This window comes from Microbulbifer agarilyticus S89, from assembly GCF_000220505.1.
Taxonomy (GTDB): domain Bacteria; phylum Pseudomonadota; class Gammaproteobacteria; order Pseudomonadales; family Cellvibrionaceae; genus Microbulbifer; species Microbulbifer agarilyticus_B.
Window position 1 is genome coordinate 56656 of record NZ_AFPJ01000034.1, and the last position, 57671, is coordinate 114326.

The 57671-nt window shown below is 57.3% G+C and carries 49 protein-coding genes (2 of these 49 only partly in view); 39 read left to right on the forward strand and 10 right to left on the reverse strand.

Annotated features, from left to right (window positions below; all coding sequences use genetic code 11):
- The 15 genes from AS89_RS0110370 to mutT form a co-directional block, all read left to right on the forward strand.
- Window positions 1-227 carry the end of a UDP-N-acetylmuramoyl-L-alanyl-D-glutamate--2,6-diaminopimelate ligase gene (locus AS89_RS0110370; protein ID WP_010132534.1) on the forward strand. The gene continues 1309 nt to the left of window position 1, outside the view, so the window shows 227 of its 1536 coding nt (coding positions 1310-1536); its start codon lies beyond the left edge, outside the window; its stop codon occupies window positions 225-227.
- Window positions 224-1594, forward strand: a complete 1371-nt coding sequence (locus AS89_RS0110375) for a UDP-N-acetylmuramoyl-tripeptide--D-alanyl-D-alanine ligase (protein WP_010132535.1) — start codon at window positions 224-226, stop codon at window positions 1592-1594. Before AS89_RS0110370 ends, AS89_RS0110375 begins: the two co-directional genes overlap by 4 nt.
- A 12-nt stretch (window positions 1595-1606) precedes the next feature.
- Window positions 1607-2692, forward strand: a complete 1086-nt coding sequence (mraY, locus tag AS89_RS0110380) for a phospho-N-acetylmuramoyl-pentapeptide-transferase (protein ID WP_010132536.1) — start codon at window positions 1607-1609, stop codon at window positions 2690-2692.
- A 46-nt stretch (window positions 2693-2738) separates the two neighbouring features.
- The gene (gene murD / locus AS89_RS0110385) at window positions 2739-4139 is read left to right on the forward strand and encodes a UDP-N-acetylmuramoyl-L-alanine--D-glutamate ligase (RefSeq protein ID WP_010132537.1); all 1401 of its coding nucleotides are present in this window, start codon (window positions 2739-2741) and stop codon (window positions 4137-4139) included.
- The gene (gene ftsW, locus AS89_RS17320; protein ID WP_010132538.1) at window positions 4136-5362 is read left to right on the forward strand and encodes a putative lipid II flippase FtsW; all 1227 of its coding nucleotides are present in this window, start codon (window positions 4136-4138) and stop codon (window positions 5360-5362) included. Before murD ends, ftsW begins: the two co-directional genes overlap by 4 nt.
- The gene (murG, locus tag AS89_RS0110395; protein WP_010132539.1) at window positions 5362-6459 is read left to right on the forward strand and encodes an undecaprenyldiphospho-muramoylpentapeptide beta-N-acetylglucosaminyltransferase; all 1098 of its coding nucleotides are present in this window, start codon (window positions 5362-5364) and stop codon (window positions 6457-6459) included. Before ftsW ends, murG begins: the two co-directional genes overlap by 1 nt.
- 43 nt (window positions 6460-6502) lie before the next feature.
- Entirely contained in the window at window positions 6503-7945 is a 1443-nt protein-coding gene (murC, locus tag AS89_RS0110400) for a UDP-N-acetylmuramate--L-alanine ligase (protein WP_010132540.1), read from the forward strand.
- A 60-nt stretch (window positions 7946-8005) separates the two neighbouring features.
- The gene (locus AS89_RS0110405) at window positions 8006-8845 is read left to right on the forward strand and encodes a cell division protein FtsQ/DivIB (RefSeq protein WP_010132541.1); all 840 of its coding nucleotides are present in this window, start codon (window positions 8006-8008) and stop codon (window positions 8843-8845) included.
- A 91-nt stretch (window positions 8846-8936) separates the two neighbouring features.
- On the forward strand, window positions 8937-10172 hold the full coding sequence (ftsA, locus tag AS89_RS0110410; RefSeq protein WP_010132542.1) for a cell division protein FtsA: 1236 nt from the start codon (window positions 8937-8939) through the stop codon (window positions 10170-10172).
- Between the two features lie 63 nt (window positions 10173-10235).
- Window positions 10236-11441, forward strand: coding sequence for a cell division protein FtsZ (ftsZ, locus tag AS89_RS0110415; RefSeq protein ID WP_010132543.1), 1206 nt, complete (start codon window positions 10236-10238; stop codon window positions 11439-11441).
- 482 nt (window positions 11442-11923) lie between these two features.
- A complete protein-coding gene (lpxC, locus tag AS89_RS0110420) occupies window positions 11924-12838 on the forward strand; it encodes a UDP-3-O-acyl-N-acetylglucosamine deacetylase (RefSeq protein ID WP_010132544.1) in 915 nt (304 codons plus the stop codon).
- A 275-nt stretch (window positions 12839-13113) separates the two neighbouring features.
- Window positions 13114-14052, forward strand: coding sequence for a M23 family metallopeptidase (locus AS89_RS0110425; protein WP_010132545.1), 939 nt, complete (start codon window positions 13114-13116; stop codon window positions 14050-14052).
- A 186-nt stretch (window positions 14053-14238) separates the two neighbouring features.
- Window positions 14239-16995 (forward strand): preprotein translocase subunit SecA, encoded by a 2757-nt coding sequence (secA, locus tag AS89_RS0110430; RefSeq protein WP_010132546.1) that lies wholly within the window; start codon window positions 14239-14241, stop codon window positions 16993-16995.
- Between the two features lie 120 nt (window positions 16996-17115).
- Complete coding sequence (gene argJ / locus AS89_RS0110435) at window positions 17116-18315, forward strand: bifunctional glutamate N-acetyltransferase/amino-acid acetyltransferase ArgJ (RefSeq protein ID WP_010132547.1); 1200 nt, start codon at window positions 17116-17118, stop codon at window positions 18313-18315.
- Window positions 18315-18737 carry an 8-oxo-dGTP diphosphatase MutT gene (mutT, locus tag AS89_RS0110440; RefSeq protein WP_010132549.1) on the forward strand — a complete coding sequence of 141 codons (423 nt, stop codon included), beginning with the start codon at window positions 18315-18317 and terminating at the stop codon, window positions 18735-18737. The genes argJ and mutT overlap by 1 nt, the downstream gene beginning before the upstream one ends.
- Window positions 18738-18976: 239 nt before the next feature.
- Here mutT and nagX read toward each other — a convergent pair whose 3' ends face one another.
- From nagX to AS89_RS0110460, 4 genes are all read right to left on the reverse strand, one after another.
- Window positions 18977-20074: a transmembrane glucosamine N-acetyltransferase NagX gene (nagX, locus tag AS89_RS0110445; protein WP_010132550.1), complete on the reverse strand. Its 1098-nt coding sequence runs from the start codon at window positions 20072-20074 to the stop codon at window positions 18977-18979.
- A gap of 278 nt (window positions 20075-20352) precedes the next feature.
- Window positions 20353-23490, reverse strand: coding sequence for a chitinase C-terminal domain-containing protein (locus AS89_RS0110450; protein WP_010132551.1), 3138 nt, complete (start codon window positions 23488-23490; stop codon window positions 20353-20355).
- Window positions 23491-23790: 300 nt separating this feature from the next.
- Window positions 23791-24249 (reverse strand): hypothetical protein, encoded by a 459-nt coding sequence (locus AS89_RS0110455; RefSeq protein ID WP_010132552.1) that lies wholly within the window; start codon window positions 24247-24249, stop codon window positions 23791-23793.
- Between the two features lie 191 nt (window positions 24250-24440).
- The gene (locus AS89_RS0110460; protein WP_010132553.1) at window positions 24441-25583 is read right to left on the reverse strand and encodes an acyl-CoA desaturase; all 1143 of its coding nucleotides are present in this window, start codon (window positions 25581-25583) and stop codon (window positions 24441-24443) included.
- Between the two features lie 668 nt (window positions 25584-26251).
- Between AS89_RS0110460 and AS89_RS17325 the strand changes: the two genes are divergently transcribed.
- Both AS89_RS17325 and AS89_RS17330 read left to right on the forward strand, forming a co-directional pair.
- On the forward strand, window positions 26252-28255 hold the full coding sequence (locus AS89_RS17325) for a hybrid sensor histidine kinase/response regulator (protein ID WP_100169339.1): 2004 nt from the start codon (window positions 26252-26254) through the stop codon (window positions 28253-28255).
- A gap of 121 nt (window positions 28256-28376) precedes the next feature.
- Complete coding sequence (locus AS89_RS17330) at window positions 28377-31823, forward strand: EAL domain-containing protein (RefSeq protein ID WP_010132555.1); 3447 nt, start codon at window positions 28377-28379, stop codon at window positions 31821-31823.
- A gap of 139 nt (window positions 31824-31962) precedes the next feature.
- On the opposite strand, the gene AS89_RS0110475 is transcribed toward AS89_RS17330, so the two are convergent.
- Entirely contained in the window at window positions 31963-32769 is an 807-nt protein-coding gene (locus AS89_RS0110475; protein WP_010132557.1) for an inositol monophosphatase family protein, read from the reverse strand.
- A gap of 218 nt (window positions 32770-32987) precedes the next feature.
- Between AS89_RS0110475 and trmJ the strand changes: the two genes are divergently transcribed.
- The 21 genes from trmJ (at window position 32988) to AS89_RS0110580 (ending at window position 52422) form a co-directional block, all read left to right on the forward strand.
- On the forward strand, window positions 32988-33767 hold the full coding sequence (gene trmJ, locus AS89_RS0110480) for a tRNA (cytosine(32)/uridine(32)-2'-O)-methyltransferase TrmJ (protein ID WP_010132558.1): 780 nt from the start codon (window positions 32988-32990) through the stop codon (window positions 33765-33767).
- A gap of 209 nt (window positions 33768-33976) precedes the next feature.
- Window positions 33977-34471 carry a Fe-S cluster assembly transcriptional regulator IscR gene (gene iscR, locus AS89_RS17335; RefSeq protein ID WP_010132559.1) on the forward strand — a complete coding sequence of 165 codons (495 nt, stop codon included), beginning with the start codon at window positions 33977-33979 and terminating at the stop codon, window positions 34469-34471.
- Between the two features lie 116 nt (window positions 34472-34587).
- On the forward strand, window positions 34588-35802 hold the full coding sequence (locus AS89_RS0110490) for an IscS subfamily cysteine desulfurase (RefSeq protein WP_010132560.1): 1215 nt from the start codon (window positions 34588-34590) through the stop codon (window positions 35800-35802).
- A gap of 42 nt (window positions 35803-35844) precedes the next feature.
- Window positions 35845-36249, forward strand: coding sequence for a Fe-S cluster assembly scaffold IscU (gene iscU, locus AS89_RS0110495; protein ID WP_010132561.1), 405 nt, complete (start codon window positions 35845-35847; stop codon window positions 36247-36249).
- Window positions 36250-36306: 57 nt separating this feature from the next.
- Window positions 36307-36630 (forward strand): iron-sulfur cluster assembly protein IscA, encoded by a 324-nt coding sequence (gene iscA / locus AS89_RS0110500; RefSeq protein WP_010132562.1) that lies wholly within the window; start codon window positions 36307-36309, stop codon window positions 36628-36630.
- A gap of 113 nt (window positions 36631-36743) precedes the next feature.
- Window positions 36744-37262 (forward strand): Fe-S protein assembly co-chaperone HscB, encoded by a 519-nt coding sequence (gene hscB / locus AS89_RS0110505; protein WP_010132563.1) that lies wholly within the window; start codon window positions 36744-36746, stop codon window positions 37260-37262.
- Between the two features lie 9 nt (window positions 37263-37271).
- Entirely contained in the window at window positions 37272-39152 is a 1881-nt protein-coding gene (gene hscA / locus AS89_RS0110510) for a Fe-S protein assembly chaperone HscA (RefSeq protein ID WP_010132564.1), read from the forward strand.
- 50 nt (window positions 39153-39202) lie between these two features.
- A complete protein-coding gene (gene fdx / locus AS89_RS0110515) occupies window positions 39203-39541 on the forward strand; it encodes an ISC system 2Fe-2S type ferredoxin (protein WP_010132565.1) in 339 nt (112 codons plus the stop codon).
- Between the two features lie 21 nt (window positions 39542-39562).
- The gene (iscX, locus tag AS89_RS0110520; protein ID WP_010132566.1) at window positions 39563-39757 is read left to right on the forward strand and encodes a Fe-S cluster assembly protein IscX; all 195 of its coding nucleotides are present in this window, start codon (window positions 39563-39565) and stop codon (window positions 39755-39757) included.
- A gap of 178 nt (window positions 39758-39935) precedes the next feature.
- Entirely contained in the window at window positions 39936-40361 is a 426-nt protein-coding gene (ndk, locus tag AS89_RS0110525; RefSeq protein ID WP_010132567.1) for a nucleoside-diphosphate kinase, read from the forward strand.
- Window positions 40362-40469: 108 nt separating this feature from the next.
- Window positions 40470-41615 (forward strand): 23S rRNA (adenine(2503)-C(2))-methyltransferase RlmN, encoded by a 1146-nt coding sequence (gene rlmN, locus AS89_RS0110530; RefSeq protein ID WP_029249940.1) that lies wholly within the window; start codon window positions 40470-40472, stop codon window positions 41613-41615.
- 81 nt (window positions 41616-41696) lie between these two features.
- Window positions 41697-42482, forward strand: coding sequence for a type IV pilus biogenesis/stability protein PilW (gene pilW, locus AS89_RS0110535; RefSeq protein ID WP_010132569.1), 786 nt, complete (start codon window positions 41697-41699; stop codon window positions 42480-42482).
- Window positions 42472-43515 (forward strand): RodZ domain-containing protein, encoded by a 1044-nt coding sequence (locus tag AS89_RS0110540; protein ID WP_010132570.1) that lies wholly within the window; start codon window positions 42472-42474, stop codon window positions 43513-43515. Before pilW ends, AS89_RS0110540 begins: the two co-directional genes overlap by 11 nt.
- A gap of 121 nt (window positions 43516-43636) precedes the next feature.
- Window positions 43637-44758 carry a flavodoxin-dependent (E)-4-hydroxy-3-methylbut-2-enyl-diphosphate synthase gene (gene ispG, locus AS89_RS0110545; protein WP_010132572.1) on the forward strand — a complete coding sequence of 374 codons (1122 nt, stop codon included), beginning with the start codon at window positions 43637-43639 and terminating at the stop codon, window positions 44756-44758.
- Between the two features lie 55 nt (window positions 44759-44813).
- Window positions 44814-46076 carry a histidine--tRNA ligase gene (gene hisS, locus AS89_RS0110550; RefSeq protein ID WP_010132573.1) on the forward strand — a complete coding sequence of 421 codons (1263 nt, stop codon included), beginning with the start codon at window positions 44814-44816 and terminating at the stop codon, window positions 46074-46076.
- An 80-nt stretch (window positions 46077-46156) separates the two neighbouring features.
- The gene (locus tag AS89_RS0110555) at window positions 46157-46906 is read left to right on the forward strand and encodes a YfgM family protein (protein ID WP_010132574.1); all 750 of its coding nucleotides are present in this window, start codon (window positions 46157-46159) and stop codon (window positions 46904-46906) included.
- On the forward strand, window positions 46903-48087 hold the full coding sequence (gene bamB, locus AS89_RS0110560) for an outer membrane protein assembly factor BamB (RefSeq protein WP_010132575.1): 1185 nt from the start codon (window positions 46903-46905) through the stop codon (window positions 48085-48087). Before AS89_RS0110555 ends, bamB begins: the two co-directional genes overlap by 4 nt.
- Window positions 48088-48236: 149 nt before the next feature.
- Window positions 48237-49634 carry a ribosome biogenesis GTPase Der gene (gene der, locus AS89_RS0110565; protein ID WP_010132576.1) on the forward strand — a complete coding sequence of 466 codons (1398 nt, stop codon included), beginning with the start codon at window positions 48237-48239 and terminating at the stop codon, window positions 49632-49634.
- A 72-nt stretch (window positions 49635-49706) separates the two neighbouring features.
- On the forward strand, window positions 49707-51164 hold the full coding sequence (locus AS89_RS0110570) for an NAD-dependent succinate-semialdehyde dehydrogenase (RefSeq protein WP_010132577.1): 1458 nt from the start codon (window positions 49707-49709) through the stop codon (window positions 51162-51164).
- Entirely contained in the window at window positions 51161-51913 is a 753-nt protein-coding gene (tsaA, locus tag AS89_RS0110575) for a tRNA (N6-threonylcarbamoyladenosine(37)-N6)-methyltransferase TrmO (protein ID WP_010132578.1), read from the forward strand. Before AS89_RS0110570 ends, tsaA begins: the two co-directional genes overlap by 4 nt.
- Window positions 51910-52422, forward strand: coding sequence for a protein disulfide oxidoreductase (locus AS89_RS0110580; RefSeq protein ID WP_010132580.1), 513 nt, complete (start codon window positions 51910-51912; stop codon window positions 52420-52422). The genes tsaA and AS89_RS0110580 overlap by 4 nt, the downstream gene beginning before the upstream one ends.
- Before the next feature lie 23 nt (window positions 52423-52445).
- Here AS89_RS0110580 and yacG read toward each other — a convergent pair whose 3' ends face one another.
- Genes yacG through pilB form a run of 5 tightly spaced genes read right to left on the reverse strand, consistent with a single transcriptional unit; the run spans window position 52446 to window position 57161 of the window.
- On the reverse strand, window positions 52446-52667 hold the full coding sequence (yacG, locus tag AS89_RS0110585; RefSeq protein ID WP_010132581.1) for a DNA gyrase inhibitor YacG: 222 nt from the start codon (window positions 52665-52667) through the stop codon (window positions 52446-52448).
- Window positions 52668-52676: 9 nt separating this feature from the next.
- Window positions 52677-53291: a dephospho-CoA kinase gene (coaE, locus tag AS89_RS18865; protein WP_010132582.1), complete on the reverse strand. Its 615-nt coding sequence runs from the start codon at window positions 53289-53291 to the stop codon at window positions 52677-52679.
- Between the two features lie 3 nt (window positions 53292-53294).
- Entirely contained in the window at window positions 53295-54179 is an 885-nt protein-coding gene (locus AS89_RS18870; RefSeq protein ID WP_010132584.1) for a prepilin peptidase, read from the reverse strand.
- A 14-nt stretch (window positions 54180-54193) separates the two neighbouring features.
- A complete protein-coding gene (locus AS89_RS0110600; protein ID WP_010132585.1) occupies window positions 54194-55411 on the reverse strand; it encodes a type II secretion system F family protein in 1218 nt (405 codons plus the stop codon).
- Between the two features lie 37 nt (window positions 55412-55448).
- Window positions 55449-57161 carry a type IV-A pilus assembly ATPase PilB gene (gene pilB, locus AS89_RS0110605; RefSeq protein ID WP_010132586.1) on the reverse strand — a complete coding sequence of 571 codons (1713 nt, stop codon included), beginning with the start codon at window positions 57159-57161 and terminating at the stop codon, window positions 55449-55451.
- A 425-nt stretch (window positions 57162-57586) separates the two neighbouring features.
- Between pilB and AS89_RS18970 the strand changes: the two genes are divergently transcribed.
- On the forward strand, window positions 57587-57671 hold the 5' portion of the coding sequence (locus AS89_RS18970) for a pilin (protein ID WP_010132587.1). 353 nt of this gene lie beyond the right edge of the window; 85 of the gene's 438 nt are visible here — the first part of the coding sequence; the start codon lies at window positions 57587-57589; the stop codon falls past the right edge of the window.

Consider the following 57671-nt stretch of genomic DNA (forward strand, 5'->3'; position numbering starts at 1 on the left):
TGCAGGGCGTGGACGGTCAAAAATGTGTCGTGAAAGCAGACCGCGCTGAAGCGATTGCTTTCGCGGTCGCGAATGCGGGCTCTGGCGATACCGTGTTGATTGCAGGGAAAGGTCACGAAGACTACCAGTTGGTCGGTGAGCAAAAATTGCATTTCTGTGACCGGGAACAGGCGGCTAACGCACTGCTCGCCAGAGCCGCGGGACAGACCGCAGGGAGCGAATCATGATTGCACCTCTGACCCTCGAACAATTGCAGCAACGATTTGGTGGTGAGCTGGTTAATGGCTCGGTGCAATTTGATGCTGTGTGTACTGATACGCGCAAGCTGGATCCCGCCGCATTGTTTGTCGCCCTGCGGGGCGAGACCTTCGATGCCCACGATTTTCTCGCCGACGTGGATGGCAAGGTACTCGGTGTCGTGAGCGAAAAGCGCCTGGAAAACTCTGCGCTACCACAGTGGCTGGTGAAGGATACGCGTGTTGCCTTGGGTCAGATTGGCCGCCTGTGTCGCGAACAGTTTAGCGGGCCGGTCATTGGCATCACTGGCTCCTGCGGCAAAACCACGGTGAAAGAGATGCTCGCGGGTATCTTTGGGCAGCGCCATAAGGTGTGCGTGACTCAGGGCAACCTCAACAATCACTTTGGGGTGCCGATGACCCTGTTTTCCCTGGCGCCGGAGCACGAAGTACTGATCGTGGAAATGGGGGCGAGTGGACCAAACGAGATCGGTTACCTGTGCAGTATTGCGAACCCCAAAATTACCGCGGTAAACAATGTGATGCCGGCGCACGTGGAGGGTTTCGGCTCAATTGACGGCATTGCTACAGCCAAAGGGCAGATCTACACCAGCCTCGACCCAGATGGCACGGCGGTGATCAACGCGGATGACAACTATGCCGACTACTGGCGTGGCGAAATGCCTGAAGGTGTGCGCACCCTGGAAGTAGGGTTTGGCCACCAGTGGGCGGTGCATCCAGACAACATCGAGTTGGATGCTCGCGGTTGCCCGAAGTTTGACCTTGTCGTTGAGGGGGTATCCCATCCGGTACAACTTCAGGTGCTCGGAGAGCACAACGTACACAATGCTCTGGTGGCTTCGGGTATTGCACATGCTGCGGGGATCCCCGTACCAGAAATCGCCGCGGGGCTGGGTGTTTCCAGTGGTGTGGCGGGGCGCATGCAATCCATTGTCGGTAGTAACGGCGCGACGGTTATTGACGATAGCTATAACGCCAATCCGGGCTCGGTGAGCGCGGCGATTGAAATGCTCGCCCAGCGCGATGGCAAAAAGATCTTGGTGTTGGGCGATATGGCAGAGCTCGGGCCTGACGCGGATAGCGCCCATCGTGAGATGGGGTTGCTCGCTCGCGAGCGCGGGATCGATCAGCTCTTCACTCTGGGCAGCTTGAGCGGTGCGGCCAGTGTGGCATTTGCCGCAGGGCATCAACATGAACAACGTAATTTTTCCGAGCGTGAGCCGCTGATTAAAGTGTTGGCGCCGGAGTTGGATGAAAACACCACTGTGCTGGTGAAAGGTTCCCGCAGTGCGCGCATGGAGCTGATCGTGCAGGCGCTGACTGACGGAAATCAATAAAAGGTTAATACCATGCTGCTATGGCTGGCTGAATATTTACAACAGTATGTTAAGGGCTTTTCGGTCTTTAACTACCTTACCGTGCGGGCCATTCTTGGTGCGCTGACAGCGTTGGGTATCTCGCTGTTGGTAGGCCCGCGGATGATTGCCTGGCTGGACCGTTTGCAGGTTGGGCAGGCGGTACGCGACGATGGCCCGCAATCTCACCTGAGCAAATCAGGTACCCCGACCATGGGCGGTACTCTGATTCTAGCGGCAATTTTTTCTGGCGCGTTGCTTTGGTCCGACCTGAACAACCGCCTGGTGTGGGTAACCCTACTGGTGACCTTTGTGTTTGGTGCCGTTGGATTTGTGGATGACTACAAGAAGGTCGTTGAAAAGAATTCACGTGGACTGATCGCACGCTGGAAGTATTTCTGGCAGTCGGTGGCCGGCCTGGGTGCCGCCATTTACCTGTATATGAGTGCAACTACCCCCGCAGAAACCCAGCTGTTTGTGCCGTTCTTCAAAGATGTAGCCATTAACCTTGGGCCGGTGATGTTTATTCTGCTCACCTACTTCGTGGTGGTGGGTTCCAGTAACGCGGTGAACCTCACTGACGGCCTCGATGGGCTCGCGATTATGCCGTCGGTCATGGTGGGTGGTGCGCTCGGCCTGATTGCTTACCTGGTCGGCCACGTAGAGTTTGCCAACTACCTGCATATTCCATATATCGCGGGTGCCGGAGAGTTGGCGGTGTTTTGTGCCGCGCTGGGCGGGGCCGGGTTGGGTTTTCTCTGGTTTAACACCTATCCCGCACAAGTATTTATGGGTGATGTGGGTGCTCTGGCCCTGGGGGCCGCGCTTGGCATCATCGCGGTGATTACCCGTCACGAGATTGTGCTGTTCATCATGGGTGGCGTGTTTGTGATGGAAACTGTGTCGGTCATCCTGCAGGTGGCATCGTTCAAGCTGACCGGTAAGCGAATTTTCCGTATGGCCCCGCTGCACCACCATTTCGAATTGAAAGGCTGGCCGGAGCCACGCGTCATTGTGCGTTTTTGGATTATTACGGTGGTTTTGGTGTTGGCTGGTCTGGCCACGCTGAAGCTGCGCTGATCAGAGACTAGGGATAACTAGGAATAAACAGAAACATAAATCGACAATGAACCTTATCGCAACTTCAGAGAAAAAAGTGGTAATCGGATTGGGTGCTACCGGGCAATCGGTGGTGCGTTATCTGCTGCGCCAGGGAATTTCTCCTGTGGTTGTTGATAGCCGTGAGGCTCCGCCAGCACTGGTACAGTTCCGCGCGGAGTATCCGGAAGTGGCGGTCGAGTGCGGTCCGCTGAACCCAGACACCTTGCTTGCCGCCAGTGAAATTATTGCCAGCCCCGGTGTGGGCGTCGCGGAACCCGCGATTGCCGCAGCTATGGCTGCGGGTGTCCCGGTTGTAGGTGACATCGAACTATTTGCGCGCGAATTAAATCGTCTTGAGCAGCGCCCGAAAATTATTGCGATTACGGGTTCCAACGGCAAAAGCACCGTGACCACTCTGATGGGGGAGATGGTCTCCGCCGCCGGGTTCAGCGTTGAGGTGGGCGGCAATATCGGTGTGCCGGTGCTCGATATGCTGGCGCAATGCGGGACGAACTTGCCGGACGTGTTTGTGTTGGAGTTGTCTAGTTTCCAGCTGGAAACCACCTACTCCCTGGCGCCAGATGTGGCGACCATCCTGAATATGAGCGCGGATCATATGGATCGCTATCCAAATATGGCCGCCTACCACCAGGCGAAGCAGCGCGTGTACCGCCATGCGCAGCAGCTGGTGATCAATCGGGCTGACCCGCTGACCCGCGGCCCGCTCGGTAAAGACCGGGTGGAGTGGAGCTTTGGCCTCGACCGCCCGGATCTGCGCCAGTTTGGGGTTATCCGCGACGGCGCAGACCAGTGGCTTGCCCAGGGTACGGAAAAATTATTGCGTACCGACGCAATGGCAATGGTGGGTAGCCACAATATTGCTAATGCACTCGCCGCGCTGGCGCTGGGGTATGCGGTAGGTATGGAAATGCCGGCGATGTTGCAGGTGCTGCGTCAGTTTACCGGGCTGACACACCGCTGTGAGCGGGTCGGTGATATCGACGGTGTTGTGTTTGTGAATGATTCAAAAGGCACCAATGTTGGCGCTACGCGCGCCGCGCTGGATGGTCTCGCGGATGACGAACGCAAGATTGTTCTGATTGCCGGTGGCGACGGTAAAGGTGCGGATTTTTCACCGCTGGGCGAAGCGGCAGGCGCGTTGCGCGGCCTGGTTACGATCGGCGTGGATGGTCCGAAAATCGCCAGTGTGTTTGCCGATCGCGTGCCGCAGGTGACCGCGAGCGATATGACTGATGCGGTAGCGAAGGCACGCGCGATGGCGCATTCGGGCGACTTTGTACTGCTGTCACCGGCCTGTGCCAGCTTTGATATGTATCGCAATTTCGAAGCGCGCGGCGAAGATTTTCGCCGTGCGGTAGACGTGCTGGTATCCGCTGGTGGCGCGGACAGGGAGGCGCTGCGATGAGTAAGTTGCCCCTGAATGCCGCGAACCAGTCGATTGATCCCTATGCCTGGGTGCTGCCTTTTTGCGTCGCCGCGCTGGCGAGTATTGGTGTGGTGATGGTTGCCTCGGCATCCGTGGCATTTGCAGCGGACCTGTACAACGACCAGTGGTATTTCCTCAAGCGCCACCTGGTGTTCTTGGCCGCGGGCATTGTGGGGGCGTTGATCCTAAGCCGGATCTCGCTCAATACCTGGTCGAACCTGTCCTGGACGCTGCTGATATTCGCAGTCGCCATGCTGGTAGCGGTACTGATTCCAGGTATCGGCCGCGCTGTGAATGGCAGTATGCGCTGGATTGCCCTGGGGCCAATCACGGTGCAGCCCGCCGAGGTAGCCAAGTTCTGCTGCTTGGTATTTTTTGCCAGTTTCCTGACGCGGCGTCACGAAAAGCTGCGTCACTGGAGCAGCTTTATGGTGCCGATTTCAGTACTGGGCATTGTTGCACTGTTGTTGCTTCTGGAGCCCGACTTCGGATCGGTGGTGGTGATCTCGGGTACCGCCCTGGCGATGGTATTTCTGGCCGGCGCGCGCTTGCCGCATACCTTTATGTTGGTGGCTGTTGCCGCTTGCGGCCTGGTGATGATGGCGATTTTTAGTCCCTACCGCTTGCAGCGTTTAACAACCTTCTGGGATCCCTGGGCGGAGCAGTATGCGGCGGGCTATCAGTTGACCCAGTCACTGATTGCGTTCGGGCGAGGCGAATGGTTTGGTGTCGGCCTGGGTAACAGCGTACAGAAATTGTTTTACCTGCCGGAGGCGCATACGGATTTTGTCTTTGCGATTTTGGCTGAGGAGTGGGGTTTGATCGGCGGCCTGGTGGTTATCGCGCTGTATGCCGCATTGACGTGGTCGCTGTTGCGATTGGTGCGCAAAGCGCTGGCTACACAGGCCTACTTTGCTGCGCTGCTCACCTTCGGTATTGCGGTGCTGCTGGCTGGACAGGCCTTCGTAAATATGGGGGTTGCCTCAGGGCTGCTGCCCACCAAGGGGCTCACCTTGCCATTCGTCAGCTCCGGCGGCTCCAGTTTGGTTGTGTGCTTTGCCTTGTTTGCACTGGCGCTGCGCGCGCAGAAAGAATTGAACCGTGAAGAGGGGCAGGACCAGGGGCGTATTGAAAAGATCAGCCAGTTGCCGATCTTCAATCCGTTACAGCTGGGCGACAGAAAATCCGGGGAGGCCGCGTGATGGATACGACCGTGACCGACAAGCGCTTCTCTGGCAAGAAAATTTTGATGATGGCCGGCGGTACTGGTGGCCATGTATTCCCGGCGCTGGCGGTGGCCAATGCGTTGCGGGATCAGGGCGCATCCATCGAGTGGCTCGGCACCATGCGTGGTATTGAGTCGCAATTGATCCCCGCGGCAGACATTCCCCTGCACTTTATTACCGTGGAAGGGGTGCGTGGCAAAGGTAAGGCAGCGTTGCTAAAAGCACCTCTGCAGATCAGCAAAGCGGTATGGCAGGCACGCAAAGTGGTGAGTGCAGTGAAGCCCGATGCGGTGTTGGGATTTGGCGGTTTTGCCACTGGCCCGGGCGGTGTTGCCGCGCGCCTCGCCGGTGTGCCGTTGATCATCCACGAGCAAAACGCCGTAGCGGGAACGACCAACCGGTTACTGGCAAAAATTGCCTGTCGAGTTCTTGAGGCGTTTCCCAGTGGATTGCCAAGAGCTGAGGAAGTTGGCAACCCGGTACGGATGGAAATTGCCCAGTTGCCCGCTCCTGCGTCGCGGGTGGGTAAGGTGCAGCCCCCACGCCTGCTCGTGTTGGGCGGCAGCCTGGGCGCCGTGGCGATCAATGAGCTGGTGCCACGAGCGCTGGCCGAGATGACCGAAGAACGACGTCCGCAGGTGGTGCATCAAGCGGGGCAACGGCATCTGGACGTGGCGAAGGAAGCCTACGAACGCGCTGGTGTCTCCGCGAATGTGGTGCCATTTATTGCCGATATGGCGACGGCGTACGCTCAGGCGGACCTGGTGATTTGTCGCTCCGGTGCGCTGACGGTTTCCGAGATCGCCGCTGCCGGACTGGGTGCAATTATGGTTCCGTTTCCGTTTGCGATTGACGACCACCAAACCAAGAACGGTGAATGGCTGCAGCAGGCGGGCGCGGCAACAGTGATTCAGCAAGATGATCTTGATGCTCCGCAATTGGCGCAATTGCTGGAAAGCTTGTTTGCCGACCCAACAAAATTATTGGCTATGGCCGAGGCCGCGCGCCGAGTGGCCAAGCCCGATGCGACCGACCGCGTGTTGGCCGTATGCAGTGAAGAATTGAGGTGCTGAGATGTCTGAAGATTTAACCAAAAGCGCCGCGACAGGAAAGGTAATGACGCCATCCGGTGAACGTAACTACCAGGTTCCGGCCATGCGCCGTATTCGACGCATCCATTTTATTGGTGTCGGTGGTGCCGGTATGAGCGGTATTGCGGAAGTATTGCAAAATCAGGGCTATGAGGTTTCTGGCTCTGATTTGCGTGAGAGCAAGGTGACCGAGCGCCTGCGTAACCTGGGTGTGAAAGTGCAAATTGGTCACACCGAAGAGAATGTCCGTGATGTTGATGTGGTGGTGAACTCATCGGCCATTTATGGGGATAACCCCGAGCTCACCGCAGCACGGGAAAACCGGATCCCAGTGGTACGCCGCGCAGAAATGCTGGGTGAGTTAATGCGTTACCGCTATGGCATTGCGGTGGCAGGTACCCACGGCAAGACCACGACGACCAGCCTGATCGCATCGATTTTCGCCGCCGATGGCAAGGATCCGACGTTCGTTATCGGTGGCCTGGTAAATAGCGCGGGAGCCAATGCGGCCCTGGGTGAGAGCCGATACCTGGTGGCCGAGGCAGACGAAAGTGATGCGTCTTTCCTGCACCTGCAGCCCATGGTTACCGTGGTGACCAATATTGATGCCGACCATATGGAAACCTATGGCGGCGACTTTGAAAAAGTGAAGCAGATCTTCATCGACTTTATCCACAACCTACCGTTTTACGGCCTGGCGGTGATGTGTGGTGACGATGCCAATGTGCAGGAAATTATCCCCAAACTGGCCCGGCCGGTTGCTACCTACGGTTTTGAAGAGGACAACGATTTCCGAGTCAGTAATGTTCGCCAAGAACCGCTGCGCAGCTTTTTCGACGTACAACGTCCGGATGGTAGCGTTATTGACGTGTGTGTGAATGTCCCGGGTATTCACAATGTGCTGAACGCCACCGCTGCGATCGCCGTAGCAACGGAAGAGGGGGTGAGCGACACCGCTATTCGCGAAGGCCTGAAAGGTTTTCAGGGGGTGGGGCGACGTTTTCAAATTTACGGCGAGTACCCGGTCAGTGATGATCAGCAAGCGGCGAAAGTCATGTTGGTGGATGATTACGGCCACCACCCACGCGAAGTGGCCGCGACCATCAAGACCGTGCGCGATGGTTGGCCGGAGCGGCGTCTGGTGATGGTATACCAGCCGCATCGTTATACCCGTACCCGGGATTTGTTCGAAGATTTTGTGCAGGTGCTATCTGAGGTCGACAAACTGGTTCTTCTGGATGTATATAGCGCGGGCGAAGCGGTGATCCCCGGCGCCGATGGTAGGACCTTGGCGCGGAGCATCCGGAACCGTGGACAGGTCGATCCGATTTTTGTGGAGACAGTGGACCAGGTGCCGCCGATTCTTGCGGACCTGCTGGAGCCCGGGGATATCGTGCTGACCCAGGGAGCCGGCAACGTTGGTGGACTCGCCCAGCAACTGTCCGAGTGGCGTCTTGGTGACAAGTAGCGTGCCCACGGCACCGAGTTATTAACAGTTAATAAACGAAAATTGCGGTGACTTATAGCCGTGGCAGCGAACAAAAAAGCATCGCGCGATAAAGTCGCGAAGCCCAAGAAAGGAAAAAAACCGGTACGTGGTGCGCGCGCCCTGCCGGACCCGGGCCAAGAAGCATCGCCCGGTGCCTTGCGTATCGTCGCGATGCTTGGGCTGCTGGCACTGGTCGCGTCCGGGCTCGGCTATGCCGCGCACTGGCTTTGGCAGCAGGCACCCAGTGTTGCACCGAGTCGGCAAGAGGCTCTGGTCAATGTGCGGGTAAAGGCACCGTTTCGCGCAGTGAGTGAAAAAGCGGTGGAGGACATTTTGTTACCCCACCTGCGCAATGGCTTCTTCGCTGTGGATATTGATGGGGTGCGCGATGCGCTGCTGCGCGATCCGTGGATCGTGAATGCATCGGTAAGTCGACGTTGGCCACATGGGGTTGAGGTTGTTATCGAGGAGGCGGAGCCTCTGGCGATTTGGGGTGATGATCACCTGTTGGTTGCGAGTGGCGCGTTGCTGCCACGGCCAGAGAATTTACGTGATTTGCGTTTGCCGGAACTAGCGGGAGATGCCGATCTGGTGGATCGAATAATGATGCAGTATCAGGCGTTGGCCGGGCTGCTAACCACCAAAGATATGGAAGTGCGCCGCTTGTCATTTGATGACCTGGCGGGATGGCAGCTGGAGCTGGTGAGCGGTATCCGCCTGCAGCTTGGCCACGATGAGTTGTTGGAGCGCGTTGGTCGTTTCCTCAGCTTGACGCGCGGCGTACTGGCGCCGCATCTGCAAAAAATTGCGGGCGTGGATGCCCGTTACAACAATGCAGTTGCGGTGCAATGGAAAGAAACGGAACAAACAAAAAACTGACAACAAAATAGGTTGATAAAATGCGAGGCTTCGTCCTGATCTGGCATTCAAAATGCGGATCGGCACCGCGTCTCGCGAGGTTGAAAATCCAATGACACAATCCTCTGAACCACGCATGATCGTCGGGCTGGATATCGGTACGTCCAAGGTAGTTGCGATCGTCGGCGAAGTTTCCGGAGACGGCGAACTGAACATCGTCGGCATCGGCTCTCATCGCTCCACAGGTATGAAGCGTGGCGTGGTGGTGAATATCGAATCCACGGTGCAGTCCATTCAACGCGCCGTGGAAGAGGCCGAGTTGATGGCCGGGTGCGAGATTCATTCGGTGTATGCGGGCATCGCCGGCAGCCATATTCGCAGCTTGAACTCACACGGAATTGTCGCGATCAAGGATCGTGAAGTTACGCAGCAAGACCTGGACCGAGTGATTGACGCGGCTCGTGCCGTGGCGATTCCTGCGGATCAAAAAATATTGCACACCCTGCCCCAGGAATACCTGATCGATAACCAGGAGGGTGTAAAGGAACCGTTGGGAATGTCCGGAGTCCGCCTAGAGGCCAAGGTGCATCTGGTGAGCGGCGCGGTAAATGCGGCACAGAATATCGAGAAGTGTATTCGTCGCTGCGGCCTGGAAGTGGAAGACGTGATTCTTGAGCAGCTGGCCTCAAGCTATGCGGTGCTGACCGACGACGAAAAAGAGCTGGGTGTATGCATGGTCGATATCGGTGGCGGTACCACGGATATCGCCGTGTTTACTGGCGGTTCTATTCGCCACACCGGCGTGATCCCGATCGCAGGGGACCAGGTCACCAATGATATCGCCATGGCCCTGCGGACACCCACGCCGCATGCCGAGGACCTGAAAATCAAATACGCCTGCGCGCTGGCAAAACTTGCCCGGGAAGGCGAGACCATTAAGGTACCGAGTGTCGGCGACCGCGCTCCACGGGATCTCTCCCGGCAGGCTTTGGCTGAGGTGGTAGAGCCGCGCTACGACGAACTGTTTACGTTGGTACAGGCGGAGTTGCGCCGCAGCGGTTTTGAAGATTTATGCGCGGCGGGCATCGTACTCACCGGCGGCTCGTCAAAGATGGAAGGTGCGGTGGAACTGGCCGAGGAAATTTTCCATATGCCGGTGCGTCTCGCGGTACCCCAGGGGATCTCTGGTCTTACGGATATCGTAAGTAATCCAATTTATTCCACCGGTGTTGGCTTGCTGATGTACGCAATCCAATCCGAGGAAAACAAGGGCAGGCAGCCAAGCGTCAAGCACAGTGAAAATCAGTGGTGGGACAAGGTTAAGCACTGGTTCAGAGGCAACCTCTGAAGCAAAAAATAATTACCGGGATCGATAATTAAATTTAGACATGAGCAAAAAAGGGGAACAGCAATGTTCGAACTCGTAGATAGCGTACAGGATAAGCCTGTCATCAAAGTGATTGGTGTGGGAGGTGGCGGCGGCAACGCCGTGAAGCACATGATCGCTTGCGATGTAGACGGTGTAGATTTCATCTGCGCCAATACCGATGCCCAGGCCCTGAAAGATGTGGAAGCACAAACCATTCTGCAGCTGGGTAACACCATTACCCGCGGACTGGGAGCCGGTGCGAATCCTGAGGTGGGCCGTCAGTCTGCGCTTGAGGATCGAGAGCGCATCGCGGAAGTGCTGACCGGAGCCGACATGGTATTTATTACCGCGGGCATGGGGGGCGGTACGGGTACCGGTGGTGCGCCGATCGTCGCAGAGATCGCCAAGGATCTTGGCATTCTTACCGTTGCTGTCGTTACGCGCCCATTCATGATTGAAGGTCGCAAGCGCACCACGGTCGCGGAAGAGGGCATCCTTGAGCTGCGTGACAAGGTCGACTCGCTGATTACCATTCCCAACGATCGTCTGCTGGAAGTACTCGGCAACAAGATCACCATGAAGGCGGCCTACAAGGAAGCCGACAATGTGCTGTTGGGCGCCGTACAGGGTATTGCGGACCTGATGATCCGCCCGGGTATCATGAATGTGGACTTCGCCGATGTGCGTACCGTTATGTCTGAAATGGGCATGGCGATGATGGGCTCCGGTGCGGCAGTTGGTGAAAACCGCGCCCGCGAAGCGGCGGAAAAAGCGGTGCGCAGCCCGCTGCTGGATAACGTGAACCTGCAGGGTGCACGCGGCATCCTGGTCAACATCATTACCGGTAGCGAGGATGCAGGCTGCCAGGAACTGACCCTGGGTGAGTACTCCGAAGTGGGCCAGATTGTGCAGGAAATTGCCTCCGATGATGCGACGGTGGTGATCGGCACCGCCGTAGATGACAAGCTGGGTGACGAAATGCGGGTGACCGTTGTCGCTGCCGGGCTGGGTGAAGCGTCTGCACAAGTCGCGCGCCCGACCAAAGTGGTGGACAACACCCGTCGTCAGGAACCGCGTGAAACCGCGCGCCCGGCTGCGACTGCCGACGCGACTCGTGAGTCCAAGGATGTGCACACCGCACCGCGCGCGGAGGGTGAGCGCAAGCGCACGATGCCGCCGATTAATCCTTCCGACCAGGACATGGAATATCTGGATATTCCTGCGTTCTTGCGTCGACAGGCGGACTAAGTCGAGCAGGCTCCCCAGAGTAGGGGCGGCATTTGCTCATGTCCTCGCCCGGTGAAACCCCGGGCGTTCGCCCGCTCTGGTGAGGGTGGCAGGACTTGGAAACACGGGGTCTGTCACCTGGAGCCTGTCGGCGCAGCCTGCTGACGACGACTGCTCAGGGATGAAATAAAGAATAATCCGGCGCAAGGAAGCGTTGCTTGATAGAGGAACAATGGAATAACAAAAACTGAGAGATTGGTGACCAGTAGGTTCTGTAGCGCCGCTGTGTCGGCGAGAGCGTACAATTATTGGTAATCCTGTGCACTGGTTTGGCGTTGGAGTCTTCGCGCTAGGCTATGCTTAAGCTTGTCAGAGCGGAAAGGCCGTGCTGTTCTTGCAGAGATGACCGAAGGGGTTTCTGTAGTTTTGGCGTGGATTTTCTGTTACTATCGCCGGCTCGCTGCGGCTCGTGTGCCGCTCACCGATTGGGAACCTAGATATAGATGATCAAACAGCGCACTCTCAAGAACGCAATTCGTGCTACTGGCGTAGGCCTGCATACCGGTAAAAAGGTGATTTTGACCCTGAAACCGGCGCCGGTGAACAGTGGTATCGTTTTCCGTCGGGTCGATTTGGACCCGGTGGTTGAGATTGAAGCACGTGCCGAAAATGTGGGCGATACCCTGCTTTCCACCACTCTGGTGAAGGGCGATGTGCGTGTCGCTACCGTTGAGCACCTGCTGTCCGCAATGGCGGGCCTGGGTATCGACAATGCGATTGTTGAGCTGTCTGCCCAAGAAGTGCCGATTATGGACGGCAGCGCCGGTCCTTTCGTATTCCTGATTCAGTCTGCAGGTATTCAGGAGCAAGCCGCTCCGAAGAAGTTCCTGCGGATCAAGAAGCCGGTAACCGTTGAAGAGGGCGACAAGGTCGCGAGCTTCCTGCCTTTCAATGGCTTTAAGGTTTCCTTCACTATTGATTTTGACCACCCGGTATTCCAGGGGCGCAATCTGACCTCAGCGGTCGATTTCTCCAGCACCTCTTTCGTTAAAGAAGTGAGCCGTGCGCGTACCTTTGGTTTTATGCACGAGATCGAGTATCTGCGCTCCAAAGGCCTGGTACAGGGTGGTAGCGTAGATAACGCCATTGTTATTGACCAGTACCGCATCCTGAATGAGGGCGGCCTGCGTTACGAAGATGAATTCGTAAAACACAAGATTCTTGACGCCATCGGTGACCTGTACCTGTTGGGTACGAGCGTGATTGGTGAGTTCAAGGCCTTCAAATCTGGCCACGCATTGAACAACAAGTCGTTGCGCACCCTGATGGCGCAGGAAGACGCCTGGGAAATGGTCACCTTCGAGGGTGAACAGGAAGAAGCGCCTATCTCTTACGTCAAGCCAATCCTGGCGGTGTAAGAGGCGCGTAGCGAGAAAGCCGGCACGAAAATTGCCGGCTTTTTTGTGTGTCGGTGCCGGAAGATTTCTGCGCCACTACGCTTTTTTAGCCGCCAGTACGTGATACATTGGCCGGCAACTTGCCACTGAGGATGGCCTTGGGACATAGCAGGATGCGACAGTCCCGGTTACAGCAGAAGTTACACCATTGGATCAGTTTGATCTGATCCGTCCCGGTAGCTGCTGGTGACCAAATCATTACAACAACAATGTGTCGCAAACCTTACACGCTTGCTATGAAAGTTATCCTCGTCAATGATCGCGGCGGTGTTTCCCGCAGCTTCAACTTCGGCGGCTTGAGCAAAGCTTTGCTCGGCCTGTGCCTGTTGGGGCTCCCTGTTGGCGCCTTTTTCATTGGTGCGAACTTGCCGGCGACCGAGTCCGACGTATTCGACTCGCGCGCGGTGAAGGCGTGGAACAAGGCGCTGCGTAAGCAGCAGGATCAAATCTCTGATGCGGATCAGCAGGCGCGCGAGCAGCTCACGGCGCTCACCGTCAAACTGGCCGAGTTGCAGGCGCGCCTGACCCGCCTGGACGCGCTGGGTGAGCGGCTCACCACCATTGCAAAGCTGGATGAAGGTGAGTTTCAGTTTGGTGTTACCCCTGCTGTCGGTGGCCCCGAGGATTCGGGTATCGCCGGCACCAGCGATCTTCCCTACCAGCCCCCCGAATTCCTCGAAGTGATCGGCGATCTGTCGGATCAAATTGAAGACCGTCAGATGCAATTGCAGACTCTGGATAGCCTGATCAGCCGCCAGCAGTTGCAGGATGAGCAGTTTATCGCCGGGCGTCCCATTACCCGTGGCTGGATGTCATCGCGCTACGGCTACCGTACGGATCCTTTCAGCGGCCGCCGCTCCTGGCATAAAGGTGTGGATTTCGCCGGTAAGCGCGGCTCTGACGTGGTTTCCGTGGCCGCCGGCGTGGTGACCTGGGCCGAAGACCGCTACGGCTATGGCCAGCTGGTCGAGATCAACCACGGTAACGGCTATAAAACCCGCTACGGCCACAACAGTGAGATCAAGGTCAAGCTGGGTGATATCGTGAAAAAGGGCCAGGTGATTGCCTTGATGGGTTCCAGTGGCCGCTCTACCGGCCCGCACGTCCACTTTGAAGTCTACAAAAACGACCGTCCGGTCGATCCCGCCAGCTACATCCGCCGCACCGGCAGATAACAACTATCCTCTATCATGGCGCGGCGGGACCCTTGTAATCCCGCCCTGGTGCCCGCAACTTTAGCTCTATCTCTGGGCAAGACTGTTGCGGCGTATGGCGCCTTCCTGTTTACTTGCACTCTTTCCGCGCAGCACCGTCACGACAGGTCCTGCGGGCATAATCAGCATTAATGTGGTTTCTGAATAATGATTGGCAATCTGATAAAAACAGTCTTCGGGTCGAAAAATGATCGCGAGCTCAAGCGCATGCGCAAGGTCGTTAGCAAGATCAATGCGCTGGAAGACGAATATAAGGCGCTGGACGACACGGCGCTGAAAGCCAAGACGGACGAATTCAAGCAACGCCTGGCGAACGGCGAGAAGCTGGATAGCCTGCTGCCGGAGGCGTTTGCTGCGGTGCGTGAAGCCGGTTCACGTACTCTGGGCATGCGCCACTTTGACGTACAGATGATCGGTGGTATGACCCTGCACGAAGGCCGCATCGCGGAGATGCGTACCGGTGAGGGTAAGACCCTGGTAGCAACCCTGCCGGCGTACCTGAATGCGCTAGAGGGTAAAGGCGTACATATCATCACGGTGAACGACTATCTGGCCGCGCGTGACGCCAACTGGATGCGCCCTGTGTATGAATTCCTGGGGCTGAGCGTGGGTATTGTGGTTTCCCAGCAGCACCCGGCGGAAAAGCAGGAAGCCTATCAGGCGGATATCACTTACGGCACCAACAATGAGTTCGGCTTTGACTATTTGCGCGACAACATGGTGCTGCGCAAGGAAGATCGCACCCAGCGCCCACAGAATTTTGCGATTGTGGATGAGGTGGACTCCATCCTGATCGATGAAGCGCGTACCCCGCTGATCATCTCCGGTGCCGCGGAAGATTCCTCCCAGCTGTACATGGCCATGAATAAGCTGGTACCGCAGTTGGAACGCGGTGAAGAGGGCGGTGAAGGTCACTACACGGTGGATGAGAAGACCCGCCAGGTAGAGATGACCGAAGATGGCCACCAGCTGATCGAAGACTTGCTTACCCGTGGCGGCCTGCTGAAAGAAGACGAATCCCTGTATGCGCCGGGAAACCTGGGCCTGCTGCACCATGTCAACGCCGCACTGCGCGCGCACGTGCTGTTCAACAAAGATGTGGATTACATCGTGCAGAACGGCCAGGTGGTGTTGATCGACGAGCACACCGGCCGCACCATGCCGGGCCGTCGCCTGTCCGAGGGCCTGCACCAGGCGCTCGAAGCAAAAGAGAATGTTCAGATTCAGAGCGAGAGCCAGACCCTGGCCTCCACCACTTTCCAGAACCTGTTCCGCTTTTACCCCAAACTGGCGGGTATGACCGGTACCGCAGATACCGAAGCGTTTGAGTTCCGTCAGATCTACGGTCTGGACGTGGTGGTTATCCCCACCAACCGCGAGAAGCAGCGCGAAGACCTGAATGACCTGGTGTACCTCACCAAAGATGAAAAGCTCGAAGCGATCATCGAGGACATCAAATACTGCCGCGACAAGAAGGCGCCGATCCTGGTGGGCACCGCGTCCATCGAGACGTCCGAAGAGATGTCGCGCCTGCTGCAAAAAGCCAAGATCGAGCACCAGGTACTGAACGCCAAGTTCCACGAAAAAGAAGCGCAGATCATTGCCCAGGCCGGCCGCCCGGGTACCGTAACCATTGCTACTAACATGGCCGGCCGCGGTACGGATATTGTGCTCGGTGGTAACTGGGAAGCGGAAGTTGAGGAGCTGCAGGAGCGCGAGAAGCGTGATGCCACCGCAGAAGAAATCGACAAGATCAAGGCAGACTGGGCGACCCGCCACGAGACCGTGATTGAGGCCGGCGGCCTGCATATTATCGGTACCGAGCGCCACGAGTCCCGTCGTATCGACAACCAGTTGCGCGGCCGTGCTGGCCGTCAGGGTGACCCGGGTGTAACCCGCTTCTACCTGTCCCTGGAAGACAATCTGATGCGTATCTTCGCCTCCGACCGGGTGAAGAACTTTATGCAGATGCTGGGCATGGAGCGTGGCGAGGCAATCGAGCACCGCATGGTCTCCAATGCCATCGAAAAAGCGCAGCGCCGTGTAGAAGGCCGCAACTTTGATATTCGTAAGCAGCTGCTGGAATACGATGATGTGGCCAATGACCAGCGCCAGGTGATCTACTCCCAGCGCAACGAGTTGCTGGAAGCCGAAACCATCAGCGATACCATCACCGCGATCCGTGACGATGTGGTGAATGAACTGATCTCCAACCATGTGCCGCCGCAAAGCGTGGAAGAGCAGTGGGATATTCCCGCACTAGAGCAGCAGCTGGCTTCTGAGCTCGGCCTGCAACTGCCCATCAAGCAGTGGTTGGATGAAGACCGAACGCTGCATGAAGAGAGCCTGCGTGAGAAAATCATCGCGGAAGCGCAGGGTGTATACCAGCAGAAGCTGGCGCGTATCGCCGAGAGCACTGGGGATGAGAACTTGATGCCGACCATCGAGCGCCAGGTGATGTTGCAGGTGCTCGACCAGCTGTGGAAGGAGCACCTGTCCAGCATGGATCACCTGCGTGCGGGTATCGGTCTGCGCGCTTACGCCAACAAAAACCCCAAGCAGGAGTTCAAGCGCGAGTCGTTCGAGCTGTTCCAGACGCTGCTGGAGAACCTCAAACACGAGGTGATTCGCGTACTGGCTCACGTTGAGCCGATGACCCGTGAGCAGATGGAAGAAATGGAGCAGCGCCGCCTGGAAGCGCAGCGTCGCCAGCAGCTGGAACTGCAACACGCACAGGCTTCCGCCATGCCAGAGGGTGAGGAAGCTGCCCCGGCACCTGCGCAGCCGAGTGCGGAGCCGGTACGTCGCGGTCCGCGCGTTGGCCGCAACGACCCATGCCCCTGCGGTTCCGGTAAGAAGTACAAGCAGTGCCATGGCAAGCTGACTTCTTCCACGACATCCTGAGGTCAACTCTGACCATTTAACACAGGCTTGTTGCTGACTTATTAAAAGGCCCGCTCTTACCAGCGGGCCTTTTTCTTTATAATCTGCGCTTAACTCGTGAATGTTCAAGGACGTATCCGTATGGCGCAGCCTCTCCCTTCGATTCCCGGCATCCGTCTTGCCGCCGTTCCCGCCAAGGTCAAAGACTGGCAGCGTAATGACCTGTTGCTGATCGACATTGCCGAGGGTGCCAGCGTTTCCGCCACTTTTACCCAGAATGCGTTTTGTGCGGCCCCGGTACTGGTGGCAAAAGAGCATATCCGCGAGGGCGGCATTCGCGCGCTGCTGGTGAATGCTGGCAATGCCAACGCGGCAACGGGAGAGCGGGGGCTGCAGGATGCCAGCCGCTGCTGCGAGGGCGTCGCCCAGGCACTCGGCACCAGCGCACAGCAGGTGTTGCCTTTCAGCACTGGTGTCATTGGCGAGCACCTGCCGGTGCAGAATATTTTGAATGCGATTCCCACGGCCGCGGCGCAGCTGCAGGCAGACGGATGGGAAAGTGCCGCCAAGGCCATCATGACCACCGACACGCGCCCGAAAACGGCAAGCCGTCAGATAGAGATTGCCGGTGAGACCATCTCCATTGTCGGTATCGCCAAAGGCGCCGGCATGGTCCAGCCCAATATGGCGACCATGCTCGCCTATGTCGCCACCGATGCGCGTATTCCACAAAATGTCTTGGATACGCTGGTACAGGAAGCAGTCGCGGCGTCGTTCAACCGCATCAGTGTGGACGGGGACACTTCGACCAACGATGCCTGTGTGTTAATCGCCAGTGGCGCCACTGGTCCGGAGCTTGCGGATACAAACAGTGATACCTATGCGCAGCTGAAGGCCGCCATTATTGCTGTGCATATCGAATTGGCGCAGGCTATTGTGAAAGACGGTGAGGGCGCGACCAAGTTCGTTACCGTGCAGGTGAACAATGCCGCCAGCTCGGAAGAGGCGTTGCGAATGGCGTTTGAGATCGGTGAATCCCCGCTGGTAAAAACGGCGCTCTACGCCTCAGATCCCAACTGGGGCCGACTGGTAATGGCGATTGGCAATGCCGGCGCAAAAGACCTGGAAACCAACAAGATCTGTGTGTATCTCGACGATGTGCAAATCGTCGAGGCCGGTGGGCGCGCAGCGAGTTATACCGAGGATGCCGGGCAGAAGGTTTTCGAGCAGGCGGAATTTACAATTTCCGTAGATTTGCAGCGCGGCGACGTCAGCGAACATATCTGGACCTGCGACTTCTCCCACGAGTACGTCACCATCAACGCGGAGTACCGCACCTGATGAGCGGCGCCGCAATCAAACATATTCATGTCGCGGTTGGGGTGATTCTTGGCACCGACGGCCGCATTCTCCTGGCCAAGCGCCCCGACCACTTGCATATGGGTGGCCGCTGGGAGTTTCCCGGCGGCAAGGTCGAGAACAATGAATCTATTCAGGCGGCCATGACGCGTGAGCTGAAGGAAGAGCTCGATATTGACGTAAAGGCAATGGAGCCACTGATCGAAGTTCGACACGACTACGGCGACAAGCAGGTATTTCTGGATACCTGGTGTGTTACCGAGTTTGCGGGCAAGGAGCGTGGCGTCGAAGGGCAGGAGCTTGCCTGGGTTCCTGTAAGTGAACTGCCGGAATATCACTTTCCCGATGCAAACCAGCCTATTGTTGAGGCGGTGTTGAACTACGTAAACCGTTCCTATAAATAAGACTTGCGTTTGGATAGCTCTTTGTAGAGTGTCCGCGCAGAAATTCAGAGTGCATAGTTCGACTTGAAGGCAAGTGCTGGGTGTGGATTTTCGGGATCGTCGCAAACAGGATGTTTGCGCCGAAGCGCCCAGGGATGGGTTCACAGGGGAGCGCCTAGCTCGGTCCCGAAAATCCACACCCAGTGCTTGGCCGCTACTGCAGGGCAATCTGAGCGCATAGGTAACAGAGCCCCTATTTCTTAGGGGCTAATAAAAATCCCCCGCTTGAACAGAAAGCGCAACACCAGCCACTGCAGCAGTATCACTCCACAAGCAATCACTAAGATCCCCGCGTCTTGCGGCAAGGCGGCAGCAATACCACCAAACACACCTTTACTCGAATACTGCCAGTTCACTAGGCTGGTACCGAGATACACCAGAATGGCGTTGCAACCGATCACCGAGAAAAAATAGGTGAAGGAATTCCAGTGCCATACATCCACAAGCAGATAGAAAAGTCCCAGTAAAAGTAAGCAACAGCCGCAGGTGATCAATACGAACGAACTGGTCCACAGTTCCTTGTTCACCGGGTAAACCGAGTGCCACACATAGCCAGCTACGAGGCAGGCTACGCCCGCGGCAAATAACCCTTTCAGGATTGCCTTGTGGTCGCCAGCATGTTTACTCAGCCAGCGGCCGGCGAAAACTCCGAACAGCGCATTGGCAATAGCCGGGATGGTAGACAGAACACCTTCCGGGTCATACGCGCGGTTCTGGTAGGTGATACCGGGCAAAAAGTGCTGATCCACCCACGCATTTACCGAGCCATCGGGTGTGTAATTGCCGGCAGTGGCCTGTACTAGCCAGTAGCCGAGCAGAATGCTTGCGGTAATGATGTACTGGGAGCGGATACCGAAGTGCCATACGATCATTGCCGCGAAAAACCAGGCAAAGCCGATGCGCGCCAGCACACTGGCGTAGCGAATTTCACTGAGGTCGGCGGGGATGCCGGTACCCCAGCCATGGTTGTAAAGTATTCCCAACAAAACAAGCAGGAGCAGGCGTTTCGTCGCCTTGCGATACACCGGTGCCCTTTGGCTCACTGGCAGGCCCCGCAACGATTTATTAGCCAGGCCCAGCGTCACCCCAGATAGAAAAATAAACAGCGGGAAAATAAGGTCGTAAAACGTAAATCCATGCCAGGGTGTGTGCTGCATTTGTGCATGACCGAACTGGAAAATCGACCAGCCGGTGAGTGCAAACAGGGGAAGAAATAGGGCCTCGCCGCCGATAATCCAGAACATGTCAAAGCCGCGCAGGGCATCGACGGATGCAAGTCGTTGTTTTTTCTTGGTCATGGTTACTGCTTTTTGACTGAAATCAGTTGTACAAAATCGAGGGCCAGAATGCTGTCGTACGATAATACGGCTTATCGCCCGCAGCATTCACGATGACCCAAAACAAAAAAAGCCCCGACGGTTAGTCGGGGCAAACATAGGAGCAAATCCTGTAAAGGAAATTCCTATCGGTCACAACGCAGAGAGAATTTTAAAAAACCAGTTTGTTAAGGCAATCCATCCTGTGAGAGTTGGCCGGCGCTGCGCCGCCGGCCGGGAAATACCATTTCGTTAATGCGTTAGATGTTGCAGACAAACTCCCAGCTGCCATCGGCGGTGCCCGGCACGGACTGGGTCCACCACTTGGCGCGATACACGCTGCCGTCGTGGATGATCAGGTCACCGGCGACCGCATTGCCGCCTTGCGGCCAATCCGGATAAGTAACCAGTCCAGCGGTGCTGACACCCTGGGCACTACAGCTGTCGCTGCCGCCCCCGGAAGAACTGCCACCTGATGAGCTACCACCAGAGGAACTGCTGCTTGAAGAGCCGCCACTGGAGAGATCGGCCAGTGGCAGATCCGGGTACTCGAAGGCCAGCGCATAAGCGGTGCCGTCAATGGTCGCGGTGTAGGCCTGTGGGCCAGAGACCGGCAGGTAATAGTTGAGCGTCATGTCCCAGCTTTCACCGTCGGCCAGGTCTTGCCATGCGGGGAGGCTGAAGCGCACACGGTGGAACTCATTTTCCAATCCGCCCACGTTACCGCCACTGGCATTGGCGCCGTCCTCAATCACTTCCAGACCGGCACCGCTCTGGTCGGTGATGATGTTGGAAGTGGAGGTTGGCATATCAAACTCAAACACGGTGCCGCCGGGCAGGGTGCCGCCGGTGTTGTTGGTGATATACATCTTGGGGTTCAGCGGATAGTTCTGATCGCCGAGCTTGAACTCGGTGACCTCGATGCCGATATTCAGCGCTTCAGTGGGTACCGCGCGGTCGGTGCGCAGGTGACGGTAGTCGCTGGCATTGGCGAACTTGTCGTAGGCCAGGGTGGTGAGAGTATCGCCCATGTAGTACTCACCCTTTGCCGCGTCCCAGCTATAGTCGCCGGCCAGCTCCCAGAACATGATGCCGCCCACACCCTGGTCAATCACGTACTGCACCTTGGCGTCCATGGACTCTTCATCTTCGGTCGAGATAAACACGCTCTTCAGCGCGTTCCACAGCCAGGGCGCCTCGGACACGCTGTCGTAGTTGCGCGCATAGGTGCCAACCAGCGCGTCGTCCGGATTGCCAGCCGGGTCGAGGCCATAGTCGGTGACGTAGCTGCCGAGGATGCCGTTCTCCAAGTTCTTGGCATGCCACATTGGATTGGAACCGGCGCCCATCTCGTTGCCGTTTTCGTCCAGGTCGTGCCACATGTTGTCGATGCCGACGGCACCGTGACCGCAGTCAGCCGCACCGCCGGTGCCTTCTGGACATTCGGACTGCGCCGGCAGTGCTGCGGAGCCGCCGAGGCCGTTGGTGCCGCCGGATACGCCCTGCCAGCCGCGAGTGTAGTAGGGGATACCCACATTGATACGCCCTGCGGGCATGGAGCCACGGAAGTATTTCACCGCCCAGTCAATGTTCAGGTAGCCAATGCCACCGTACTGGGAAGTGCTGTACACACTGGCCGCTGCCAGCTCCGGGTCGTTGCCGTTATCAAACAGCGCGGAGTTGTGCCCCACATATTCATTCCACGCCCCGTGCAGGTCGTAGGTCATGATGTTGACGTAATCCAGATACTGGGTGATCTGCATGGTCTCCATGCCGCGCAACAGGTACCCGGAAGACGGCGAGGCGATGGTCAGCATGTAATGGGTGCCGTCCTGCTGGCCGGCCTCGTCCAGTTTTTCACGCAGTACCCGCATCAGCTCAACATAAGACTCCATCAGGGAGCCACGGAGCGGGTTGGCGATACCGAAGTCCATCGGGTTGCCGGCGTCATTCATACTGGTGGGGTATTCGTAATCGATATCCACACCGTCAAAGCCGTACTCGCGGATAAACGCCACAGAGGAGTTGGCGAAGGCTTCGATACCTTGATGATTGATGCTGCCGTCGGCGTTGGTGGTCATGGTGTAGAAACCACCATCGTTAACGCGGTCGCCATTCTCATTGAAGTGGCCGCCGGTTTCCGCCCAGCCGCCTACGGAGACCAGAGTCTTCACTTCCGGGTACTGTTCCTTGAATTTGGACAGCTGGTTGAAGTGGCCCTTGTAGGCGTAGTCGGGATCGGTTTCCGCGCCGGCGATGCCCGGCCATTCCATGCCGGTGGCGGGATTATCCGGATTGTCGGTATTGCCGACGGAGACGGAGTAATCGCTGGCTACATGCGCGAAGGCGTAATTGATGTGGGTGATCTTGCCCCATGGGATGTCTTTCACCAGATAGCTCGGCTGCCCGTTGGCGCCGTTTCTCCAGCTGGTGAAGTAGCCGATGATACGGCGCGGGTGGTCAGCGCCCATGTCCTCGCGACCTTCACCGTCGTAGATGTCGCAGTAGTTGGGCGCGGTGCCCGGCGTGGTGTATAGGCCGTCCGGGCGGCAAGGGTGGTCGCCAATCACGACTTGCTCATCGGCAACCGAGATGCTGGATTCGGCGCTTGCGGTCTGGCCGTCGTTGTCGGTCGCCACGGCGGAGAGGGTGTAATCGCCGAGGGTGGCGCTCCACTGGGTGCTGTAGGGCGCACTGGTGTCGGTGCTGACCAGGTTGCCATCCACATAGAATTCCACCTGAGTCACGCTCCCGTCCGCATCGGACGCGTTGGCGCTAATAGTCAGTGTGTCACCGGTGGTATGGCTGGAACCATTCGATGGTGCGGTGATGTTGACTTGTGGCGGGACCGGGCCAACCACGATTTCGTCCACGGTGATAGCAACCGCTGCGGTGGTGGTGCTGAGGTCGTCGTTATCGGTGATGCGAGCGCTCAGGCTGGGCGTGCCGGCGACTGCGGTCCATGTAGTTTGCCAGGGGGCAGCGGTGTCCGTGGCGATCAGGGTGCCGTCGACAAAGAACTCAACGGCGGTTACCTGGCCGTCGGCATCTGAGGCTGTGACGCTAAAGACAACGCTGTCATTTTCGTTAAACGTTGCCCCGGCGGTGGGCGCGGATACCGAGCCTTGGGGCGGTGTGAGCGGCGGCGGAGTCGTGTCGCCACAGGCGCCCAACAGGGTCCATTCCTGATAGGGACCAGAGAACTGTTCCGGGTCCTGGTTCTGGGTCCACCAGTTCGCCTGATAGGCATTGTCATTGTGCTGGACCTGAGCACCACCGTTGTAAGAGGGGCCCGCTTCCCACAACGGGAGAGTGGTGCAGTCGACAGCGGCGTAGCCGTGTCCGGCAGAGAGCATGGCAGCGGTCACCAGACCGAGCCTGAGCGGATTGCTGATCATAGATTGTTCACCTTGCGGCAGATTATTTTTATAAGAATGCGACGCTTGAACTTCGGCGTCATGAAATGACATCGCTGTCAAAATAGCAATCGGGTGTTGCCGAGGCAACTGCCGGTTTTTATATAAGCGTCATTTTTGTGATTTTTTGCGCCAGTTTTTTGGCCGTCGTGCAGAGAATTGGACGTGAGTCACACTGGCACCCGGATGCCGGGGTGCATAGGGCGGGCGTAATGTGGGCGCATTGTGGCGCAAAATGTGGAGCGGCAGGGTGACGCCGCATTGAATGAATAAATACCCGAGTTACATATCCCACAGGGAGTTGGTGGCCATGGACAAAGTGATGCGTTCCTTGTCCTGAATATGCTTCAGGTTCTCGAACACCTCCTTCACTTCCGCCGACTCGATGGAGCCGTAAACCGAGTGATACAGCTCCGAGAAGTATCGGTCCACTTCCTGGCCGAGCTTGTTGATCTCGTCGATGGAAGGCTTGTCGCTCAGGTAGAGCTTCTGTACCAGTTCACCGGCAGATTCTTCATGCGTGTATTGCAACCAGGTCTGCATCACCTTCTGTTCGGCGACGGCTCCGTAATTTTTCAGGTTGTTGGCCATGCGCAGTTCGTGCTCGTGGAGGTGTTTGAGCAGCAGTTGCGTGCGATTATCCTGGGCGTTTTCCAGTAGCTGCTGGTAAACGCCAGCCATATCCAGGTGAAACTTCTGGGCTTCTTTGAGTACTTCGTGGGCCTGTTTGAACGTCTTCATCTACGCGCCTTCTCATTGATGGATGTCATTATGGTTTTCGTCGCCGGGCGATCGGTTTCGGGGCGATTGGTTCAAAAGGGAAGTTTTGCCTTCTCTTATGTTTATAGTGCATATCTGGCGGCGTTCAAGTCTTCATCGGCGATCCCGGTACATACAAAAAAGGCGATCCAAATGGATCGCCTCTTCGTTGTTTATGCCGCCGCAGGAGCGAGGTGGAATTGCTCCATCATGATTTGCAGCCGTTTGCGCTGCATCTTCAGGCTGTATTCCAGCTCTTTGACGCGCGTGCGAATGGCGGCATTCTCCCACTTCTCCACCAGGCGTTCACGGGCGTTTTCGTAGCGCTGCTGCTGCAGCTCTTTCCACTCAGCCAGTGACTCGGAGAAGTCTTGTGCCTCGCGCTCCAGCAGTTGCTTCCAGCCCTCTTTGTGCTTGGAGTTCTCCAGTTTTTGCTCCGCACGCTTGAACTGCATGGTGAGCATTGCGCGCTGGATACGCATGGCCGGCACGGTTTTCAGATTGCTTGCCAGGCCAACCCAGCTAGCGGTCTTGATCAGCCACTTGGTGGGATCCCACTGGTACCAGCGGATGCCGTTGCGGTAATCGGTCTGAAAGATGTGGTGATAGTTGTGGTAACCCTCGCCAAAGGTGAAAAACGCCAGCAAATCGTTGTCGCGGGCAGTATTTTCATCGGTGTAAGGGCGGCGGCCCCAGATATGCGCAAGGGAGTTGATAAAAAAGGTGGTGTGATGGTTGACCACAATGCGCAGGATACCCGCCAGCAGCAGCATGCCCAGCACATCGCCGGTGAGCAGGCCCAGGACCAGAGGGACACCAACGTTCATGGCGATGGTGATGGCGATGTAATTGTTGTGCTGCCACATGACGATTTTGTCGCGCTGCAGGTCTTTCGCGTTATCGAAATCGACTTCACCGCTGGGATACTCGCGCAGCATCCAGCCGATATGGGAGAACCAGAATCCGCGCTTGGCAGAATAAGGGTCCTGCTCATTGTCATCGCAGTGGCGGTGGTGGCGGCGGTGGCCAGAACACCAGATCAGCGCGCTATTCTGAAGTGCCGCGGCGCCAAACAGCGCATAAAACAGGCGCAGGGACCAGTGTGCCTCGTAGGTGCGATGTGACCAGAGACGGTGGTAGCCGGCGGTGATGGAGAAGCCGCAAAAGGCGCCCAGCACAGCAAACGCCAGCCATTGATACCAGTGGTATCCGACCATGAAACCGTATAGCGGAACCAGGGTCACAGCCGCCAGCCCGGTACTGGCGAAGAGTATCGTCGTGAGCCAGATACGGGGGGCTTCGGGAACTGCTTTCATATTTTTACAACCTTGTTAGAGCCTACCGATCTCGGTTCGTCGCGCAGCACGCGAACCGAAACACAAATCCTACCGCAGATGCCGTTTTGGGACACGTTATTAGAGGGCACTTCTGCCCGGAAACCCTGTTTGTGAGACCTGTTTTGCCCTCGGGCTTGCGCAAATGGGCCGATTTCGGAGCATGTGGTTACACAATGAGCTGGATAGAAAGTCACATATTCACCAAATGGTCGCAGTTTGCATCCTTTTGGTGCGCAAGTGGATTTTTGCGTTCAAAGATGGGTCAACCGTTGTCATTTATCGGTAGAACCATTGTGTATAGCACAGCTATTTCACTCAAACGCGTTTTGGGTTGGTTGATTTGCGTACACTTTTTGCGATGCCGGGACTTTTTTCCGTTTTTTTCGCCTTTGCTAAAAAGTTGGCACACCAGTTGCAATAACTACGGCATGGGTCGAAAGATCCATGCTCCGGGAATCCATCACGGGTTATGGCAAACGAAATAATGCGTGACTTCCCGTTTTCTCTCATCATCGCTATTTTGGGCCCCGCATTGCGGGGCCTTTTTTTATCCCGCAATAAGTGATTCACTAGCCGTAATCTGGCTGTCATCTACGGCCTTTCCTGGCGATATTTAGCACTCGCGATATTACGGTCACGGTAATACGGTGTCGAAAACGACTCTCTCCCAACCCAATGCTGGCGACTTCTTACTTGCTACTCCCGGAGAGTTGGCGGGTTTAGGCGCTGAGCAGGCGTTGGCGCAGGTGCAGTATCTGCACGGCCTGCTGCTGAATGTTCATCAGGGGTTTTGGGAGTGGCACCCGGAGACCGGAGCGCAGCGCGCCACCGGCAACGTCTGGCAGCAGCTGCATGAAAACCCGGAGGTTGCCCTCAGTAGCGTATGGAGTGGCGACCTCAGCTTGGTGCACGCGGATGAACGAGATGCAGTGCGGGCACTGCGCAACCGCCTGGCACAACAGGGTGCGTTTGTGGATACGGCGTTCCGCGCCGCCTCTCGCGACGGACAACCCGTTTGGTTGCGTCTGTGGGCGCGGGCGTTTACCGACCCCGCGGGGAAACGTTTTTTCCTGGGGGGCTGCACAGATTACAGTGAGCCGCTGGAAGCGCGTGGTCCATCGAGCTTTTCTGGTGAGCGACTGCAAAATGCTTTCGATGCGGTCGGGGATGGCTTTTGGGAGTGGGACCTGCGCGTTGATGAGGTCGTACTCAGCGAAGCGTGTTGGCAATTGCTCGGCTATCCGCGGCGGCAAAGTGATGCGGATGCGAGGGCGGCACTGGCCCGCTGGAAGACCCACATGCTGCCGGATGATTACCCCGAGGTGAAGCAGGCGATGGAGGATACGGTGCGCGAACGCCTGCCTCTGGATGTGGAATATCGTCTCAAACACCAGCAGGGTCACGTGATCTGGGTGCGTTGCCGCGGCAACCTGCAAACCAGCAGTGGTGGCCAGCCCATTCGTGTCGTGGGCACATTACAGGACATTACCGCCGGTAAAAAGAAGCAGTTGCAAGCCGAGCAAGAGTTGCTGCGCCTGCAACAGGAGAGTAGAGACCGGGCTGAGCTGATCTCCAGCCTGGGGCACGAGTTGCGCACGCCGCTGAATGCCATCTTGGGGTTCAGCCAGATGGTTGAGCTGGATCAGAGCGTTAACCCGGACCAGCGCCTGCGCCTGGCGGAAATTCGCAAGGCCGGGCAACACCTGCTGCACCTGGTGGGTGATGTTTTGGATCTCGCGAGAATTGACAGCAACCGTCTCGCACCCTCGATTGAACTGGTGCAGCCAGCGAATCTGGTAGCCGACTGCCGCCAGCTGCTGGAGCCGCTGGCGGAAACACGCAAGGTGAACCTTACCTTTGAGCCACTGGGCTGGGAGCGGGCATATATCCTCGCGGACCCGGTGCGCTTCAAGCAGGTGGTGCTCAACCTGGTTGGGAATGCAATCAAATACAACCGGGAAAATGGCCGGGTGGTTATTTCTCTCGCCCCGCAGGCAGAGGGTTGGCTTCGCCTGAGCGTGCTGGATACCGGATGCGGTATCCCTGCCAGCAAGCAGCCTCAGGTTTTTGAGCCCTTCAATCGGCTCGGTGCAGAACAGGGCAAGATTGAAGGTACCGGGGTAGGGTTGGCGATTGCGCGGCAGCTCACCGAAGCCATGGGCGGGCGTATCGGCTTCGATAGCGAAGAGGGGCAGGGATCAGTATTTTGGATCGACTTCCTTATGAATGATGCCCCCAGTGAAGTGCTGCGAATGGCGGCACGCCCGGATTATGCGCAGGCGCTGCCCCCCTGTCGCCTGCTCTATGTGACGAGTCGCAGCGCCAACGCAAATCGCTTACGCGTGGTGTTGTCGTCGGTGGAACAAGCGGTGGTGCAGGTGAGTAACGATGCGATGAAAGGCATTTTCAGTGCGCGGACTTCGCGGCCGGACCTGATTTTGGTCGACGATGACTTGCACGGTGTCTCGCTCAAAGAGTTTTCCAATATCCTTCGTGATGATCCCGCAACCGCCCGCATTCCACTGGTGGGTATTATGGATCAGCCAGCTCACGGCGTGGACGTGCATGTCCCGATCAACTATGACCTGGCACGGCTCTCGGAAGTGCTGCGGCGCGGCCTGGCTTTCGAGTTTGCGCAGGATGGCGGCTAGACCTGACGAGATCTGGCGGCGCCGGAAGACCGAACCACCAAAATGCCCTGAGACCACAGTGCCTTGCTAGCGCAGCGGGACAAGAGAAAAAGAATAGTTAACAAAAGGGAAACCCGGGTCGATGATCGCGCATGCGCAACTTGAAGGCAGCCAACAAGAGGTGTTTGGGTTGCCCACCGCGGGTCCAAAGCCGCCAAAGTCTGCCGGTTTGTGGTCCGCAGCCCTAGTGCTTGCGCTGGGCTGCTGTGCCCTTGCCTATCTGTGTAAACACTACCTTTCCATTAGCGATGGAATTGCCGCAGTCTGGCTGGCAGATGCGTTAACCATCGCGTATTTGTTCCGCTACACCTACGCGTCGTGGCCGGTCTTATTGCTCGCATCGTATGCAGGCTCGCTTGTAGCGGCGGTGATGTCGGGGATCGATAGTACAGTGGCGCCCCTGTACTCACTTGCCGGCGTAATTGAGGCAAGTGTTGCGGCCGGGCTGCTGCGGTTTTGCTGTGCGAAAGGCGATTTTTTTGATGGCACCGGGCGCTGGCTGAAATTTATCGCGATGGGTGCGCTGCTGCCGACGTTCGCCGGTGCGGGCTTCGGAGCATTTGTCGCTTTCAGGTTTGCCGAATTACCGTTTGCCGATGTCTTTCTCGTTTGGTACCTCGCCGACGTGATTGGTATCAGCGTGTTTTTCCCGATCGTCTACTTGTGGCTGTCGGGGAATCGTGCTTCCGAGTTCGGCCTGCAAACGAGTTCCCGTTTTCTCACGGTTTCTGTACTCGCTCTGACCGGGGTGTTTCTACTGCTTTTTACCTTCCCGCATCCCTTTGTATTCGTCTCGCTCCCTTTAATCTGGGCCGCCTCGCGACTGGAAATCTTTCAGTCGCTACTGCTGATATTTATCGCCATCGTGGCCCAGCTACTGGCATTCTCCGGTCGCTTGCCATGGCTCCCGGTGGGAGCCAGTGAAGTTCAGGGTTCGCTGGATCTATTGCCGTTGTACGCTGCAGTGTTGCCCGCTTATATCATGGCGGTGGTATCGCGTGTGGAGCGCCAGCGCGGACAACGAATCATTGAAGTCGAAAGCAGCTTTCGTGCGGCGATGGCATCCTCGCGTATCGGCATGCTGCTGGTTTCACTCGACAACCGCATTATCCAGTCCAACCCCAGCTTTTGCCGCTTTATCGGCTTTACGGATGTCGAACTGCGCGGAATGAGTATTCACGAAGTTGTTTCGATCCCTCCATACGGGATTGGTATACACCGGCAGGAGGAGGGTTTTGAGCGCCCATTACTCGACCTGGAATTTGGTTTTGTGCAGGACGCCGAGCTGTGTTTTACCCGTAAAGATGGCAAGCAACTGTGGGGACACTGGTCCTGCTCCATAGCACGGGGAAGTAACAGTGAGCCACAATATGTGGTTGTTCAGGTAGAGGATATTGACTGGCGCAAATGCAGTGAACACCAACTGGCGCGCGCAGAGGAGCGCTGGAAGTTTTCTCTGGCCGTGACCGGACAGGTGGTGTACGACTGGGATCTTGTTGCCGGCAATATGTTCTTTTCTGAATGGCTCGGCAGCGGTATCGGCATTGAGCCCTCCAACCTGAAGAGCAGAAGCGATTGGCTGCAGCGACTGGTCGATGAAGACCGGCAGCGACTGGCGGAGGCGCAAGCTGCGCATATCGATGGCCGTGCTGCGGATATTGATTGCCAGTATCGCGTGCGCACGGACGCTGGTGCTGTGCGCTGGATTCACGAGGTTGCCCACATAATGGAGTCGAATGATGGCGATGGGTCGCAGCGTTTGATCGGGGTGCTTCGGGACATTACCGAAAATAAACAGATGGCGCAGTCGCTGGAAGAGGAAAAAGAGCGTTTACAGGTGACCCTGGATGCGATTGCGGATGCGGTTATTGCAACGGATCAGCACCGCAGTATTACGTTTATGAATCCCGTTGCCGAGCAGCTCACTGGCTGGAAACTGCAAGAGGTGCAGGGCAAGCCAATTGACACCATCCTGAATCTCTCGAGTGGGCGCGGCAGTGAGCGCGTCCCGAGCCCGGCGGAAGCATGCCTGACCGAGAATCGGCCGGTGTTATCGGCAGAAGGTGCGGTGCTTTACCATCGCGATGGCAGTGGCTATGACGTAAAGTGCTCCGCTTCGCCACTGCGTTCCTGTAACGGCGAGCTGCTCGGCGCAGTGCTGGTGTTCCAGGATGTTACGGAAACGCGGCAGCTTATTCGGCAGTTGCGCTACAAGGCGAGCCACGATCAACTAACCAGTCTACCCAACCGGGAAGCATTCCGACGTGACGTGTTGGAGGCGGTTAGTACGGTGCGGAACTCTGGCCGGGTCCATGTGTTGGCATATATGGACCTGGATCGCTTCAAGGTGATCAATGATAGCGCCGGGCACCAGGCGGGTGACGCGCTTCTGAAAAATGTCGCGCGTTTTCTCCGCAGTCACCTGCACGCATCAGACCAGGTTGCGCGTTTGGGTGGCGATGAATTTGGGATCCTGTTGCGGGACTGCACCAAGGAGCAGGGCATTGCCCGCTGCGAGCAAATGGTGCGCAAGATCATTGCGCTGCGTTTCCCGTGGGGTGGCCGCATATTCGATGTTGGCGCTAGCGTCGGGGTGACGGAGATTTCCCATGAGAATAGCCAGGTCGCCGACCTGATGAGTCAGGCCGATGTGGCCTGCTACTCGGCCAAACACAGCGGGCGGGGCGTAGTGATGCTGTACGAGCCCGATCACAGCGCGGCGGCGGAACAGCATCGTGAAATCCATATGGCTTCGCGGATTCGGGTGGCGCTGGACAGTGGGAATTTTCGCCTGTACGCCCAGCCGATTGCCACGCCGGGAAATCCGGCAGACATTCATCATTATGAGATTCTGGTGCGCATGCTCGATAGCAACGGGGAGATTATTTTTCCCGGTGCATTTATTCCGGCTGCAGAACGTTACGGGTTGATGCTGCAAATCGACAGTTGGGTGGCGACAGAATTCTTTGGGCGTAAAGCCCAGTCAATTGCCGAGAGTGGGCTGAAATTTGCCTTGAACCTGTCTGCGGATGCGCTGAGTGACAGCGCTTTTCAGCTGGCCTTTTTTGAATTGCTGCGAGGGTCACCGGTAAAGCCCGGCCAGATGGGGGTTGAGATCACCGAAACGGCAATGATCAACCAGATGGAGAGTGCCAGCCAGTTTGTCGCGGAGCTGCGCAGTATGGGGTGCACTATTGCGCTCGATGACTTTGGTAATGGCCTGAGTTCGTTTAACTATTTGAAGAACTTCGCGATTGACTACATCAAAATTGACGGTAGTTTTGTGCGGCACGTGGATTCGAATTTTGTCGATCTGATGATTGTGGAATCGATCAATCAGGTAGCGCATCGCCTGAAGGCACGAACGATTGCGGAATTTGTGGAAGATCAGGCAACCGTCGACAAGCTGGACAAGATTGGTGTCGACCTGGTGCAGGGCTATCACATTGGCAAGCCGGTGCCTCTCGATGAGGTGTTGCAAAAAGCGTTGCGGCCGCAACTCGAATGCGACCTGGCACTGGTGCTCTGAACTGCTGCTCTGAACTGGTGCTCTGAGCTGGGGGTGTGGGGTTATACGGGGCAATAAAAAAGGGCGCTTATGCGCCCTTTTTTAAGTATTCGCTGGCGGGGATTGGGTGCCGCCGGGCAATCCGAAAGCGACAGGCGAACTACTGGCGAATCTTACCCATGTGTTTACCCACAATTTGCAGCAGCGGCTTAAAGGTCTTCGGCGTGGCGCAGACCAGGTTGCCGGAATCCAGGTAGTTATTGCCACCGCGGAAGTCGCTGATCAGACCGCCTGCTTCCTTGACCAGCAGAGAGCCTGCGGCGATATCCCAGGTGTTCAGGTACATTTCCCAGAAGCCGTCAAAACGACCGGCGGCAACATAGGCGAGATCCAGTGCGGCCGCACCTGGGCGACGAATGCCGGCAGTTTGCCCGGCGATCTCTTTCATTGCTGCCAGGTAGGCGTCGATGTTATCCAGTCGTTCACCGCTGAATGGAATGCCGGTGCCGATCAGGGCGCCGTTCAAACCCTGGCGGTTGGATACACGAATACGACGACCGTTCAGGGCCGCGCCGCGACCGCGGCTTGCGGTGAATTCTTCACGTTTGATTGGGTCGAGAACCACGGCATGTTCGATCTGTCCTTTATAGCGACAGGCGATGGAAATGGCGAAGTGCGGCATGCCGTGAATAAAATTGGTGGTGCCGTCCAGTGGGTCGATAATCCACTCGTATTCCGGCTCGGCCCCCTCGATGACGCCGCTTTCTTCGGCGCGGATGCTGTGCTTGGGGTAGGCCTTGCGCAGGTGATAGATGATTTCCTGCTCGCTGGCCTTGTCCACTTCCGTCACGTAATCGTTGCGGCTTTTCTCTTCAAACTTCATCAGGTCGCCGCGCTCCCAGGCGCGTTCGATCAGTTCACCGGCCTTGCGCGCCGCGCGCAGGGCAATATTCAGCATGGGTTCCATAGGGATTCCGCGATCAGTTGTGGATTGTGGTTGGTAAAAAGCAATGCCGGGCTCGCCGGCCGGCGCGATTGTAGGGATTTCCGTACAATTTTGCTACACTCCGCGCCCGTTTTGTAACAGTCAAGTGTAGAGTGGCCGTGCAGCGCCTCGCTACCTGCAAACCAGCTCAGACCCCGGTACCCACCATGGCGATTTCTCCCTCAGAAACTTCCACTCAGATGGCTTCCCAGTCAGCGCTCGCGGCCCTGGACAACATCCGCGTTGTACTGGTGAACAGCGCGCACCCGGGCAACATTGGCGGTGCCGCACGCGCCCTGAAGAATATGGGTTTGAGCCAGTTGTACCTGGTGCAGCCGCGTGAGTTCCCCGCCGCCAATGCGGTATGGCGCGCTGCTGGCGCATCGGAGCTGCTGGATTCCGCCGTGGTTGTGGAGACTTTGGAGGAAGCGGTTGCAGATTGTGGTTTGGTCGTGGCGACCAGTGCGCGCGAGCGCCGGATACCCTGGCCGCTACTGACCCCGCGCGAATGCGGTGAGCGCGCAATCGCGGAGGCGCAGACCCACCCGGTGGCGCTGGTGTTTGGGCGCGAAGACCGCGGCCTCACTAATGATGAGCTGCAGGCGTGTAACTACCATGTGCACATCCCCTCCAATCCCGAATACAGCTCCCTGAACCTTGCCACTGCCGTGCAGGTGCTGGTTTACGAGGCCCGTATGGCCGCCTTGGAAGCGGACAAGGGCGAAGCGCTGCGCTTCACCGACTGGGATCGTCCGCCCGCCAGGGCGCAGGATATGGAGCTGTATTACGAACACCTGGAGCTGGCGCTGGCGGAGCTGGGCTTTATTGACCCGGACAACCCGCGCCAGACCATTACCCGCCTGCGTCGACTGTTCAGTCGTGTGCGCCCGGACGATATGGAACTCGGCATCCTGCGTGGCATGCTCACCGCGATCCAGAACCATATCCACCGCAGCGGGGGTAAGGGGCGGCCTGACTAGTGGGTCCAGGGCGCCTGAGGTTGCGTCTGCTGCCAGATTTTTCCCGTGTGTAGAGGTACGCGTCAAATACCCGAGTGTATTACTCGGCTATATACTTGACTGAAGTAGTCGGTTATTTCATACTCGCGCCCAAATTGATGGTGTACGCCTGCTAACTCGGGGTGCGCCGGCGGCCGGCACACGTAAAACCGGTCTTGGAGGAAGGGTCTATGCGTTTGACAACCAAAGGGCGGTATGCGGTCACAGCCATGCTGGATCTGGCGTTGCATGCCGAGCGCGGCCCTATCAGCCTGGCCGATATTTCCAAGCGGCAGGATATATCCCTGTCATACCTTGAACAGTTGTTCTCCCGCCTGCGTCAAGCCGGCTTGGTGTGCAGTGTGCGGGGACCAGGTGGCGGGTACCGCTTGTCGCGCGCGAGCGCAGAGATCTGCGTGGCGGAAATTATCGATGCGGTAAACGAATCCGTGGACGCCACCAGTTGCGGTGGCAACAGTGACTGCTCCGCCGGTGAGCAGTGCCTGACCCATTACCTGTGGACCGATCTCAGTGAGCAAATTCATGGCTTCCTCAACGGCATCAGCCTGGAGGACATGGTGAAGCGTGCCGAGGTGCAGGAAGTGGCTCGTCGCCAAGATCGTCGCGGCGACGCTCTGGGCGATGCCGGCGAGCAGAAAGTGGCGATTATTGGTGGCCTGCAGTAAGGTGCCGGCCGCCTGATCAGGCAAACCGCCTGACTCATGATTGTTGAAAGTGTTATCTACGCATTAATGACAGCTGTAAGGCGTTGGCAAGAGCCAGCGAGTGGAGACAAAAGATTATGAAGCTTCCCATTTATCTGGATTATTCGGCAACTTGTCCGGTAGACCCGCGCGTCGCCAGTAAAATGGCGGAGCAGCTGACGATGGAAGGCAACTTCGGTAACCCGGCCTCCCGCTCCCACCTGTATGGCTGGAAAGCGGAAGAAGCGGTTGAGGATGCGCGTCGTCATGTCGCCGAGCTGATCAACGCCGATCCCCGTGAAATCGTCTGGACCAGTGGTGCCACCGAATCTGACAACCTTGCAATCAAGGGCGCTGCGCATTTTTACCAGGGTCGCGGTAAGCACATCATTACCTCCAAGATCGAGCACAAGGCGGTTCTGGATACCTGTCGCCAGCTGGAGCGCGAAGGCTTTGAAGTGACCTACCTGAACCCGAAGGAAGACGGCATCGTCTATCCGGAGCAGGTAGCGGAAGCCATGCGTGAGGACACCATCCTGGTGAGCCTGATGCACGTAAACAATGAAATCGGTGTGATCAACGACATTGCCGCGATTGGCGAGTTGTGCCGTGAGCGCAAGGTGATTTTCCACGTGGACGCCGCGCAGAGCCCCGGCAAGATCGATATCGATCTGGCGGAAATGAAAGTCGACCTGATGTCCTTCTCCGCCCACAAAATCTACGGTCCCAAAGGCATTGGCGCTTTGTATGTACGCCGCAAGCCGCGTGTGCGCCTGGAAGCGCAGATGCACGGTGGTGGTCACGAGCGCGGCATGCGCTCCGGTACCCTGCCGACCCACCAAATCGTGGGTATGGGTGAGGCTTTCCGCATTGCCAAAGAGGAAATGGCGGACGAAGCCAAGCGCACCCTGGCCCTGCGCGAGCGGTTCTGGAGCCAGATTAGCGATATGGAAGAAGTGCATATCAATGGTTCCGCAGAACAGCGTGTACCCGGAAACCTGAATGTAAGCTTCGCGTTTGTGGAGGGGGAAAGCCTGATCATGTCCCTGAAGGACCTGGCCATTTCCTCCGGCTCCGCGTGTACCTCTGCCAGCCTTGAGCCGAGCTATGTACTGCGTGCTCTGGGCGTGAACGATGAGCTGGCCCACAGTTCTCTGCGCTTTAGTTTTGGCCGTTTTACTACGGAACAGGACGTAGATACCGCGGCCAAAGAAGTAAGAAAGGCAGTAGAAAAACTGCGTGAGCTGTCCCCGTTGTGGGATATGTACAAGGATGGTGTTGACCTCAGCACCATCGAATGGGCAGCACACTAACGCATCGGCGCAGTAATTGAGACTTTTTGAGAGGGTATAGTCATGGCCTATAGCGATAAAGTAATTGACCACTATGAACACCCCCGCAATGTCGGTCGTTTGGACGACAAAGCGGATAACGTGGGCACCGGCATGGTCGGCGCCCCCGCTTGTGGTGACGTGATGCGCCTGCAGATTCAGGTGGATGACAACGGCATCATTGAAGACGCCAAGTTCAAGACCTACGGCTGCGGCTCCGCCATCGCTTCCAGCTCCCTGCTGACCGAGTGGGTGAAAGGCAAGTCCCTGGATGAAGCGGCACAGATCAAAAACACCGAGATTGCCGAAGAGCTGGCCTTGCCTCCGGTGAAAATTCACTGCTCAGTACTAGCGGAAGACGCGATTAAAGCGGCAGTGAAGAACATTCGCGAGAAGCGCGGTGAAGAAGCCGAGCAGGCTGCGGGCTAACTAAGTAGCTAAGTAGCATCCGCACAACCAGGTTAAGAAGTAAGGAGTAGCACCGATATGGCAATTACCATGACCGAAGCGGCCCGGGCACACGTGGCCAAACAGCTGGCCAGTCGCGGTAAAGGTATCGGTATCCGGGTCGGCGTGAAAACCGCCGGCTGCTCCGGTATGGCGTATGTGCTCGAGTTTGTCGACGAAGCGCAGGCGGAAGATCAGGTGTTTGACGCGGGCGATGTGAAGCTAATCGTCGACCCCAAGAGCCTTGCGTATCTGGACGGCACTGAGCTGGATTTCGTGAAGGAGGGGTTGAACGAGGGCTTCGAGTTCAAAAACCCCAATGTGAAAAATGAGTGCGGCTGCGGCGAGAGCTTTCACGTTTAACGCTTGAGCGCAGCAGCAACAGGGCCGGGTGCGCACAAGCATGCCGGCCTTTTTGTTATTGGACGATGCGCTCTATGATGCTCCCCGTTCAGCAGGCGATTTAGCAAGATCCTATGCAGCAGAATCATTTTGAAATTTTTGGTTTGCCAGTTGGCTATCAGGTGGACCGCCAGGCGCTGGCGAAACGCTACCGCGAACTACAGCAGGAGTTCCACCCGGATCGCTTCGCCGCGAAATCTGACCGCGAGCAAATGCTGGCGATGCAGTACGCGGCGCAGATCAACGAAGCCAACAACACGCTGAAGGATCCGGTGGCCCGTGCGGCCTACCTGTTGCAGTTGCGTGGTGTAGAGATAAAGGCGGAGCAAACCACCGCCGATGGCACCTTTCTGATGCAGCAGATGATGTTGCGCGAGCGTCTCGAAGAGGTGCGTGAGGCGTCCGACCCGGAGGCCGAGCTGGACGAGCTTGGTGCTGAAGCCGCCAGCCTGTTCAAGGCGCAGGAGCAGGCATTTTCCGCTGCACTGGCCGCGGATGCGCTGCAAGATGGTGAAAGTGCGCTGTCGAAGCTGCAGTTTCTTGCCAAGTTGCAGCGGCAAATCGAAGAGCTCGAAGAAGATTTACTGGATTAATACAGACCTATGGCATTACTGCAGATTTCCGAACCAGGCCAGACTCCCGAACCACATCAGCGCAAGCGCGCGGTAGGGATCGACTTAGGCACCACCAATTCCCTGGTGGCAACGGTGCGCAGCGGCACTGCGGAAGCCTTGCCGGCGGAGGATGGCAAAGCCATCCTGCCGTCTGTGGTGCGCTATACCGGTGCTGGTGTCGAAGTCGGTTATGCTGCGCGCGCCGCCGCCGGAGAGGACCCCTATAACACGCTGGTTTCCATCAAGCGGTTGATGGGGCGCGGACTCGCGGACATCAAACATTTCGGTGAGCAACTGCCGTATCACTTTGCCGAAGATACCGGCGGTATGCCCGCCATCGAAACCGTTGCCGGCGCGGTAAACCCGGTGCAGGTGTCGGCGGAAATACTCAAGGTGCTGGCACAGCGCGGTACGGCTTCTCTCGGGGGCGAGCTGGATGGTGCGGTAATCACCGTGCCGGCGTATTTTGACGATGCACAGCGTCAGGCGACCAAAGATGCGGCCAAGCTGGCCGGCCTGAAAGTGTTGCGCCTGCTGAACGAGCCTACCGCGGCAGCAGTCGCCTACGGTCTGGATAAAACCGAAGACGGCGGCGACGTTGCCGACAAAACCATCGCGGTCTACGACCTGGGTGGCGGTACTTTTGATATCTCCATTTTGCGCCTGTCGAAAGGCGTTTTTGAGGTGCTTTCCACCGGCGGCGACAGCGCGCTCGGTGGGGATGACTTTGACCGTGTGGTGGCCGAGTGGGTCGCCGCCGAGGCAGAGCTCGGCACCGATCTGGACGCGGGTACCCAGCGCAAGTTGCTGGATGCGGCTTGTGCGGCGAAAGAGGCGCTGGCTGTGGAAGAAGCGGTTGCGGTGTCCTATCGCGACTGGAATGGCTCGTTGAGCCGAGAAAAGCTCGCCGAGCTGCTAGACCCGCTGATTGGCAAAACCCTGCGCGCCTGCAAACGCGCGCTGCGCGACGCGGACCTGTCTGCGGAAGATGTGGCAGAAGTCGTGCTGGTTGGCGGCTCTACGCGTACCTTGCGTGTGCGCGAAAAGGTGGCGGGATTCTTTGGTCGAGAGCCCCACGCGGATATCGACCCGGACAAGGTTGTGGCCATTGGCGCTGCGATTCAGGCGGATGTACTGGTGGGCAACAAGTCCCGCGAAGACCTGCTGTTGCTGGATGTGATTCCGCTGTCCCTAGGTATTGAAACCATGGGTGGCCTCACCGAGAAACTCATTCACCGCAATACCACCATCCCCGTGGCCAAGGCGCAGGAGTTCACCACCTTCAAGGATGGCCAGACAGCGATGGCCATTCACGTGGTGCAGGGCGAGCGCGAGCTGGTGGCCGACTGTCGTTCGCTGGCACGTTTCGAGCTGCGCGGTATCCCGCCGATGGTGGCCGGCGCGGCGCATATCCGTGTGACCTACCAGGTGGATGCGGATGGTTTGCTGTCGGTGACCGCAATGGAAAAAAGCAGTGGGGTGCAGGCCGAGATTACCGTCAAGCCATCGTATGGGCTTGAGGACACCGATATCACGCGTATGCTGCAGGATTCCTACGCCAATGCCGAGGAAGATATTGCGGCACGCGCACTGCGCGAGGCGCAGGTGGAGGCCGAGCGCACCCTGGAGGCGATGCTTGTTGCCCTGCAGGAAAATGGCGCGGAACTGCTGAGTGAGGCTGAGCTGAGCGAACTTGAGCAGGCCATGCAGGGCTTGCGGCAGGCCCACAACGAGGGTACCGCGGACGAGATTCGCAGCCAGGTCGAAGCGCTCAACACCCTGTCCGAGCCCTTCGCCGCCCGCCGTATGGATTCCTCCATCAAACGCGCCATGCAGGGCCACAGCCTGGATGAATTTGATAAGCCCTGAGGGCGATCTGACACGCCCGCAGGGCGGTCATCGAACGAGAGTAATGAAATATGCCGAAAATCGTTTTCCTACCCCATGAAGAGCTGTGCCCGGAGGGCAAGGTTGTCGAGGTAGATCCCGGTATTACCGTATGTGATGCCGCGCTGAAGCACGGTGTCCACATTGAGCACGCGTGTGAGAAGTCCTGCGCGTGTACCACCTGTCATGTCATCGTGCGTGAAGGGTTTGACTCTCTGGAGGAGCCGGACGAGCTGGAAGAGGACCTACTGGACAAAGCCTGGGGTCTGGAGCCCGAATCTCGCCTATCCTGCCAGGCAGTGGTAGAGCAGGAAGATCTGGTAGTGGAGATTCCCAAATACACCATCAACCAGGTTTCGGAAAAGCACTAAACCGGCAGGGAGCATTGGGTTATGAAGTGGACGGATATTCACGATATTGCCATCGAATTGAGCGATGGCCACCCCGACATTGACCCCCTGACGGTTAATTTCGTCGATCTTCGCAAGTGGGTGATGGATTTGCCGGATTTTGACGACGATCCGGAGCGCTGCGGGGAGAAGATCCTCGAGGCCATTCAGGCGGCGTGGATCGAAGAGAACGAGTAGTCAGTTCTGCAGTACACACTTCACGCGTCTGCGCGTATAATCCGCGCTCCGCGATCACTGTTGGTTAATTAATCGACAGTTTTGCGAGCTGAGAGAATTCAGGGAAGAGCAACGTCAGTTGCTCTTTTCGTATCTGATTTAAGACAACTTTTTTCAAAACCTAGAAATGGAGAAAATCATGGCCGTGGAACGTACCCTGTCCATCATCAAGCCAGACGCCGTAGCCAAGAACGTAATCGGCGAAATCGAAAGCCGCTTTGAAAAAGCCGGCCTGCGCATTGTTGCCATGAAAATGGTTCAGCTGTCCCAGGAGAAGGCTGAAGGTTTCTACGCCGAGCACAAAGAGCGTCCTTTCTTTAAGGATCTGGTTGAATTCATGACTTCCGGCCCGGTTGTTGTACAGGTTCTGGAAGGCGAAAACGCGATTCTGGCCAACCGCGACCTGATGGGCGCGACCAACCCGAAAGAAGCTGACGCCGGCACCATCCGCGCCGACTTCGCTGACAGCATCGACGCGAACGCTGTTCACGGTTCCGACTCTGCGGCTTCCGCTGAGCGCGAAGTGAACTACTTCTTCGCTGCCGAAGAAATCTGCGCACGCTAATCCAGTTCGTGCCTTCGCAGGAGCCTGCCGCAACGCGGGCTCTTGCAATCCCTGCAACGCTTTGCCGTTACTGCAATTTCCGCACCGCGACCGGTGCAAGGTGAATCCATGACCGCGACTGTTGAAACAGTACAAACCGAAAAAGTGAACCTGCTGGGCCTGTCCGTGGACAAGCTAGCGGACTTTTTTGCCGGTTTGGGCGAGAAGCGCTTCCGCGCGGTGCAGGTATTGAAGTGGATTCACCAGAATGGCGTGGACGATTTCGAGCAGATGACCAATGTCAGCAAGGCCATGCGCGCCAAGCTGTCCGAGATCGCCGAAGTGCGTGCACCCAAGGTCCTGAAACAGATGGACTCCGCCGATGGCACCCGCAAGTGGCTGATCGAAGTCACCGGCGGCAATGTGATCGAGACCGTCTACATCCCCGATGGCGACCGCGGCACTTTATGTGTTTCCTCCCAGGTCGGCTGTTCCCTGGATTGCAGCTTCTGCGCCACCGGCAAGCAGGGCTTTAACCGCGACCTGACCGCGGCCGAGATTATTGGCCAGGTGTGGATCGCGTGTAAGTCATTTGGCCAACTGCAGCCAAATGGCCCGCGCAAGGTTACCAATGTCGTGATGATGGGTATGGGTGAGCCCCTGCTCAATTTCGACAACGTGGTTGATTCCATGAACCTGATGATGGAAGACAATGCCTACGGCATCTCCAAGCGTCGGGTAACCCTGAGTACCTCCGGTGTGGTGCCCGCGCTGGACCGCTTGGCCGAGGTCACCGATGTGAGCCTGGCGATCTCCCTGCACGCGCCCAATGACGAGCTGCGTAACGAGCTGGTGCCGATCAACAAAAAGTACCCCATCGCCATGCTGCTCGATAGCGCCCAGCGTTACATCGAGAATATGCCGGACAACCACCGTAAGATGACCATCGAGTACACCATGATCCGGGAGGTGAATGACCGCCCGGAGCATGCGCATCAGTTGGCCGAGCTGCTGCGTGATGTGCCGGTGAAGATAAATCTGATACCCTTCAATCCGTTTGAGCTGTCCGACTACCAGCGGGTCAGCAATAACGCTTTGCGACGTTTTCAACAGATTTTGTTGGACAAAGGCTATACCGTAACCGTGCGTACCACCCGTGGCGATGATATCGATGCGGCTTGTGGTCAGCTGGCCGGCCAAGTAAACGACCGTACCCGTCGCTCCGAGCGCTATCGCAACGCCGAGCGCCCAGTACGGATTGTTGGCCAGGCGTAACCGCCTCGATTGCTGCTGAGCATCGCCGAATGGAGTTGGCGTGCGGGGTTGTACGCACCCGATAACGATAAGGTGAGGCTAGTGTTAGCAAGAAATTCCAAGTCGGCGCTGCTCGCCGGGTTGTTCATTACCCTGCTGTTGGGTGGCTGTGTCAGCACCGGCCCAGGCGGCAAGGCCATTGATCTCGACAAGGCCCGCGAGACCCATATTCAGTTGGGCCTGCGCTATCTGCAAAGTGGCAGCGACAATCGGGAGATGGCCCGCCATCACTTCCAGGAAGCGCTCAAGCTGGGCAAGAAAGACCCCCGTGCCCACCACGGCCTCGCGCTGCTGTATCAGGCAGACGGCGAGCTGGACGTGGCCGAATCCCATTTCAAAAAAGCCCTGCGCTTCGACCGCGACTTTTCCATGGCGCGGGTGAACTACGGGGTGTTCCTGTATCAGCAGGAGCGCTACGCCGAAGCGAAAGCCCAATTCCTGACGGCGTCTGAAGATCTCTCCTACAACCGCCGCTCATACGCGCTGGCCAACCTGGGGCGTGCCGAGTTGAGATTGGGTGAGCTCGAAGGTGCTGAGCGCGCCTTCACCAAGGCGCTGGCCCTGAGCCCCGGTTTGCCGGTGGCCTTGTTAGAGCTGGCTGAGCTCAAGTTCCAGAAGCGGGACTACGCAGAAGCCAAGCAGTACCTGGATCGCTACGCGGAAAAGAGCCGGCAGGTACCGCAATCCCTGTGGCTCGGTATCCGTATCGAGAAGATTTTCGGTAACCGGGACAAGGAGCGCAGCTACGCCCTGGCGCTGAAGAACCTGTTTCCCTATTCAGCAGAAACGCTGAAATACCAGGAGATGAAGGCCGAAAATGAGCAGTAACGATTCCGTCGCAGATTCTACCGAACACGCCGCCGAGCAGCCTTCCGCATTGTCCGTCGGTAGCCAGTTGCGCGCCGCCCGCGAACAGGCCGGGCTTGAAGTTGAAGAGCTGGCCAGTCGCCTGTGTATGTCACCGGATAAGCTCAAGGTTTTGGAGCAGGACGAGTTTGATCGCCTGGCCGGCGCCATCTATGTGCGCGGTTACATCCGCAATGCCTGTAAAGAGTTGGGCCTCGACGCGGAGCCATTGCTGGACATGTTTGCCCAGCAGGCGCCGGACAATTCCACGCCCCATATTCCCGAGATGCCCCGCGGCATGAAGGTGGGCGGTGCCGGTGAGTCGAGTGGCGATTCCTCGTTCCGTCCGCTGGTGCTGGTGCTGGCGATTGCCGCGGCCGGCGGTTACTGGTGGTTTGGCCTGCAGGGTGGTACGCCCGCTGCAAACGTCGATCCGGCCTTTACCGAGGCGGCCCAGGAGGCCGAGCGGGTACCAGAAGCACCAATTGCGATGGTGGAAGCCATTGAGTCCAACGCCGCTGTGGGAGAGCCTGCTGCGGACGCCGTTGAAGTTGCAGCGTCGGAAATTGAGGCCGCAGTCGAGCCGGCGCCAACCGATCTCGCCGAGGCCCTGTCTGCTTCACCGGAGACTGGGCCCGAGCCAGAGGCCGTGTCCGAGCCGGAGACGGTATCTGAGCCGGAAGTCGCCGCGGTTTCTGCCACGCCTACATTACCCGCAGCGGCGGAATTGCCTGCGGCGGCGGAAGAAACGCCGACAGCAGCGGTAGGTATTCCTGACGCCGCGCTATCCCTTAGCTTCAGCGAAGAAGCGTGGATTGAAGTGGTGGATGCGACGGGCAACAAGCTGTTGTCGCGCCTGCAGCCCGCGGGCTCGACGGTGGAGCTGACCGGTGAGGCGCCATTTAACCTGATGCTGGGCAACGCGGCGGCGACCACCGTCAGCTATGCCGGTGAGGTGGTGGACAGCTCGCCGTTGGGTACCCGCCGTACCCGCAAGCTGATTGTGGGTGGCTAGTCCCCTTATTGTGAGCCCCTTATTCTCCTCGCGAAGGGCGCAACCCCTGTAGGTTTGCGCCCAATCTATCTATAATCCTCCGGTTTTTCCGTCCCCGCTCAACCCTAACGCAGGTTCTGTTATGCAGTTCGAGTCACCCATAGTTCGTCGCGTGTCACGCCAGATCATGGTGGGCAATGTGCCGGTCGGCGGTGGTGCGCCCATTTCCGTCCAGAGCATGACGAATACGGAAACCTGCGATGTGGCCGCTACCGTCGACCAGATCCAGCGCCTGGAAAATGCCGGTGCGGATATTGTGCGGGTGTCTGTGCCGTCCATGGAGGCTGCGGAGGCCTTCGGCGAGATCAAAAAGCAGGTGGCTGTGCCGCTGGTTGCGGACATTCACTTCGACTACCGCATCGCACTGCGCGTGGCGGACCTGGGTGTAGACTGCCTGCGCATCAACCCGGGCAATATTGGCCGCGAAAAGCGTATTCGCGCGGTGGTCGACAAGGCCCGGGACCTGAATATCCCGATTCGTATCGGCGTGAATGCAGGCTCCCTCGAGAAAGACCTGCAGAAAAAATACGGTGAACCCACGCCGGATGCGCTGGTGGAATCAGCGCTGCGCCATGTGGACATTCTCGACAGCCTGAACTTCCAGGACTTCAAGGTCAGCGTAAAGGCGTCGGATATTTTTATGGCCACGGCGGCCTACCGCAAGCTGGCGACCCAGATTGAGCAGCCGCTGCATCTCGGTATTACTGAAGCCGGCGGGCTGCGCGCGGGCACCGTGAAATCGGCCATCGGCCTCGGTGCGCTGCTGCTGGATGGTATTGGCGACACCCTGCGTGTATCCCTCGCCGCGGATCCGGTGGAAGAAGTGAAGGTGGGCTGGGATCTGCTCAAGAGCCTGCGCCTGCGCACCAAGGGCATCAACTTTATTGCCTGCCCCAGCTGTTCACGCCAGAACTTCGACGTGGTGAAAACCATGAACGAACTGGAGACCCGCCTGGAAGATATCACCACGCCGCTGGATGTCGCGGTCATCGGCTGCATCGTGAACGGCCCGGGTGAAGCAAAAGAGGCAGATATCGGCCTGGCCGGTGGCACGCCCAGCCATGCGATCTATGTGGACGGGCAGCCGGACCGCAAATTCAAGAATGACAACCTGGTGGATGACCTGGAGCAACTGATCCGCGAAAAGGCTGCGGCCAAGGCGGAACAGGAGGCGAACATCATCGCCAAGGAAACCACTGAGTAATATTGGGTGCCGGTGGATGCCGGCATCGCGTACGAACTGTATTTAAGGACTACCGTTGAAACAACTTCGCGCCATCCGCGGCATGAATGACCTGCTGCCCACCCAGTCCCCGGTGTGGCAATACGTGGAAAGCACCCTCAGCGAACTCTTCGCGCGCTACGGCTACAGCGAGATCCGTACCCCGTTGCTGGAAGCGACCCAGCTGTTTGCCCGCGCCGTCGGTGAGGCCACCGATATCGTCGAGAAGGAAATGTACACCTTCGACGACAAGAGCGGTGACAGCGTCACCCTGCGCCCGGAAGGCACCGCCGGCACGGTGCGCGCGGCCATCCAGAATAACCTGCTGATCCAGCCCCAGCGCCTGTGGTACTTCGGCCCCATGTTCCGCTACGAGCGCCCGCAGAAGGGCCGCTTGCGCCAGTTCCACCAGTTCGGGGTGGAGGTGTTTGGTATCGAAGGTCCGGATATCGACGCCGAGATTCTGATGATGACCGCACGCCTGTGGAAACAGCTGGGGGTCTCCGAGCACGTATCCCTGCAGCTGAACTCCCTCGGCAATAGCGAGAGCCGCGCGGCCTACCGCGATGCGCTGGTGGAGTACCTGTCTGCGCGCAAAGACCAGCTGGATGAAGACAGCCAGCGCCGTCTTGAACGCAACCCGCTGCGGATCCTCGACAGCAAGAACGCGGATACCCAGGCGCTGCTGACCGATGCGCCCTGCCTGCTCGATTTCCTCGACGACGAGTCGCGCAGCCACTTTGAACAGCTGCGAGCCTTCCTGGATGCGGCCGGAGTGGCCTATGAAGTGAATCCGCGCCTGGTGCGCGGCCTCGACTACTATGGCAAGACGGTTTTTGAGTGGGTGACCGACAGCCTTGGTGCCCAGGGCACCGTGTGTGCCGGTGGCCGCTACGACGGCCTGGTAGAGCAGATGGGCGGCAAACCTACTCCCGCCGTCGGCTTTGGCCTCGGCGTTGAGCGTCTGGTGCTGTTGCTGGAAACCCTGGAAGTACTGCCAGACACCCTGGATCAGCAGGTCGATGCCTATCTGGTTGCCGTGGGTGATGTACAATCAGCCGCTTTGGCTGCGGCCGAGCAGTTGCGCAGTGATCTGCCGTGGCTGCGCCTGCAGACCCACTGCGGTGGTGGCAGCTTCAAGAGCCAGATGAAGAAGGCCGACAAGAGCAATGCGGATTACGCATTGATCATCGGCGAAGATGAAGCGGCAGCGGGGCAGATTACGGTGAAGTCCCTGCGCGCCGACGTCGAGCAGCAGACCGTGGCGGTTGCTGAACTGGCAAACATTTTACAAGGCTAAATGGCTGCGCTGGAGGTGACCGCCTGCAGCGCGCAAACAGCATCTCAAAGAATTGGTATTGGGAATAAGGCAAATAACAAATGGCAGACCATCTGACAGAAGAAGAACAAATTGAATCCATCAAGCGCTGGTGGAAAGAAAATGGCACTGGCATTGTCACCGGTGTGGTACTGGCGCTTTCTGCTTATTTTGGCTGGCAGTGGTGGCAGGGCAAGGAGCGCGCCGATGCCGAGACGGCGTCTAACCTGTACCAGAGCTTTGTTACTGCGGTGTCTGCCAATGAGGGCAACCCGGATAACAAACAGCTGACTACCGCCAAGTCCCTGGCCCGCGAGCTAAAAGACGACTTTGGCAAGCGGATCTACGCAACCCAGGCATCCCTCGAACTGGCCGCGCTGGCTGCCGAGTCCAATGACCTGGAAGAAGCCGCCAAGCAGCTGCAGTGGGCTGTGGATAACACAGGTGACGATGCGCTGAAATTTGTTGCCCTGCGTCGCCTGGCTGCGGTTAAAGCCGCGCGTGGCGAAACCGGCGAAGCGCTCAAGTTGCTCGAAGGGGATATTCCTCCGGCATTCGCTGGGCTCTATGCGGAAACCCGCGGTGACATCCTTGTGCAGCAGGGCGACAAAGATGCGGCTCGCGCCGCCTATCAGGAAGCGCGCGCGCAATTGCTCCCCGAGCAGGCCGCAGGCGCCGGTCTGTTGGACCTGAAGATTGAAAGTTTGGGCGATGCGCCCAAATCGGATGAAACTCCGGAAGACGAAGCGGTGTCTGAGCCCGGTAATGAAACCGAAGCAGACGAAGCCGACAAGGAGAGTACCCCGCAATGATAGGCACGCACACCGGTAACCGCTTCGCGGCGGGCAAGGCACTCAACCGAATTGTTGCCGTCGCTCTGGCCGCGGTCATTAGTGCCTGTGCTTCCAACGAAGAGAAGGAAGACACAGATCCCGTCGAGTTGACGGAAATTCAGGAGAGCGTACGACTGAGCGAAGTGTGGTCCACCAATATCGGTGATATTGATGCACTGCGCTACGCCATGCTGACGCCGGGACTGATTGACGGAAAAATTATTGCCGCCAACAGCGACGGTGATGTGGTTGCCCTGGATCGCAGCACCGGCAAGCGCCTGTGGAAAACCGACATTGAACGTTCCATCAGTGGCGGTGTTGGTGTGGGTCTGGGTATTGCGGTGGTAGCGGATTTCCGCGGCCGCATTGTGGCACTTGACTTGAATACCGGTGAACAGCGCTGGGACACCCAGCTCAGCGGTGAGGTTGTCTCTACCCCGGCGGTTGGCGCCGGTATGGTAGTGGTGCAAACCGTGGACGGTAAGCTGCTCGGCCTCAATGCGGAGACCGGCGAACAGACCTGGCGCCACAACACCATCTTGCCGGTGCTGACCCTGCGTGGTACCGCGAGCCCGGTTATTTCTGGCGGCGTTGTGTTCGCCGGCCTGGACAACGGCAAGCTGATTGCGTTGAGCGCCACCGACGGTATTACCCGTTGGGAACAGCGTGTTGCCATTCCGCAGGGGACTGCGGAGCTGGAGCGCGTCGTGGATATTGATGGTGCACCACTGGTGCGCGGTGAACTGGTGTTTGCCGCCAGCTACCAGGGTCGAGTTGTTGCCCTGTCCCGCGAAGATGGCCGCGGTCTGTGGGCGCGCGATGCCTCCACCAACCACGGTGTTGCGGTGGGTGCCGGCCAGGTATTCCTGAGCGACGCCGACGGCAGTGTCCACGCCTACAATGTAGGTAATGGCCAGATTCAGTGGACCAACAGTGAATTGCTGCGTCGTCAGCTCGGCGGCCCGGCCTATTTTGTCGATGTGGTTGTGGTGGGTGACCTGGATGGCTACCTGCATGCGCTGGACCCGACTACCGGTCGCTTTGTGGGGCGTACCCGCATTGACCGCGATCCGATCCGTATCCCGCTGCTGGCCGACGGCGATCTGCTGTTCGCGCTGTCAGACGACGGTGAGCTGGTGGCTCTGCGCCTGGAACGCTGAAACATCAGACCAAGCGTCCAAAATGCGTCCCCGGGCTCGCGCCTGGGGTAAGCAAAACCGCTCTGGTTTAACTATCGCCCGCAGTATGCGGGCGTTTGTATTTATGGTCTGGCTCAGATAAGGGGCCAGTTTTTGAGTATATTCAATTTATGTTGCCTGTAATCGCCCTGGTTGGGCGCCCCAATGTGGGTAAATCCACCCTGTTTAATCGCCTGACCAAGAGCCGCGACGCCCTTGTGGCTAACTACGCCGGTCTGACGCGCGACCGCAAATACGGCGAGGCGGAATTCGACGGCCACAAGATGATCCTGGTAGACACCGGGGGTATCAGTGGTGGCGAAGAGGGTATCGATGCGGCCATGGCCCAGCAGTCCATGCAGGCGATTGAAGAGGCGGACTTTGTCCTGTTCATGGTGGATTGCCGCGCGGGTTTGACTCCGGCGGATGAGATGATCGCCGAGCGCCTGCGTACCCGCTCCAAACCCACCATTTTGGTGGCCAACAAGGTGGACGGGGTAAACCCGGATATCGCCCTGGCACCGTTTTATGAACTGGGTATTGGTGAGCTATTCCCGACCACCGCCACCCACGGCCGCGGGGTTCGCTCGCTGATGGAGCGTCTTGTAGGCGACCTGCCGGATTCCGGTGAAGAAGAGCTGGTAGATGAAGCCAGCGGCATCAAAATCGGAATCGTCGGCCGCCCGAACGTGGGTAAATCCACGCTGGTAAACCGCCTGCTGGGTGAAGACCGCGTGGTGGTGTTCGACCAGCCCGGTACCACCCGCGACAGTGTCTACATCAATTACGAACGCGACGAAAAGCCCTACACCATTATCGATACCGCGGGTATTCGCCGGCGCAAAAACGTCAAGGAATCGGTGGAGAAATTCTCCATCGTGAAAACCCTGCAGGCGGTGGAAGACGCCAACGTGGTGGTGCTGGTGATCGATGCCAGTGAGGGCCTGGTGGACCAGGACCTGCACCTGATGGGCACCGTGATTCAATCCGGCCGCGCGCTGGTTGTGGCGCTGAACAAGTGGGATGGCCTGGACCCGGATCACCGCGACTTTGTGAAAACCGAACTGGAGCGGCGCCTGCGTTTTGTGGAGTTCGCCGATATCCACTTTATTTCTGCCCTGCATGGCACCGGTGTTGGTAACCTGTACGAGTCCATCGAGGCCGCGTACCAGTCGGCGACCGACAAGCTCTCGACCAACCACCTGACGCGTATCTTGCAGTGGGCGGTAAGTGAGCACCAGCCTCCACTGGTGAATGGTCACCGCATCAAGCTGCGTTACGCGCATGCGGGCGGGCAGAACCCACCGGTGATCGTGATTCACGGGAACCAGACCGATCAGGTACCCAACCACTATGTGCGCTATCTGGAAAAGACCTTCCGCAAGGCGCTGGACCTGCACGGTACCCCGGTAAAAATTGAATTCCGCACCAGCGATAACCCGTATGCGGGAAAGAAAAACAAACTGAGCGACCGCCAGAAAGCGAAGAAGCGTCGCCTGATGAAGTTTGTGAAGAAAAAGAAAAAATAATTGAATTGGCAGGGCGGCACGGCATCAGTGCCGCCCGTTCACTGCCGGCTACCACAAGGAAGAGGCCCTCACATGCCGAAGCTCAACGACTCTGATCTGCTCCGTACGCAATCCTTCATTAATGGCCAGTGGCTCGATGCCGATAGTGGTAACACCCTGGAGGTTACCAATCCGGCCACGGGCGAAACCGTTGCCACCATCGCAAGTCTCGGCGCCGCCGAAACCCGCCGCGCCATCGAGGCCGCTAATGAGGCCTGGCCCGCGTGGCGCAACTTGCCGGTAAAGCAGCGCGCAAAAATCCTGCGCGACTGGTACAACCTGATTATTGAAAACGTCGATGACCTGGCCGCAATCTTAACCGCGGAGCAGGGTAAGCCACTGGCAGAAGCCAAAACCGAAATCACCTATGGTGCCAATTATCTGGAGTGGTTTGCCGAAGAGGCCAAGCGCGCCTACGGCGATGTGATTGCCCCGCCAGCCAACGACAAGCGTATAGTCGTCATCAAACAGTCGGTGGGTGTTACCGCATCCATTACTCCGTGGAATTTCCCCAGCGCAATGATTGCGCGCAAGGTGGCCCCCGCATTGGCCGCCGGCTGTACCTTCGTTGCCAAGCCCGCTTCCGAAACGCCGCTCTCCGCCCTGGCGCTGGCGGTACTGGCGGAAAAAGCTGGCGTGCCCAAGGGCGTGTTCAACGTCGTGGTGGGCAAAAGTTCGCGGGAAATTGGCGGCGAGATGACCAGCAACCCGCTGGTGCGCAAATTTACCTTTACCGGCTCTACTGCCGTCGGCAAGCAGCTGCAGGCCCAGTGTGCAGAAACCATCAAGAAAACGTCCATGGAGCTCGGTGGTAACGCTCCGTTTATCGTCTTCGACGATGCGGATATCGATGAGGCGGTAAAAGGCGCAATCATCTGCAAATACCGCAATGCCGGGCAAACTTGTGTCTGTGCCAACCGCATTCTCGTGCAGGAAGGCGTGTACGATGAGTTCGCGGAGAAATTCTCCCAGGCCGTGAATGATTTAACACTGGGTAACGGTGCTGCTTCCGGTGTCGATGTAGGCCCCATGATTAACTCGGGGGCGGTGAAAGATGTTGCCGCGCTGGTGGAAGACGCCTTGAGCAAGGGCGCCAAGGCGCTGAACCCGGGTGGGCCGAGCGAGCTGGGTGAGTGCTTCTATACCCCAGCAGTGTTGGGGGACGCGAATGACTCCATGCGCCTGTTCAAGGAGGAAATCTTTGGCCCGGTTGCGCCGCTGTTTAAATTCAGCACCGAAGAAGAGGCGATCCGTATGGCCAACGATACGGAGTTTGGTTTGGCCTCGTATTTTTATGCCCGTGATATCGGTCGTATCTGGCGCGTGGCGGAAGGGCTGGAATACGGCATGGTCGGTATCAATGAGGGCATCATTTCCAATGAGATGGCACCGTTCGGCGGTATCAAAGAATCCGGCAGTGGCCGTGAAGGCTCCAAGTACGGTATCGATGATTACCTCGAAATCAAATACCTGTGCATGGGTGGCATTTGAATACCCCAGTACTGAGTATTGAGCCAGTCGCCATCACCCACTCCTGTTTTTCGGACAAGTTCGGCATCCCGCGCCAGCCTTTGCTGGCGGATGCCAGCCGCGCATCCCTCGAACTGTTGTCACCTTACAACGATCCGGAGGCCGTAGCCGGCCTCGAGCAATACACCCATCTGTGGCTTACCTGGCAGTTTCACCAGGTAGCCGGGCAATGGTGTGCCAAGGTTCGCCCACCGCGCCTTGGTGGCAATAAAAAAATGGGCGTATTCGCCACCCGCTCACCGTTTCGACCGAACAATATTGGCCTGTCCGTGGTGCGGTTGATCGAGGTGCGGGTGAGTAAAACGGCTGCGTCAGCAAAAGTTGAAATCATCATTGCCGGCGCCGACCTGCTCGACGGCACACCGATCCTGGATATCAAACCCTACATTCCCTATGCCGATAATGTCCCTGAGGCCGCCAGCGACTTTGCCGATGCCGCCCCAGCCGCAACGCCGGTAGCGATTCCGGAAGCAATCGCCGACGCAGCACGCAACTACCGCGATCAGTGGGGTACCGATTTACTGGCACTTATCCAACAGGTACTCGCACAAGACCCCAAGCCCGCGTACCAGCAGCCTGACCCATCGCGAATCTATGGCATGGAACTTTGCGGGTTCAACCTGCAATGGCGCTACCGGGATAATGGGATTTATGTGGTGGCACTAACACCGCTCGAACTGAGCGTAACTGTGGAAGGAAAGGGCGAGTGAATATAAAGCGCGGGCTACGGTCCCTGATTAAGTTTGCACTGCTAGCCGCATTGGTCGTCGTCGCAGTTTCCTGGTATCACGCCCGCAGCATGCCAAAAGGGCAGGCACCGGAACTGCTGGCACCCGATATCAATGGCCTGCCGATTAGTTTGCAGGGGATGACCCAGAAAGGCCCTGTGTTGATTTATTTCTGGGCCACCTGGTGTGGCTATTGCCGGGTAGTGTCGCCAGCGGTGTCCGATCTATCCAAAGAATATCAGGTGATCAGTATCGCCCTGCAGTCCGGCACACCGGACGAAGTGGCCAATTATCAGCAGGAACACGATTTAGCGTTTCGCACCATCAACGATCCCAGCGGCGCGCTCAGTGCCAGCTGGGGCCTCAAGGTAACCCCTACCATTGCCATCGTCGACAATAAGGGTGAAGTCAGTACCGTGACCGCCGGCATGGCTTCGCGCTTGGGGCTGAAAGCGCGGATGTGGTGGGCGCAGGTGGGCAAAGGCGAATAATCACATCGCGTCTTCCGACGCGATCAGTGGCGGGTCTTGGTGGGGTCCAGGTCTTCGCTCATTACATCGTCAAACGCGGGCTGGCCGGGAATCTTGTGTCCCTCGCTGGCCCACTCCCCGAGGTCGATCAGCTTGCAGCGTTCACAGCAGAATGGACGGTGTGGATTGGTTGCACTCCACTCCATCGGCTTTTTGCAGGTGGGACAGGGCACGGTTGGCTTGTCGGGGGAAGAATGATCGGACATGGATAACGGCTATTCCGGTTTCGTCGCCAGCTGAATGTACTGCGCGTGCAGGGCATCCACCTGAGCGTTCAGGGCTTCTAGAGAGCCGCTATTATCCAGAATATCGTGCGCCTGTGCACACCGTTCAGCGCGCGGCAGCTGCGCGGCCATGATTTTGCGTATCTGCTGTACAGAGTTGCTGTCCCGCGCAGTGGCACGGGCAAGCTGCAGCTCTTCCGGAATATCCACCACACACACCCGCTGCACCAGCGCGACCTGGCCGGACTCGAGCAACAGCGGTGATTCGAGAATGGCATAAGGCGCGTTATGGGTTTCTGAACTAGCCGCGAGGGAGGAAATGATTTCTTCTCGAATGAGAGGGTGGGTCAGCTGTTCCAGCCAGCGCCGTTCTTCGGGGTTGTCGAATACACGCTTGCGCAGCGCAGCACGGTCCAACTCGCCATTTTCCAGTAGTATGTCGGTACCGAAGTGCTCGGCAATGGCGGCGAGCGCCGTGCGCCCGGGCTCCACCACTACCCGTGCGGCGATATCCGCATCCACTACATTGACGCCGTGGTACCGAAAGCGCGCCGCCGCGGCGGATTTACCGCTGCCGATACCTCCAGTCAGCCCGACAGTAAACATGGTTTAGCTGCTCATCCCGGACACGCGGAAGTACCAGCCCATAATCTGCTCACCCCACAGCATGGCAATCCACGCCGCGCCCGCGAGGTAGGGGCCAAAGGCAATTGGCAGGTTCTTGTCGCGCCCAGAAATCAGCGTCCACAGAATACCGGCCAGGGCACCTACCGCCGCAGACAGCAGTATCACCAGCGGCAGCACCTGCCAGCCAAACCAGGCACCGATGGCGGCCAGAATCTTAAAGTCTCCGGCTCCCATCCCTTCTTTGCCGGTCACCAGCTTGAAGACATGGAAGATACCCCACAGCACCAGATAGCCCGCAATCGCCCCGATCACCGCATCCTGCAGCGGCGCAAACACACCCCACAGATTAATCAACAGACCCGCCCACAACAGCGGTAGGGTGATGCTGTCGGGCAGCAACTGCTTGTCAAAATCGATTCCGGTCAATGCCACTAATGCCCAGGTAAACACGACTCCGGCCAGTGCCTGCCAGGTCAAGCCCAGCTGCCACACCACTACCGCGGTCAAAATACCGGTTGCCAGCTCTACCAGCGGGTAGCGCTTGGAAATCGACGTACCGCAATTGCCGCACTTACCGCGCAGTAGCAGGTAGCTGATGATAGGAATGTTCTGCCAGGGTCTAATTTCCTGGTTGCAGCTAGGGCAGTGGGAGTGGGGGAGCACCAGATTGTAGGTCTGACTCAATACCTTCCCATCTTCCGCAGGTGGTGTCTTGTCAAAGTACGCGTAGAAATCCCGCTGATATTCCCGCTCCATCATGATGGGTAGGCGGTGGATTACGACATTTAAGAAGCTGCCGATTAGCAGGCCTAAAATAAAAGCGCTGCTAATTAGCAGCGCTAGGTCGGATGAGATAGGTTGTGACATTTGAGATTCTATATCTAGACGACTTGACCAATCTGGAAAATGGGTAGATACATAGCAATCATAAGCCCGCCAACTAGGATACCTAATACAGCCATAATCATTGGCTCTAGTAGAGTAGTAAGGTTATCCACCATATTGTCGACAGCCTCTTCATAAAAATCGGCCGCTTTGCCGAGCATTTCGTCGAGCGCACCGGACTCTTCGCCGATCGCCGTCATCTGTACCAGCATAGTTGGGTAAAGCCCTGAGCTTCGCATAGCACCGTTGAGCGGAATGCCCGTGGCTACTGAATCACGAATTTTAAGCGTTGCCTGCTCGTAGACCACATTGCCCGTTGCCCCTGAAACTGACTTCAATGCGTCGATAAGAGGTACGCCTGCGGCAAAAGTCGTAGACAGCGTACGCGCATATCGAGCAGCGATAGAGTTGTAGGTTATTTGGCCTAAAATAGGCAAGCGAAGCATTAGTTTATCAAAAAAGTTTGCTACATTTTTGTTGCGTTTTTTTACTTCAAGTATGCCGCCCACACCCACAATTACTGAAATAAATGCGAGCAACCAGTTCTCCTGCATCCACTCTGAAATACTCAGGACAAACAAAGTAAATGCAGGAAGCTCTGCGCCGAAGTTAGAAAATGTCTCTGCGAACTGTGGAACCACCTTCACTAGCAAAATCGCCGTAACCACTACTGCAACTACAATAACTGCAAGAGGGTAGGTCATGGCCTTTTTTATTTTTGCCTTGAGTGATTCGGTCTTTTCCTTATAAGTCGCGATACGATCCAGCATGGTCTCTAGTGCACCGGATTGTTCACCCGAAGCGACAAGGTTGCAAAAAAGATCGTCAAAGTGCAGGGGGTGTTTACGCAGAGAGTCGGCGAAAGCCGTACCGGAGGCTACATCGTCGCGAATTTTGAAAACAAGCTCTTTTACCCCGTCGTTATCTAGACCATCAGCAACAATCTCAAAACTCTGTACCAGTGGCACACCAGCCTTCATCATTGTGGCCATTTGGCGAGTGAAAATCGCAATGTCCGCCGGTTTAACCTTTTTTGACGCGCCGAATAGGGGCTTTGGCTTTTTCTGTACCTTGCTGGCTATGATTCCCTGGCGACGCAACTGTGCCTTGATCAGTGTCGGGTTACTGCTGCTGATCTCCCCTTCAACTTTGTTGCCCTTTGCATCCACACCTTTATAGATGTAGGCATCGGCGACTGCGGCGGCTTTGGCCATGGTGATATTCCCGGATTCTTATTGTCGATCGAAAAAGTTAGTCTTTGGTAACCCGATTGGCTTCTTCCAGGCTGGTTACGCCCATTACTACCTTGCGTAATGCGGAGGTGCGGAGATTGTTAAATCCCTCCTGCCTGGCCTGGTCGGCAATCTGAATCGAATTGCCACCTTCCATTATAATGCGCGAGATTCCGTCGGTAATGCGAACCACTTCATACACGCCCACGCGGCCTTTGTAGCCCTTGGAGCAGTGTTCACATCCCACTGGCTGGTAGATTTGCCACTCAGACTTGGGAATCGTTACCGCATCGAAACCCTCGGACTTCAGAATTTCTTCAGGCAACTCTGCAGGTTTTTTACATTCGCCACACAGGCGCCGCGCAAGGCGCTGGGCAATAATCACGCTTACAGAAGTGGCAATGTTGAATGTGGGAACGCCCATATTCATCAATCGGGTCAGGGTTTCCGGTGCGGAATTGGTATGCAGGGTGGACAATACCAAGTGGCCGGTTTGCGCGGCTTTGATCGCAATCTCTGCGGTTTCCAGATCTCGAATCTCACCTACCATCACGATATCCGGATCCTGGCGCAGGAAGGAGCGCAGTGCCTCGGCGAAGTTTAACCCTACCTTTGCGGAGACGTTAACCTGATTAATCCCCTCCAGGTTGATCTCCACGGGGTCTTCTGCCGTGGAAATATTACGTTCGGGGGTATTAAGAATATTCAGACCGGTATATAGGGATACGGTTTTGCCGGAACCGGTAGGCCCGGTTACCAGGATCATGCCCTGTGGCTGCGCAAGCGCATCCAGATAAATCTGTTTCTGTTCTTCCTCATACCCCAATGCATCGATACCAAGTTTGGCCGAGGAGGGGTCCAAGATCCGCAGCACAATCTTCTCTCCCCAAAGGGTGGGAAGGCTGTTTACGCGGAAATCGATAGCTTTAGTTTTGGACAGCTTCATTTTAATACGGCCATCCTGAGGTACCCGCCGTTCAGAAATGTCCATCTTGGACATGACCTTCAAGCGCGCGGATAGTCTCGATGCCAGCTGAATCGGTGGGCGCGCTACTTCATGCAGCACGCCGTCGGTGCGCAGGCGTACCCGATAGGATTTCTCGTAGGGCTCAAAGTGTATATCGGAGGCACCGGTGCGAATCGCATCCAGTAGCACCTTATTTACGAAACGTACAACCGGCGCTTCGTCGCCCCCCACATCGTTGTCGTCCTCTCTTCCTTGATCACCACCTTCCACATCGAGGCTGTCAAGATCGTCGTCGTCCAGTCCATCGAGACCGCCGCCTATATCGCCGCTGTTGGACAGGTAGCTTTCGATGGCCTTTGCAAGCTTGTCGGTTTCAACCAGCACCGCCTCGGTATTGAGGCCGGTATTGAAGTTGATTTCATCGAGCCCAGCAAGATTGGTGGGGTCTGCCACCGCCACAAATAATCGGTTACCACGTTTATACAAAGGCAGTGCAAAATGCTTGGTGATCAGCTTTTCGTCCAGCACATCTTTGGGCAGTAGATCGAAGTTGTAGCTGGACAGGTCGAACAGCGGTGAACCAAAGGCTTGGCTGGCGATATTGGCCAACTCCCGGCTCTTGACCAGCTTTGCCTCTACCGCGTGCTGCGCAAAGCTTTGGCCTTCCCGTTTTGCCGCTTTGAGGGCGGATTGTGCGGTGGACTCATCAATGGCCTTGTCGATGACCAGACGCTTGGCCAGTCCGCTTAATGGGGTGCTGCTCATGGGGATCTATTCGCGCTTCGGGTGTACGTTTTTTGTTCTGCAGGTGGCGAGCTATTGGGCTTATTGCGCCAGCATTCCAATATAACGAATTCGCCGCTGACCGCCAATTGCTGAAAAGCTAATTACATCACAGTGTTAAGCCGGAAACCTCAACGACTCTGTGAACCGCTTTCTGATGCCTATAAAGGTCGAGGAATTGTTGAATGGTGTCACAGTGACAATCTGTGTCACTAATGTCTTAGGTTTGGTTGAAAAATGCTCTACCTGTTTGTTATGTATGCTTTTGGCGCGGAAAGGATCACTCAACGTGGTTAATTAAGGGCGCTTTCCTGGTTGCGCGTTTTGCCACAATCCTAGTAAGGTAACTTCCGACTTCCTCACGGGATTTCGTCCAAATAACAACAGTCTGTATGGAGACGGTTACAATGAAAAAGCAACAGGGCTTTACTCTTATTGAATTGATGATCGTAGTTGCGATCATTGGTATTCTGGCGGCAGTCGCACTGCCTG

Excerpts from the sequence above, each read along its gene's own strand:
- bamB (WP_010132575.1), top strand. The coding sequence starts at position 46,903 with ATGATAGGCACGCACACCGGTAACCGCTTCGCGGCGGGCAAGGCACTC.
- mutT (WP_010132549.1), top strand. The coding sequence starts at position 18,315 with ATGAGCGGCGCCGCAATCAAACATATTCATGTCGCGGTTGGGGTGATT.
- murG (WP_010132539.1), top strand. The coding sequence starts at position 5,362 with ATGGATACGACCGTGACCGACAAGCGCTTCTCTGGCAAGAAAATTTTG.
- AS89_RS0110455 (WP_010132552.1), bottom strand. The coding sequence starts at position 24,249 with ATGAAGACGTTCAAACAGGCCCACGAAGTACTCAAAGAAGCCCAGAAG.
- murC (WP_010132540.1), top strand. The coding sequence starts at position 6,503 with ATGACGCCATCCGGTGAACGTAACTACCAGGTTCCGGCCATGCGCCGT.
- AS89_RS0110475 (WP_010132557.1), bottom strand. The coding sequence starts at position 32,769 with ATGGAACCCATGCTGAATATTGCCCTGCGCGCGGCGCGCAAGGCCGGT.
- AS89_RS17330 (WP_010132555.1), top strand. The coding sequence starts at position 28,377 with ATGATCGCGCATGCGCAACTTGAAGGCAGCCAACAAGAGGTGTTTGGG.
- fdx (WP_010132565.1), top strand. The coding sequence starts at position 39,203 with ATGCCGAAAATCGTTTTCCTACCCCATGAAGAGCTGTGCCCGGAGGGC.
- murD (WP_010132537.1), top strand. The coding sequence starts at position 2,739 with ATGAACCTTATCGCAACTTCAGAGAAAAAAGTGGTAATCGGATTGGGT.
- trmJ (WP_010132558.1), top strand. The coding sequence starts at position 32,988 with ATGGCTTCCCAGTCAGCGCTCGCGGCCCTGGACAACATCCGCGTTGTA.
- AS89_RS18870 (WP_010132584.1), bottom strand. The coding sequence starts at position 54,179 with ATGTCACAACCTATCTCATCCGACCTAGCGCTGCTAATTAGCAGCGCT.
- ftsW (WP_010132538.1), top strand. The coding sequence starts at position 4,136 with ATGAGTAAGTTGCCCCTGAATGCCGCGAACCAGTCGATTGATCCCTAT.
- ftsZ (WP_010132543.1), top strand. The coding sequence starts at position 10,236 with ATGTTCGAACTCGTAGATAGCGTACAGGATAAGCCTGTCATCAAAGTG.
- iscA (WP_010132562.1), top strand. The coding sequence starts at position 36,307 with ATGGCAATTACCATGACCGAAGCGGCCCGGGCACACGTGGCCAAACAG.
- AS89_RS0110570 (WP_010132577.1), top strand. The coding sequence starts at position 49,707 with ATGCCGAAGCTCAACGACTCTGATCTGCTCCGTACGCAATCCTTCATT.
- AS89_RS0110555 (WP_010132574.1), top strand. The coding sequence starts at position 46,157 with ATGGCAGACCATCTGACAGAAGAAGAACAAATTGAATCCATCAAGCGC.
- iscX (WP_010132566.1), top strand. The coding sequence starts at position 39,563 with ATGAAGTGGACGGATATTCACGATATTGCCATCGAATTGAGCGATGGC.
- hscA (WP_010132564.1), top strand. The coding sequence starts at position 37,272 with ATGGCATTACTGCAGATTTCCGAACCAGGCCAGACTCCCGAACCACAT.
- iscR (WP_010132559.1), top strand. The coding sequence starts at position 33,977 with ATGCGTTTGACAACCAAAGGGCGGTATGCGGTCACAGCCATGCTGGAT.
- hscB (WP_010132563.1), top strand. The coding sequence starts at position 36,744 with ATGCAGCAGAATCATTTTGAAATTTTTGGTTTGCCAGTTGGCTATCAG.
- ftsA (WP_010132542.1), top strand. The coding sequence starts at position 8,937 with ATGACACAATCCTCTGAACCACGCATGATCGTCGGGCTGGATATCGGT.
- lpxC (WP_010132544.1), top strand. The coding sequence starts at position 11,924 with ATGATCAAACAGCGCACTCTCAAGAACGCAATTCGTGCTACTGGCGTA.
- coaE (WP_010132582.1), bottom strand. The coding sequence starts at position 53,291 with ATGTTTACTGTCGGGCTGACTGGAGGTATCGGCAGCGGTAAATCCGCC.
- AS89_RS0110375 (WP_010132535.1), top strand. The coding sequence starts at position 224 with ATGATTGCACCTCTGACCCTCGAACAATTGCAGCAACGATTTGGTGGT.
- ispG (WP_010132572.1), top strand. The coding sequence starts at position 43,637 with ATGCAGTTCGAGTCACCCATAGTTCGTCGCGTGTCACGCCAGATCATG.
- der (WP_010132576.1), top strand. The coding sequence starts at position 48,237 with ATGTTGCCTGTAATCGCCCTGGTTGGGCGCCCCAATGTGGGTAAATCC.
- secA (WP_010132546.1), top strand. The coding sequence starts at position 14,239 with ATGATTGGCAATCTGATAAAAACAGTCTTCGGGTCGAAAAATGATCGC.
- AS89_RS0110540 (WP_010132570.1), top strand. The coding sequence starts at position 42,472 with ATGAGCAGTAACGATTCCGTCGCAGATTCTACCGAACACGCCGCCGAG.
- AS89_RS0110425 (WP_010132545.1), top strand. The coding sequence starts at position 13,114 with ATGAAAGTTATCCTCGTCAATGATCGCGGCGGTGTTTCCCGCAGCTTC.
- iscU (WP_010132561.1), top strand. The coding sequence starts at position 35,845 with ATGGCCTATAGCGATAAAGTAATTGACCACTATGAACACCCCCGCAAT.
- AS89_RS0110450 (WP_010132551.1), bottom strand. The coding sequence starts at position 23,490 with ATGATCAGCAATCCGCTCAGGCTCGGTCTGGTGACCGCTGCCATGCTC.
- argJ (WP_010132547.1), top strand. The coding sequence starts at position 17,116 with ATGGCGCAGCCTCTCCCTTCGATTCCCGGCATCCGTCTTGCCGCCGTT.
- AS89_RS0110460 (WP_010132553.1), bottom strand. The coding sequence starts at position 25,583 with ATGAAAGCAGTTCCCGAAGCCCCCCGTATCTGGCTCACGACGATACTC.
- AS89_RS0110600 (WP_010132585.1), bottom strand. The coding sequence starts at position 55,411 with ATGGCCAAAGCCGCCGCAGTCGCCGATGCCTACATCTATAAAGGTGTG.
- ndk (WP_010132567.1), top strand. The coding sequence starts at position 39,936 with ATGGCCGTGGAACGTACCCTGTCCATCATCAAGCCAGACGCCGTAGCC.
- mraY (WP_010132536.1), top strand. The coding sequence starts at position 1,607 with ATGCTGCTATGGCTGGCTGAATATTTACAACAGTATGTTAAGGGCTTT.
- AS89_RS0110490 (WP_010132560.1), top strand. The coding sequence starts at position 34,588 with ATGAAGCTTCCCATTTATCTGGATTATTCGGCAACTTGTCCGGTAGAC.
- nagX (WP_010132550.1), bottom strand. The coding sequence starts at position 20,074 with ATGACCAAGAAAAAACAACGACTTGCATCCGTCGATGCCCTGCGCGGC.
- yacG (WP_010132581.1), bottom strand. The coding sequence starts at position 52,667 with ATGTCCGATCATTCTTCCCCCGACAAGCCAACCGTGCCCTGTCCCACC.
- pilB (WP_010132586.1), bottom strand. The coding sequence starts at position 57,161 with ATGAGCAGCACCCCATTAAGCGGACTGGCCAAGCGTCTGGTCATCGAC.
- rlmN (WP_029249940.1), top strand. The coding sequence starts at position 40,470 with ATGACCGCGACTGTTGAAACAGTACAAACCGAAAAAGTGAACCTGCTG.